Here is a 54,735-nt window from a genome sequence, read left to right as displayed (position 1 = left end):
ACAAGGCTCTCGCGGATATCGAGTTCGAACGAAGCGGCAATGTTCTGACGCTTGAATTCGAGAATCGCACGAAGGTGATCGTCAATTTGCAGCCGCCGAAACACGAGATCTGGCTGGCGGCGAAGGCGGGCGGTTTTCACTACAAATACGTCGACGGAAAGTGGCGCGACACGCGCGACAACTCCGAATTCTTCGCGACGCTGACGAAATACTCGACCGAACAAGCAGGCGAGCCGGTCAGCTTTTCAGCGTGACCGGCTCGATTGGGCGACGGCTCGGCGACTGCTCCGTCAGTTGCCCTTGAACAGATTCATGATGTCCTGCTTTTCCTGCTCGCCGACGTCAGGTGTCGGGGCCGTCACGCCCGACACACCGTCCTGCGGCGGGGCCTGACTCACCCCGATCGTCGCGACGAAGCCGTGGCCCGGCGTCATGTCGTCGTAATACAGTTCGCCGCCGAGTGACGTGACATCGGGCGGCTGCATCGGGCGCCATTCCGGCACGTCGCGCAGCGCGCGCGTCATGTAGTCCATCCACACAGGCAAAGCCAGCCCGCCGCCGGTTTCCTTGTCGCCCAGGGAGCGCGGATTGTCGTAGCCGATCCACGCGATCGCCACGAGCGAGTGCTGGTAGCCGGCGAACCAGGCATCGCGCGAATCGTTCGTCGTGCCCGTCTTGCCGGCGAGATCGCCGCGCTTCAGCTGATTGGTCTTCGACCCCGTGCCGCGCTGCGCGACGCTTTGCAGCAGGCTGTTCATCACGTACGCATTGCGCGGCGTGATCGCGAGCGGCGCGGTTTCCTGCGCGACGAGCGGCTGCGGATGCGCGACCACCGCGCCGCGCGGATCGGTGATATCGGCGATCAGGTACGGATTCACGCGATAACCGCCGTTCGCGAACACCGAATACGCGGTCGCCATCTGCAGCGGCGTGACAAGACCGGCCCCGAGCGCCATCGGCAGATAGGCGGGTTGACGGTCGGCATCGAAGCCGAAGCGCGTGACGTACTGCTGCGCGTACTTGGTGCCGATGTGGCTCAGGATGCGGATCGACACGAGATTCTTCGAGCGTTGCAGCGCCTGGCGCATCGACATCGGGCCGTCAAAGCCGCCGCCGTAGTTCTTCGGCTCCCACGCCTGCCCGCCGGTGTCGGCGGCGCTGAAGAAGAGCGGGGCGTCGTTGATGATGGTCGCGGGCGAGAGGCCCTTTTCCAGCGACGCCGAGTACACGAACGGCTTGAAGCTCGACCCCGGCTGGCGCCATGCCTGCGTGACGTGGTTGAACTTGTTCTTGTTGAAATCGAAGCCGCCGACGAGCGCGCGGATCGCGCCGTCCTGCGGCACGACCGAGATCAGTGCGCCTTCCACCTGCGGCAGTTGCGTGATGGTCCAGTCGCCGGCGTCGTTCTTCACGAGCCGTACGATCGCGCCCGGCCGGATGCGCTGGTTCGGCTGCGGACGGGTCGAGAGCGCGTTCGCGACGAAACGCAGGTTGTTGCCGTCGATGGTTGCCGCGTTGCCGTCGATAAAACTCGCCTTCACCTGCTTCGGGCTTGCCGCCGTCACGACCGCCGCGACGATCTCGCCGTTGTCCGGATGTTCGACCAGTGCGTCATCGATGGCCTGCTCGCGATCGTCGGCGTCTTTCGGCAGCTCGATGAACCCTTCCGGTCCGCGATAGCCGTGGCGGTGCTCGTAATCCATCAGGCCTTTTCGAACGGCGCGGTAGGCGGCGTCCTGATCGACGGAATCGATGGTCGTCACGACGTTCAGCCCACGCGTGTATGCCTCTTCGCGATATTGCGCGTACATCATCTGGCGCACCATTTCCGCCACGTACTCCGCGTGCACGCTGAATTCGCGCCCGGCGCCCTTCACGATGATCGGCTGTTTCGTCGCCTGTTCGTATTCGTCAGGCGTGATGTAGCGCAGTTCGAGCATGCGCTGAAGGATGTACTCCTGGCGCACCTTCGCGCGTTTCGGATTCACGACCGGGTTATATGCCGACGGCGCCTTCGGCAGCCCAGCGAGCATCGCGGCTTCGGCGAGCGAGATATCTTTCAGATCTTTTCCGAAATAGACCCGCGCGGCGCTTGCGAAGCCGTACGCGCGCTGCCCGAGATAGATCTGATTCATATAGACCTCGAGAATCTGATCTTTCGTCAGCGCCCGTTCGATCTTGTACGCGAGCAGCATCTCGTAAATCTTGCGGGTGTAGGTCTTTTCGCTCGACAGGAAGAAGTTGCGTGCGACCTGCATCGTAATTGTGCTCGCGCCTTGCGACGCCCGGCCGTTCGTCAGCGCGACGCTGCCCGCGCGCAGGATGCCGGTGAGATCGACGCCACCATGGTCGTAGAAGCGCGCGTCCTCGATGGCGAGCACCGCTTTTTTCAGATGATCCGGCACGTCCTGGATACGCGCGACGCTGCGCCGCTCTTCGCCGAATTCGCCGATCAGCACGTGATCCGCCGTGTAGATGCGCAGCGGCACCTTCGGACGGTAGTCGGTGAGGGCTTCGAGCGACGGCAGGTTCGGCATCGCGACGACGAGCGCATAGCCGAGCACCAGCGCCGCCGAGACGATCAGCCCGAATATGCAGATGAAAAATCCGAACAGAAGCCGCAGAAGAAGCGGGCGCTTTTTGCGCTTGGGCGGCTGGGACGGCGGGTTCGACGGGGAAGAAGATTGCATAGCACCACCAAAAAACGGTCCCGCGATTATAGCTGGCCGACTTTACCGTCCTCGCTGCATGTTTCTTTGGCGTAGCACGCCGCAGCACCTGCGTTAGCCATCCGGCCGAATGTTCGCGAGGCCCGCCGCTCACCACAATTCTCCTACTGCAAGCGCCTGAATGGTTCGGTGCGGGAGATATGAAGGGAGGCGGGATGAAGAGGGAAGGAGCATTACGCACGTCGTTACTGACGGTCACGCGCCGGTACGCGGCGGGCATCGACGTAAGTGAGCGGTCGGTAAGGCTCGCGGTCGTCAGCAGGCGGCTGCGGGCAAACGGGCCGGTATGCGTGGAGCACCTCGAATCGGTGCCGCTGCCGGCGGGCGCGATGATCGGCGGCGATTTCGTCGACCGGAACGCGATTTCGGCGGCGCTCAGTGAGGCGTTCGGGCGTTTGCCCGCGCGTGGATCGTGGCGCGCGCTGCGTTGCGCGATGGGGTTGCCGGCCTCGGCGACGCTCACGACGCAGGTGCCGCTCGCACGGCTGATCGAGGGGCGCCATACCGCGCGGGGCGGGTACAGTCCGCTCGACTTGCTGGAGCCGGCGGTGCTCGCGGAGGCCGAGCGCGCGGCGGGCATCGAGCGCGCGGCGCTGGCGGTCGACTGGTCGGTCCAATCACGCAGCGACGGCTGCGCTCAGGTTTCGATTGCGGCGACGGCACGCCAGCACGTGGAGTCGCGCGTCGAGACGGCGGCCGCCGCCGGTATCTCGCTCTCGGCGATCGACGGCGAGCCCGCCGCCGCGTTGCGCGCGATGCGGCACGCCGGAAGCATCGAACTCGATTCGCGCGACAGCTATATCGTGTGCTGGGCCGAGAGCACGGGCCTGCACGCGTGGCTCGTCGGCGAGGACGGCGTGGAAAACGAACTGCGCTATCCGACGCCGGAACATCAGTCGATCACAGACGCCCTGCGCGACCTGATCGGCCCGAAGGGGCCGCCGGACTGGATCTTCGTCGGCGGGGATCTCGATCTGCTCGGCCGCGCGGGCTATCCGGCGACCGAGCTGCAGGCGATCTTCCGCTGTCCTGTGCTGCCGTTCGAATGCGCGCCGTTCTGTAACGGGGCGTCGCAAGTCGAGGAGGCGCTGCGGCACTCGCCGCTCTTCGCCGTCGCGTTCGGACTGGCCCTTCGCGAGGTGACGCAATGACGAACTTCATCTTACGAGATGGCTTCAATCTCCTGCCGTATCGGTCGAGAAAGCGGCGCGAGGCGCGCAACCGGCGTCTGGCTGCGCTCGCGGCGGCCGGGCTGGCGGGATGCGCGGCGGTCGGCGCGGTCGCGGGCTGGGATACGTTCGAGCGGCTGCGGCTCGATCGGGCGCGAGGTGCGCTGGAAGCGGAACTTCGCAAATCGAGCGCGGAGGTCGCCGAGCACGGCCGGCTGTCGAAATCCGAAGCAGAGCGGCGGCGCGCCCGCGAAGCCGCTGGACCGCTTGCGGCTCCCGGTGCGCGGTTTCTCGGCTTGCTCGATGCACTCGCTCAGGCGTCCCAGGGCGGTGTCGCGTTGCAGCGCGTGTCGCAGCGTGCGCAGGAAGTCGAACTCGCGGCGTTCGCGCCCGATTCGCAGACGGCGGCGCGCTGGCTCAAGCGCCTGGAAACCGTGCGCGACGTGCAGGCGGTGGAGGTCGTCGAAATGAAGCGGCCTGCATCGCATGGCAAAGCCGATGCCGTCAGCGGCTACGAATTTACCGCGCTCGTGCGCTGGACTGGCGACGCGTCGTCTGCGCAGCCGCCGAAAGCGGTCGTGGCGTCGTCGGATCAACGGAGGCCCGCAAAATGAACACGCTCGCGATGAATCGCCCGATGGGGCGTGACGAAAATTTGAAACGGCTGGCGACGCAGCCTGTCGACGCATGGAGCCGACGGCGCACAGCGCTCACTGCCGTCGCGTTCGGCACGCTCGTCTGTGTGCTGGGCGCGCAGATGTTGCGTGAGTCGGGCATCAACGGGATCGACGCCAGTCGCTCGGCACTCGATGAAACGCAGCGCCGCGTCCAGCGGACGGGCAGCATCGTGGCCGCGTTGCCGGCGCTCCGGGCGCGCTTGGCGCACGATCAGCAGGCGTCCGCGCGCTGGACGTCGGCCGATGCGCTTCAGTCGATTCCGACGCTCGCCGCTCAACACGGGCTGCGCGTCGGCGCGATCGAACCGGCTTCGGGCAAAGGCGGCGCAACGGACGGCGAGCGCACGCTCAAACTGCGCGCGGAGGGCACGTTCGGCGAGGTGCGCCGCTTTCTGGACGCGCTCGGCTCGCTGCCGCGTCTGGTCGTCGCGGAAGCGGTCCAGTTGAAGCGCGGCCCGAATTCGCTCGCGTTGGAAGCAACATTGCACGTTTTCGAGACGCTGCCGGCCGTCGCGCGGCTTGTCGAGACGGACCGACGCGACGCTTCCGTCGTCGATCCATTCGGCAAAAAAGGCGCGCCGGCATTCGGGACAGCGGGTGAGATGTTGCTCGTCGGGACGCTGATCGGACGGAAACGCGCGATGGCGCTAGTCGAGACGGTTTCGGGCATCGACGGCTTCGCGCCCGGGCAGATGATTGGCGACGAACGGCTCGGCCGGATCAAGCCGCGTTCGATCGACCTCGCGCGCGGCGACGGCCAGTCGCGCACGGTGGCGTTTGCGGAGGATCGTCTGTGATGGCGCGCTCGATGAACCTGGCAGTCGGCGTGATCCTGCTGTGTCACACGCTGACCACACAAAGCGCGGTGCCGCCGCTGCCGCCCTTGCCCGACACGCTTCCGACCGACCAATTCGCCGTCGATACGAGCGTGCCGCCGGTTCCGGCGCTAGCCGTGCCGGAGGCGGCTGACGCTGCGATTCAGGACTCGGCGTGGCTCGCGCCGACGGAAAAACCGGCTGCGCCGACGCCTGCGGCCGAGGCGCCTCCTGCGCTCGAAGGCCCGCCCGTGCCGCTGCCGCCGCTCGAACGCCTGAGCCGAGCGAAAGACAGCGAAGGCGACGCCGGCAAGCCCATCACGCTGAGCCTGAAAAACGCCGACCTGCCCGCCGTCCTGCAAACCTTCGCGAAATTTTCGGGCCTGAACATCGTCGCGAGCGAGAAGATTCACGGCATGGTTTCGCTGAATCTCGTGAACGTTCCATGGCGGCGCGCATTCGACACGCTCCTGGAAGTGAACGGCCTCGCGATGGAGCGCCACGGCGAGGTGATCTGGGTCGCGCCGCTCGCGGAACTCGCGGCGCGCGAAAAGCTGCGCTTCGAAGCGCACGCCCGCGCCGCCGATCTGGAGCCGCTCGGCAGCCGCACATTCGTGCTGCGCTATCCGCGCGCCGAAGACGTGCGCAAGCTCCTGAACGGCTCGGGCAGCCAGCGGGTGCTGTCCAAGCGGGGCTCGGTGATGGCCGATTCGCGCACGAACCTGCTGTTCGTCACCGATCTGGAGGCACGCGTCGCGCAGATCGCCGAGCTGATCGCGCGGATCGACCAGCCGACGCCGCAGGTGATGATCGAGGCGCGCATCGTCGAGGGCGAAGCCGGGTTTTCGCGCAATCTGGGCGTGAAGCTGTCGATGACGGCGGCGAGCGACCCGGCGCGCGGGCTCTCGGGCGGCGGATACGACCTGTCGGCGCGGCCGATCTCCGGTTTCGATGCCGCGACGGCCGGTCTCACGCTGTTCGCCGCGCAGGCGACGCGGCTCCTGAATATCGAACTGAGTGCGCTTGAAGCCGAGGGACGCGGCCAGATCGTGTCGCGGCCGCGCGTGGTCACCGCGGATCGCGTGAAAGCGCTGGTCGAGCAAGGCACCGAGCTTCCTTATCAGGCGAAAGTCGGAAATGGTGTCTCGGGGGTGCAGTTTCGGCGCGCTGCGCTCAAACTGGAGGTCGAGCCGCAGATTACGCCGCACGGCCGCGTGATCCTGGACCTGGATGTGTCGAAGGACAGTGTCGGCGAGCAGACCGCCGCCGGGCCCGCGATCAACACGAAGCACGTCCAGACGCGCGTCGAGGTGGAAGACGGCGGGACGGTGGCGATCGGCGGAATTTATTCAGCAGACGAACGCGATGACGTCACAGGCGTGCCGCTGCTGTCGAGAATTCCGATCCTCGGCGCGCTGTTCCGGCACGACGCGCGGCGGCGCTCGAAGAGCGAGCTGGTGATCTTCATCACGCCGCACATCGTGGGCTCGCCGGGCTGACGGCGGCGGCCGCCGAGGGCGTCCAGACTCGACAAAGCGGGCGGTTTGCCCTTAAGCTGCCGCACGAACAAAATCAGATTTCACCCAAAAAGGAACCGAGTTGCACGCCGGGCACGCAAACGCGAACATTTTTTTTGTCGGACTCATGGGGGCGGGAAAAACCACCGTGGGCCGTGCGGTTGCGCGCCGGTTGCAGCGCTCGTTCATCGATTCGGACCACGAGATCGAGGCGCGCACCGGCGCCCGGATTCCGGTGATCTGGGAGCTCGAGGGCGAGGAAGGTTTCCGGCTGCGCGAGGCCAGTGTGATCGACGAGCTCTCGCAGCGCGAAGGCATCGTCCTCGCGACGGGCGGCGGCGCGGTGTTGCGGCCGGAGAATCGCGAACATCTGAAGAATCGCGGCATCGTCGTCTATTTGCGCGCGAATCCGCACGATCTCTGGCAACGCACGCGGCGCGACAAGAATCGTCCGCTGCTGCAAACCGACGATCCGCGCGGCAAGCTCGAAGCGCTTTTCACGACGCGCGATCCGCTCTATCACGAGTGCGCGCATTTCGTCGTCGAAACCGGGCGGCCGACCGTCAACGCGCTCGTCAATATGGTCCTGATGCAACTGGAGATGGCCGGCGTCGTCAGACCGGCTGAGTCATAATGTCCGCCATGATTACTGTCAACGTCGAGCTGGGCGAGCGCGCCTACCCTATCCACATCGGCGCCGATCTGATCGGACAGACCGGGCTATTTGCTCCGCACATCGCGGGGTCGTCGGTGGCGATCGTCACGAATTCCACGGTCGATCCGCTGTATGGCGACACGCTTCGCGCCGCGCTCGCGCCGCTCGGCAAAAAGGTGACGACCGTCGTCCTGCCGGACGGCGAAGCGCACAAGAACTGGGAAACGCTGAACCGCATCTTCGATTCGCTGCTGACCGAACGCGCCGATCGCAAGACGACGCTGATCGCGCTGGGCGGCGGTGTGGTCGGCGATATGACGGGATTTGCCGCCGCCTGCTACATGCGCGGCGTCGCGTTTATCCAGGTGCCGACCACGCTGCTGTCGCAAGTCGATTCGTCGGTAGGCGGGAAGACTGGCATCAACCATCCGCTCGGCAAGAACATGATCGGCGCGTTCTATCAGCCGCAAGCGGTGATCGCCGACATCGGCGTGTTGCGCAGCCTGCCGCAACGCGAACTCGCGGCGGGGCTTGCCGAAGTCATCAAGACGGGCGCGATCGCCGATCCCGAATTTTTCCAGTGGATCGAAGAGAACATCGAGGCGCTCAACCGGTGCGACGCCACTGCACTCGCGCATGCGGTCAGGCGCTCGTGCGAGATCAAGGCATCGGTCGTGGCCGCGGACGAACGCGAAGGCGGCCTGCGCGCGATCCTCAACTTCGGCCACACGTTCGGGCATGCGATCGAAGCCGGCTTGGGCTACGGCGAGTGGCTGCACGGCGAGGCGGTCGGCTGCGGGATGGTGATGGCGGGCGATCTCTCGGTGCGGCTCGGCAGGCTCGACGAAGCGTCGCGCAAGCGTCTCGTCGACGTGATCGCAGCGGCGAAACTGCCGGTCAAGGCGCCCACGCTCGGCGCGGACCGCTATGTCGACCTGATGAAGGTCGACAAGAAAGCGCAGGCGGGCGAGATCAAATTCATCCTGCTGACGCGCTTCGGCGACACGCAGATCACGACCGCGCCCGACGAAGCGGTGCGCGCGACACTCGCGGCAAGCGTCTGAAGCGACTAGCGGCGGCCGGAACACGATGATGCGGAGCAGCCGGTGAGCGAAACAAAGCGTCAAATCTTCGTGGGCACGCCCACCTCGTTCGCGATGGAGGCGCATCTCGCGCCGTACGCCGCTCACTCGGCGACATCGCGCGGGCGTCGTTATGCTGAAGCGCCGCCCACCGCGCGCACCGAATTCCAGCGCGATCGCGACCGCATCGTCCATTCCACGGCGTTTCGGCGGCTCGAATACAAGACGCAGGTCTTTGTGAACCACGAGGGTGACCTGTTTCGCACGCGGCTCACGCACAGTCTCGAAGTGGCGCAGATCGCGCGGTCGGTGGCGCGCAACCTGCGCGTGAACGAAGACCTTGTCGAAGCGATTTCGCTCGCGCACGATCTCGGGCATACGCCGTTCGGTCATGCGGGACAGGATGCGCTGCACGAATGCATGCGCGATCACGGCGGCTTCGAGCACAACCTGCAGAGCCTCGCCGTCGTTGATCAACTCGAAGAACACTACGGCGCGTTCAACGGCCTCAATCTCTGCTTCGAAACGCGCGAAGGCATTCTCAAGCACTGCTCGCGCGAAAATGCGCGCAAGCTCGGCGATCTCGGCGAGCGGTTTTTAACGGGCCGCCAGCCGTCGATCGAAGCGCAGATCGCGAACGTTGCCGACGAAATCGCGTACAACAATCACGACGTGGACGACGGCCTGCGCTCCGGTTTCATCCCGCTCGAGCAACTGGCCGAAGTGAGCCTCTGGCACACGCATCACGAGGCGGCGCGCAGCGAGTATCCGCGCATCGACGGACGGCGGCTGATTCACGAGACGATCCGCCGGATCATCAACACGCTGATCGTCGACCTGATCGACACCACGAACGACAATCTCGCGCGCATCGCGCCCGAATCACTCGACGATGTGCGCAATGCGCCGCCGCTCGTCGCGCACAGCGAGGAAGTCGCCGCGCAGGCCGCCGCGCTCAAGCGCTTTCTGTTCAAGAACCTGTATCGCCACTATCGCGTGATGCGCATGGCGAACAAGGCGCGGCGCGTCGTGACCGGCCTTTTCGGTGCGTTCACGGAAGACCCGCGCCTGTTGCCGCCGTCGTATCAGGCGCGCGGGCCGGTCGCGGAGGAGTCGGCGAACGACGCCGCCGGGCCTACGTACAACGGCTCGCAGGCGCGCCTGATCGCGCATTACATCGCGGGCATGACCGATCGCTACGCATTGAAGGAATATCAACGCCTGTTTGTCATCGACGATAACTAGAATCGGCGCTTTTGCCATCCGGCTGAAAATCGCCGGCATCAACAACGGAGACTATTCGATGAGTTTCAAGCCCTTGTTCCGCTCGATTTCGGCGGCCGCCGTCCTCACTTTCAGCGCCGTGAACGCCGCGCAAGCCGCGACGGAAGTCCAGTTCTGGCACGCGATGGAAGCCGCGCTCGGCGAACGCGTGAACGACATCGCCAACGATTTCAACGCGTCGCAAAGCGACTACAAGATCGTGCCGGTGTTCAAGGGCACCTATGACCAGACGCTCGCGGCGGGCATCGCGGCGTATCGCAGCGGCAACGCGCCCGCGATCCTGCAAGTGTACGAAGTCGGCACGGCCACGATGATGCAGGCGAAGAAGGCGGTCATCCCGGTCTCGGACGTGTTCAAGCAGGCCGGCGTCCCGCTCGACGAAAAGGCGTTCGTGCCGACCATCTCCGGCTACTACAGCGACGCGAAGACCGGCCACCTGATCTCGATGCCGTTCAACAGCTCGACGCCCGTCCTCTACTACAACAAGGAAGCGTTCAAGAAGGCCGGGCTCGATCCGAACCAGCCGCCCAAGACGTGGGCCGACGTCGAAGCCGATGCGAAGAAGCTGAAGGCGTCGGGGTTGTCGTGCGGTTATTCGTCGGGATGGCAAAGCTGGATTCAGCTCGAGAACTACAGCGCGTGGCACGCCGCGCCGTTCGCGACGCAGAACAACGGTTTCAACGGCCCCGACGCCAAGCTCGAATTCAACAAGCCGCTGCAGGTCGCGCACATCCAGTTTCTGCAAGACATGGCGAAGGAAGGCACGTTCACCTATGTCGGCCGCAAGGACGAACCGGTGTCGAAGTTCTATAGCGGCGACTGCGGGATCATCACGAACTCGTCGGGCTCGCGCGCGACGATCAAAAAGTACGCGAAGTTCGATTTCGGCGTCGGCATGATGCCGTACGACGCCAGCGTGAAGGGCGCGCCGCAGAACGCGATCATCGGCGGCGCGAGTCTCTGGGTGCTCGCGGGCAAGGACCCGGCGGTGTACAAGGGCGTCGCGAAATTCCTCGCGTATCTGAGCTCGCCGCCGGTCGCGGCGAAGTGGCATCAGGACACGGGCTATCTGCCGGTCACGACTGCCGCGTATGAACTGACGCAGAAAGACGGCTTCTACGACAAGAACCCCGGTGCCGATGTCGCGATCAAGCAGATGCTGAACAAGCCGCCGCTCGCGTACACGAAGGGCCTGCGCCTCGGCAACATGCCGCAGATCCGCACGGTGGTTGACGAAGAACTTGAGCAGGTTTGGGCGCAGAAGAAGTCGCCGAAGGAAGCGCTCGATTCGTCCGTTTCACGCGGCGACGAGTTGCTGCGACGTTTCGAGAAAGCCGGCAGCTAAGCGGCCTTTCCCCAGCCGCGCCCGATCGGCGCGGCCGTTTCTTTCGCGCATCAGGATCAGTCGATGGAAAAGCGGTCTCGTTTCAACACGAGCGTGTTGCCGTACCTGCTGGTCGCGCCGCAGCTTGCGATCACGGCATTGTTCTTTCTGTGGCCCGCGGGCGAAGCGCTCTGGCAGGCGACGCAGAGCCAGGACGCGTTCGGCACGTCGAGCGAATTCGTCGGGCTCGCCAACTTCAAGCAGCTTTTCAACGATCCGCTGTATCTGTCGTCGTTCAACACGACGCTGATCTTCTGCACGCTCGTCACCGTGTCGGGGCTCCTGATCTCGCTCCTGCTCGCCGCGTGCGCCGATCGCGTCACGCGCGGCGCGAAGGCGTATCAGACGCTTCTGATCTGGCCGTACGCCGTCGCGCCCGCGATCGCCGCCGTGCTGTGGTCGTTCCTGTTCAACCCGAGCATCGGGCTCGTGACCTACGCGCTCTCGAAATACGGCATCGTGTGGAATCACGCGCTGAACGGCTCGCAGGCGATGTTTCTGGTCGTCCTTGCGTCGGTGTGGAAACAGGTGAGCTACAACTTCCTGTTCTTCTACGCGGGCCTGCAGGCGATCCCGCGCTCGCTGATCGAAGCCGCCGCCATCGACGGCGCCGGTCCCGTGCGGCGCTTTTTCGGCATCGCGTTGCCGCTCCTCTCGCCGACGAGCTTCTTCCTGCTCGTCGTCAACCTCGTCTATGCGTTCTTCGATACCTTCCCCGTCATCGACGCAGCCACCGGCGGCGGCCCCGCCCAATCGACGAAGACGCTCATCTACAAGATCTTCGCCGAAGGCTTCCAGGGCCTCGATATCGGCAGTTCGGGCGCGCAATCGGTCGTGCTGATGGCGATCGTGGTCGGGTTGACGGTCGTGCAGTTCCGCTTCATCGAGCGCAGGGTGCAATATTCATGATCGAGAATCGTCGCGGTTTCGACATCTTTTGCCACGCCGTGCTGATCGTGGGCGTGTTGCTCGTCGTGTTTCCGGTCTACGTTGCGTTTTGCGCGGCCACGATGAACGACAAGGAAGTGTTCACTGTGCCGCTTTCGCTGATCCCGAGCACGCATCTGTTCGAGAACATCGCGAACATCTGGACGCGCGGCAGCGGCAACGCCGCCGCGCCGTTCGGCCGCATGCTGCTGAACAGCCTCGTGATGGCGCTCGTAATCTCGATCGGCAAGATCGCCGTGTCGATGATTTCCGCCTATGCCATCGTCTTCTTCCGCTTCCCGTTCAAGAATCTCGCGTTCTGGCTGATCTTCGTCACGCTGATGCTGCCGGTAGAAGTGCGGATTTTTCCGACGGTGCAAGTCGTATCGTCGATGCACCTTTCGAACACGTATGCCGGGCTCACGCTGCCGCTGATCGCCTCGGCGACGGCGACCTTCCTCTTCCGCCAGTTCTTCATGACGCTGCCCGACGAACTGATGGAGGCGGCGCGCATCGACGGCGCGGGGCCGCTGCGCTTCTTTTGGGACGTCGTGCTGCCGCTCTCGAAGACGAACATCGCCGCGCTCTTCGTGATCACGTTCATCTACGGCTGGAATCAGTACCTCTGGCCGATCCTGATCACGAGCCAGCAATCGCTGCAAACGGCGGTGGTCGGCATCAAGAGCATGATCGCTTCCGGCGACACCGCCACCGAATGGCACCTCGTCATGAGCGCGACGCTGCTCGCGATGCTGCCGCCGCTCGCCGTCGTGCTGACGATGCAGCGCTGGTTCGTGCGCGGCCTCGTCGATTCCGAAAAATAACTGGAGACCTGACCTCATGATTCTCGAAATCGCGCAGTTGCCGGTGAAGGCCGGCGAGGAGGCCGGGTTCGAAGCCGCCTTCGACGCAGCGCAAAAGATCATCGCCGCGCAACCCGGCTACCGCTCGCACGAGCTGCTGCGCGGCGCCGATGCCGGCAACGGCTCGCGCTACGTGTTGCTCGTGCGTTGGGATTCGGTCGAAGCGCACGACCCGGGCTTTCGCCAGTCCGCCGATTACCAGAAGTGGCGCGAACTGCTGCATCGCTTCTACGAACCCGGCATCGCGGTCGCGCATTTCGCGACGGTCGCGGGCGCGCTGGAAGGCTGACCGATGGCCGCACTGACTCTGAACGCCGTCAAGAAAAGCTACGACGGCAAGTCGTTCGTGCTGCACGGCATCGACGTTGCCGTTGAGGACGGCGAGTTCGTCGTGATGGTCGGGCCGTCGGGCTGCGGGAAGTCGACGCTGCTGCGCATGGTCGCGGGGCTGGAGAGCGTGTCCGAAGGCACGATTTCGATCGGCGGCAAGGTCGTGAACAAGCTGGAGCCGAAGGATCGCGACATCGCGATGGTCTTCCAGAACTACGCACTCTATCCGCACATGAGCGTCGCGCAGAACATGGCGTACGCGCTGAAAATCGGCGGCGTGGATCGCGCGACGATCGACAAGCGCGTCGCGAACGCCGCGCGCATCCTTGAACTCGAACCGCTGCTCGCGCGCAAGCCGCGTGAGCTGTCGGGCGGGCAGCGGCAGCGCGTCGCGATGGGCCGCGCGATCGTGCGCGAACCGGCTGTGTTCCTCTTCGACGAACCCCTGTCGAATCTCGACGCGAAGCTGCGCGTGCAGATGCGTCTCGAAATTCAGCGGCTGCACGCGCGGCTCGCGACGACGAGCCTCTACGTCACGCACGACCAGATCGAGGCGATGACGCTCGCGCAACGCGTGATCGTGATGAATCGCGGGCACGCCGAGCAGATCGGCGCGCCGACCGAAGTCTACGAGCGCCCGGCGACAGTGTTCGTCGCGAGTTTCATTGGCTCTCCGGCGATGAATCTGCTCGAAGGGCGCGTGTCGGAGGACGGTTCTGTCCTCGAAGTCGCGGGGAACGGTCCGAAGCTGCCGCTCACGGGCGTGCAGGGCATGGGGCGCGAGATGAACGGACGTGAGTGGATCGTCGGCATCCGTCCCGAGCATATGACGCCCGGGCAGCCGGGCATCGCGCATGTGACGCTGAACGTCGATTCGTGCGAGTTGCTCGGCGCCGATAACCTCGCGCACGGCAAGTGGGGCAAGCACGATGTGGCGGCGCGATTGCCGCATGCGCATCGGCCGGAGGTCGGCGAGGCGCTGGAAGTTGCGCTGCCGGCGCATCGCCTGCATTTCTTCGATCCGGCGAGCGGGCTGCGTGCCAATTGAAGGAACAGGAGGCGCGATCATGAGAACCTGGCCTTATCCGCGCGTCGTCGCGCATCGCGGCGGCGGCAAGCTTGCGCCGGAAAATACGCTTGAAGCGATCGATACCGGCGCGCGGCTCGGTCTGAGAATGATCGAGTTCGACGCGAAGCTGTCAGCGGACGACGTCGTTTTCCTGCTGCACGACGATGACGTCGATCGGACGTCGAACGGGCACGGCGCAGCGAAGGCGATGAAGTACGCACAAATCGTGCAGCTGGACGCAGGAAGCTGGTTCGACGCGACGTTTGCTGGCGCGCGTATGCCGATGCTGGAGCAGGTGGCGGCGCGCTGCAAGCGGCACGGGCTTGCGGCAAATGTCGAGATCAAGCCGTGCGAAGGGCGCGACGTGGACACCGGGCGAATCGTGGCGCAGGAATCGGCGCGCCTCTGGTCCGATGCCGAACCGGCGCCGCTGTTGTCATCGTTTTCCTACGCGGCGCTCGAAGCCGCACGCGATGCCGCGCCCGACCTGCCGCGCGGAATGCTCTACGGCGAGATTCCGCACGACTGGCACGCGCAGACGGCGGCGCTCGCGTGTGTGTCGCTGCACGCGGACCACCGCAAGCTCACCGAAGCGCTCGTCGCGGAGATCAAGGATTCGGGCCTGCGGATTCTGGCCTATACCGTGAACGATCCCGAGCGCGCGCGGCTGTTGGCGCACTGGGGCGTCGATGCGATTTGCACGGACCGCATCGACATCATCGGCGCTGATTTCGTCGAATAAGACGCGCGTGCTGCTACGAGCGTACGCGTGCGAGCAACACACCCGCAACCAGCGCCAGACCGCCCACGAGCGCGATGGTTTGCCACGGCTTTTCGTGGATATAGGCATCGGCGTCGGACAACGCGGCGTTAGCGCGTTCGCGCATCGCCAGATGCGTGTCGTTCAGGCGCGACCGCGCCGTATCGATACGGCGGCCAAGCTGGGCTCTCAGGGCGGCAACATCGGCCTGCGTGCCGTCGGCGAGCGTGGATTCGAGTTCGGACAGCAGCGTGCGCAACTCGACGCCGATATCCTCGGCTGCTTCGCGTCCGTGGCGCGCGATACGACGGGCGCGACGGCTCGTCGAATTCCATGAATCTCCGATGGCGCCGCGCGTATTGGGAAGTGCGTTCATAAGATCGCTCCGTCGATGGATGAATCGTGGATGGGCCGCGTAGCTGAAGTGCGGCGGGGAAACTCCTGAAGCAGCAAGTTCGATGCCGACGCTTTGTCGAGGTTCAATGAGTGTTCGACGCACGTGGCTAGGAGCCTGCACCCAGTGAGGCAAGAGGGCAAGTCTCGCGCGAGATACGTAAGAAATGCAATCGAGGGTTTGCACGCAGTCAGATTTACAGGCGAGCGTAAAAATGCAAAACGCCGCTGTTGCGTAGTGCAAACAGCGGCGTTTTTGCGTCGTACGGGCAGCCTCAGAACTTATAGCCAACCTTCACATACGTGACGATCGGATTCAGCGTGATACGCGCTTCCGATTTCACGTTGAGCACGCCGACAGGCGTCTGCGCCTGCGTGCTGAGCTTCGCGGTAGCCTTCATCGGAATGAAGGAGACCGACACGCCCGCGAACCAATGCTCGGTGAACGAATAATTGAAGCCGACATTAAAAACCGGTGCCCACGAACTATCCGTGTCTACACTGGTCGGACCATGCAGCACGCCGTTCTCGAAGGCGCCGTTGGTGATCTTCGCGTCCGAGAACCAGGTATAGGTCACGCCGAGACCCACGTACGGACGAAACTTGGACTGCGGGCTCAGGAAGTGGTATTTGAAGAGCAGCGTCGGGCTCCACTGTTTCGCGGTACCGAGCGTGCCGTAGGGTTCCAGCGAGCCCGTGCCTTCAAGGTTGAACTTGAGGGGCAGGCCCATTTCGAGTTCGGCGGCGATCGCGTCGGTGATGAAGTAGCCGACGGTGAAACCGGCGGTGTCGGCGCTAGAGATTCCCGCGCCCGTGCCCGGTACGCTGATATTGACCGGACTTCCGCCTACACTTGTTTCTTTGAGCGGGCCGCTGCTGTCTTGCGGCGCGAAGTGAAACCAGCCTGTGGTGAGGTAGATGGAACCCGCGGATTGCGCATGTGCCGCCGTCGATATGCAGGCCAGCGCCGCCGCTCCTATAACCACTTGTTTTATTTTCAATTTGTGCTCCTCCAGAAAAAGCACGCTCATTATGAACACATCATTTCAAAGTAACCATAGCGCTGCCGTAGAGCATTTTCCCTAGCGGGAAGCGGCATTCGCGCCCGGCCGTCCGGCGTTTCAAGGCTTTGCCCGAAAACGTCGATGCCGCCAACAGAGCGCCCCTTACGGGTGAACACCAACGCGACCAACGGATACTTCAGCATGGCACGGCTTGCACGACTCTATGTTCCCGAACAGCCGCAGCATGTCATCCTGCGCGGTCTCGACCAGCAGCCCGCATTCGTCGACGACCAGGACTACGACCTCTTTCTCGACTGCCTGAGAACGGCTTCACGCGATCATCAACTCGCCGTTCACGCGTACGCACTGATGCCAGGCGCCGTTCACCTGCTCGTCACGCCACGCGACGAGTCCAGTCTCCCGAAGGCGATGCAGGCCGTCGGCCGCCGCTACGTCGCGCACTTCAATCGCCGCTACATGCGGCGCGGCACCCTGTGGGAAGGCCGCTATCGCGCGACGGTCATCGAAGGCGAGCGGTACTTCCTGCTCGCGAGCCGCGTCGTGGAGATGGCGCCGGTGCGCGCGCAGCTCGCCGCCGCTCCGCAGGACTACAAGTGGTCGAGCTACCGGCATCACATCGGCATGACGCTCGATCCGCTCATCACCGACCATCCGCTCTACTGGTCGCTCGGCAATACGCCGTTCGAACGCCAGCACGCCTACAAGGAACTCTGCGAACAGCCGCTCGACGAACGCGAAGCGAATCGTCTGCTGCAGGCAACGCTCAAGGGTTGGGTGCTCGGCAGCGACTCGTATCGAGAGTGGGCGGGACGTGCCGCGAACCGCCGCGTGTCGCCGCTGCCGCGCGGCCGGCCGCGCAAAATTCGTGAAACTCCTCAGACTCAATAACGGCGCAGCCCGCCGAAGCTGAAGCGCATTTCTTGAAACGGCGTCTCGAAATCTCGACCCGCCGTTTTATTTTTGGCCGGCTTTAGATCGAGACCCAATTAAATGGGGCATTCTTGCACCATATCGATAATCGGTGCCATATCATCACGTTTTATTTGCCATCTGCTTGATTCGTCGCGTATATTTCGATTTCCGGCGGTTTGGGGCGCTTGCCGCCCGGTGCACGACCGGCTTCGCGGTCTTTCGTCAGAGTTATAGACGAAGACGCGGGCAATAAAAATATGGTTCAACGGCCCTCCGGCCCCTCACAGAAGACGGTGTCCCTTATGAACGATCAACAGCAGCCGGGCTTCGGTTCGCTTCCCGCCGCGCAGGGTATGTATGACCCCGCCAACGAACACGACGCCTGCGGCGTCGGTTTCGTCGCTCACATCAAGGGCAAGAAGAGCCACGAGATCATTCAGCAGGGTCTCAAGATCCTCGAAAATCTCGACCACCGGGGCGCTGTCGGCGCCGATCCGCTGATGGGCGACGGCGCGGGCATCCTGATCCAGGTGCCGGACGGCTTCTATCGCGAGGAGATGGCGAAGCAAGGCGTGACGCTGCCGCCTGCCGGCGAATATGGCGTCGGCATGATCTTTTTGCCGAAGGAGCATGCGTCGCGGCTCGCGTGCGAGCAGGAACTGGAACGCACGGTGAAGGCCGAAGGCCAGACTGTGCTCGGCTGGCGCGACGTGCCCGTCGATTCCACGATGCCGATTTCGCCCACCGTCAAGGCAAGCGAGCCGCTGATCCGCCAGATCTTCATCGGCCGGGGCAAGGACATCGTCGTGACGGACGCGCTCGAGCGCAAGCTGTACGTGATCCGCAAGACCGCGAGCCACCGCATCCAGGCGCTCAAGCTCAAGCACGGCAAGGAATACTTCGTGCCGTCGATGTCGGCGCGCACGGTCGTCTACAAGGGGCTTCTGCTGGCAGGTCAGGTCGGCGTGTACTACCGCGACCTGCAGGACGACCGCACGGTCTCGGCGCTCGCGCTCGTGCACCAGCGCTTTTCGACCAACACGTTCCCCGCGTGGGAACTCGCTCACCCGTACCGTATGATCGCCCACAACGGCGAAATCAACACGGTGAAGGGCAACGTCAACTGGCTGAACGCGCGTACCGGGGCGATCGCGTCCTACGTGCTCGGCGACGACCTGCCGAAGCTCTGGCCGCTGATCTATCCCGGCCAGTCGGATACCGCTTCGTTCGACAACTGCCTCGAACTGCTGGTCATGGCCGGCTATCCGCTCGTCCACGCGATGATGATGATGATCCCGGAAGCGTGGGAACAGCACACGCTGATGGACGACAACCGCCGCGCGTTCTACGAATACCACGCCGCGATGATGGAACCGTGGGACGGTCCCGCCGCGATCGCGTTCACGGACGGCCGCCAGATCGGCGCGACGCTCGACCGTAACGGCCTGCGTCCGGCGCGCTTCATCGTCACCGACGACGATCTCGTGATCCTCGCGTCGGAATCGGGCGTGCTGCCGATTCCCGAGTCGAAAATCGTGAAGAAGTGGCGTCTGCAGCCGGGCAAGATGTTCCTGATCGACATGGAACAGGGCCGCATCATCGAGGACAAGGAACTGAAGGACAACCTCGCGAATGGCAAGCCGTACAAGAGCTGGATCGACGCCGTGCGCATCAAGCTGGACGAAATCGAGCCGAAGGCCGAGGAAGTCGACACGCAGCGCCGCGAAGCCGCCGCCTTGCTGGATCGCCAGCAGGCATTCGGCTACACGCAGGAAGACCTCAAGTTCCTGATGGCGCCGATGGCGCAATCGGGCGAGGAAGCCGTCGGCTCGATGGGCAACGACTCGCCGCTCGCCGTGATGTCGAGCAAGAACAAGACGCTCTATCACTACTTCAAGCAGCTGTTCGCGCAAGTGACGAACCCGCCGATCGACTCGATCCGCGAAAACATGGTGATGTCGCTCGTGTCGTTCATCGGCCCGAAGCCGAACCTGCTCGATACGACCAACATCAACCCGACGATGCGTCTCGAAGTGTCGCAGCCGGTGCTTGACTTCAAGGACATCGCGAAGATCCGTGCCATAGACAAGTACACGGGCGGCAAGTTTAGCTCGTATGAACTGAACATCTGCTATCCGGTCGCGTGGGGCAAGGAAGGCGTGGAAGCGCGCCTCGCGTCGCTGTGCGCGGAAGCCGTCGATGCCGTGAAGTCCGGCTACAACATGCTGATCGTGTCGGATCGCAAGACGGACCGCGACAACGTCGCGATCCCCGCGCTGCTCGCCACGTCCGCGATCCACACGCATCTCGTGCAGCACGGCCTGCGCACGAGCACGGGCCTCGTCGTGGAGACGGGTTCGGCGCGCGAGACGCACCACTTCGCGTTGCTCGCGGGCTATGGCGCGGAAGCGGTGCATCCGTACCTCGCGCTCGAAACGCTCGCGCAGATGGCCGAAGGGTTGAAGGGCGACCTCTCGGCCGACAAGGCGATCTACAACTACACGAAGGCGGTCGGCAAGGGCCTGCACAAGGTCATGTCGAAGATGGGCATTTCGACGTACATGTCCTACACCGGCGCGCAGATTTTCGAAGCGGTCGGGCTGTCGAGCGACCTCGTCGAGCAGTATTTCAAGGGCACGGCGTCGAAGGTCGGCGGCATCGGCATCTTCGAGGTGGCGGAGGAAGCGATTCGCCTCCATCGCGACGCATTCGGCGACAACCCCGTCCTCGCGACGATGCTCGACGCAGGCGGCGAGTATGCGTATCGCGTCCGTGGCGAAGAGCACATGTGGACGCCCGACGCGATCGCGAAGCTCCAGCACTCGGCGCGCAGCAACTCGTACCAGACGTACAAGGAATACGCGCACCTGATCAACGACCAGACGCGCCGTCACATGACGTTCCGCGGCCTGTTCGAGTTCAAGGTCGATCCGCACAAAGCCATCCCGCTCGACGAAGTGGAATCAGCGAAGGAAATCGTCAAGCGTTTCGCGACGGGCGCGATGTCGCTCGGCTCGATCAGCACGGAAGCGCACGCCACGCTGGCGGTCGCGATGAACCGTATCGGCGGCAAGTCCAACACAGGCGAAGGCGGCGAGGACGAGAAGCGCTATCGGAACGAACTACGCGGCATTCCGATCAAGACCGGCGACACGATGAAGTCGATCATCGGCGATGAAGTCGTCACCGATATTCCGCTGAAAGACGGCGATTCGCTGCGCTCGAAGATCAAGCAGGTCGCGTCCGGGCGCTTCGGCGTGACGGCGGAGTATTTGTCGTCGGCGGACCAGATCCAGATCAAGATGGCGCAAGGCGCGAAGCCGGGCGAGGGCGGCCAGTTGCCGGGCCATAAGGTCTCGGAATACATCGGCAAGCTGCGTTACTCGGTGCCGGGCGTGGGCCTCATTTCGCCGCCGCCGCACCACGACATCTATTCGATCGAAGATCTGGCGCAGCTTATCCACGATCTGAAGAACGCGAATTCGTCGGCGAGCATCTCGGTGAAGCTCGTGTCGGAAGTGGGCGTCGGCACGGTCGCGGCGGGCGTGGCGAAGGCGAAGGCGGATCACGTCGTGATCGCGGGCCATGACGGCGGCACGGGCGCTTCGCCCCTGTCGTCGCTCAAGCACGCGGGCACGCCGTGGGAACTTGGTCTCGCCGAAACGCAGCAGACGCTCGTGCTCAACCGCCTGCGCGGCCGCATCCGCGTACAGGCCGACGGCCAGATGAAGACTGGCCGCGATGTCGTGATCGGCGCGCTCCTCGGCGCCGATGAATTCGGCTTCGCGACGGCGCCGCTCGTCGTCGAAGGCTGCATCATGATGCGTAAGTGCCACCTGAACACGTGCCCGGTCGGCGTCGCGACGCAGGACCCGGTGCTGCGCGCCAAGTTCACCGGCCAGCCGGAACACGTTGTGAACTTCTTCTTCTTCATCGCCGAAGAAGTGCGCGAAATCATGGCGCAACTGGGCATCCGCAAGTTCGACGACCTGATCGGCCACCCCGAACTGCTCGACATGAAGAAGGGCATCGAGCACTGGAAGGCGAAGGGTCTCGACTTCTCGCGCATCTTCTATCAGGTGCCGCAGCACGGCGAAATCGCGACGCGTCACGTTGACGTGCAGGACCACGGCCTCGACAAGGCGCTCGATCACGTGCTGATCGAGAAGTCGAAGGCGGCGATCGAGAAGGGCGAGCATGTGTCGTTCATCCAGCCGGTGCGCAACGTGAACCGGACGGTCGGCGCGATGCTGTCGGGCCTGATCGCGAAGAAGCACGGCCACGACGGCTTGCCGGACGACGCCATCCACATCCAGTTGAAGGGCACGGCCGGCCAGAGTTTCGGTGCGTTCCTCGCGAAGGGCGTGACGCTCGACCTGGTCGGCGACGGCAACGACTACGTCGGCAAGGGGCTGTCGGGCGGGCGCATCATCATTCGCCCGACCAACGACTTCCGCGGCAAGTCCGAGGAAAACATCATCTGCGGCAACACGGTGATGTACGGCGCGATCGAAGGCGAATCGTATTTCCGCGGCGTCGCGGGCGAGCGCTTCTGCGTGCGCAACTCGGGCGCGACGGCGGTCGTCGAAGGCACGGGCGACCACGGCTGCGAATACATGACGGGCGGAACGGTCGTCGTGCTCGGCGAGACCGGTCGCAACTTCGCGGCGGGGATGTCGGGCGGCGTGGCGTTCGTCTACGATCCGGACGGCTCGTTTGCCGGCAAGTGCAACAAGTCGATGGTCGCGCTCGATCCGGTGCTGCAGCAGGCTGAACAGGAACGCACGATCGACCGCGCGCTCTGGCACACCGGCCAGACCGACGAAGCGCTGTTGAAGGGCCTGATCGAGCGTCACTTCCAGTTCACCGGATCGCCGCGCGCGAAGGCGCTGCTCGAAAACTGGGATGCGTCGCGCCGACAGTTCGTCAAGATCTTCCCGACCGAGTACAAGCGGGCGCTCGGCGAGCTTGGCGCGAAGAAGGCGAAGCAGGCGCTCGCGGCTTAAGCGGCTTCAATAGAAGGGCTCTCCGGCGCACGGCGCTGGAGGGCAAGTTCCTCACCAAATACAGAGAAAGAAGAGAACCATATGGGCAAGGCAACCGGTTTTCTCGAGTTCGAACGCCGCCACGAGGCGTACGAAGCACCGCTAACCCGCGTCAAGCACTACAAGGAATTCGTCCACGCGCTGTCCGATGAGGACGCGAAGATCCAGGGCGCGCGCTGCATGGATTGCGGCATTCCGTTTTGCAACAACGGCTGTCCGGTGAACAACATCATTCCGGACTTCAACGATCTCGTCTTCCAGCAGGACTGGAAGACTGCGATCGAAGTCCTGCATTCGACGAACAACTTCCCCGAATTCACCGGGCGGATTTGTCCGGCGCCGTGTGAAGCGGCCTGCACGCTCGGCATCAACGACGATCCGGTCGGCATCAAGTCGATCGAACACGCGATCATCGATAAAGCGTGGGCCGAAGGCTGGGTCGCGCCGCAGCCGCCGAAGCACAAGACCGGCAAGAAGGTCGCGGTCGTCGGCTCGGGGCCGGCTGGACTCGCCGTCGCGCAGCAGTTGGCGCGCGCCGGGCACGATGTCACCGTATTCGAGAAGAACGATCGGATCGGCGGATTGCTGCGCTATGGCATCCCCGATTTCAAGCTGGAGAAGTGGCTGATCGACCGTCGCATGCGGCAGATGGAAGCCGAAGGGGTCGCATTCCGGACGAGCGTGTTCATCGGCAAGGAAGGGCTGCCGTCGCACATCGGCAACACGGCGAAGGAAACCGTCACGCCGGATGAGTTGCGCGAACAGTTCGACGCGATCGTGCTGTCGGGCGGCTCGGAAACGCCGCGCGACTTGCCGGTGCCGGGGCGCGAGCTGGAAGGCATCTACTACGCGATGGAGTTTTTGCCGCAGCAAAACAAGGTCAACGCGGGTGACAAGGTCGACGATCAGCTAGTGGCGAAGGGCAAGCATGTCGTCGTGATCGGCGGCGGCGATACAGGGTCGGACTGCGTCGGCACGTCGAACCGGCATGGCGCGAAGGACGTCACGCAGTTCGAACTGCTCGCGCAACCGCCCGGCGAAGAGAACAAGCCGCTCGTGTGGCCGTACTGGCCGATCAAGCTGCGCACTTCGTCGTCGCATGAAGAGGGTTGTGAGCGCGACTGGTCGGTCGCGACGAAGCGCTTCGAGGGCAAGAACGGCAAGGTCGAGAAGCTGATCGCGGTGCGCGTGGAGTGGAAGAACGGGCGCATGCAGGAAGTGCCGGGCTCCGAGTTCGAGATGAAGGCCGATCTGGTGCTGCTCGCGATGGGGTTCACGCAGCCGCTGTCGCCGGTGCTGGAGGCTTTTGGCGTCGAGAAGGATGCGCGCGGGAATGTGCGCGCGGCGACTGAAGGCGAGAAGTCGTATTACACGTCGGAGAATAAGGTGTTCACCGCTGGCGATATGCGGCGTGGACAGTCGCTCGTCGTGTGGGCGATTCGCGAAGGGCGGCAGTGCGCACGGTCGGTCGATGCGTTTTTGATGGGGCATAGCGAGTTGCCGCGGTAAGGTTTCGCTGCGGTTTTCGCTGATGTGAAAAAGCCGGGCCCGCTTTTCAGCGGGCCCGGCTTTTTTTGTGGCTTATCAGGACTGCGGCGATCAAACCTCCGCCAACGCCCTCTCGATCTCGATCTTGTAATCATGAAACAACGCGACCGATTCGCGATGCGCGACGCTCAAAATCGCCGCGTTCGGCAACCGTTCGGTGAGCGTGTTGTAGATATGCAGTTCGTTATCGGCATCGAGCGCGCTGGTTGCTTCGTCGAGGAACAGGAAGTCGGGCTTGTGCAGCAGCACGCGCGCCGCAGCAAGCCGTTGATGCTCACCCGGCGACATCATCTTTGCCCAGTGCCCGGCCTCTTCCAGCCGATCCCCATACGCCTCCAGATTGCAAGCACGCAGCACCTCGCGCGATTCCTCGTCGCTGAACGTGCCACCCGGCGACGGGTAACTCAGTGCCGCCCGCAGCGTCCCGATCGGCAGATAGCTTTGCTGCGGAATGAACATCATCTTCGCATCGACGGGCGCGTCGATCGTGCCGTCGCCGAACGGCCAGAGGCCTGCGAGCGCACGCATCAGCGTGCTCTTGCCCGACCCCGACGGCCCGTGCACCAGCCAGCGCGACCCCCGCTCCACCGATACATCCGCCACCCGCGCGAGCGGTGTGCCGTTCGGCAGCGCGAGCGTCAGATCGCGCGTCGTGAGGGCTTCCGTGCTCGTGTAATGCAGGTTGATACCGCCGTGCTCGGTCGCTGGCGACGTCGCTTCGCGAATATGCGTCGAGCGCATTACACGTTTGAATTCGCGCAGACGATTCACCGTCGCGCGCCATTCGACCAAGGTCGAGTAACTGTTGATGAACCACGAGAACGAATCGCTGACCGTGCCGAACGCCGACGAAATCTGCATCAGCACGCCAAACGAGAACGCGCCCGCGAAGTAGCGCGGCGCGGCAACCATGATCGGGAAGATGATCGCAATCTGTCCGTAGAAGCTCAGCACGAAGGTCATGCGCTTCGTGTACTTCATGATCATCCACCAGTTGTCGCGGATGCGCGCGAAGATGCCCTTCGCGTTGGCGGTTTCCGTCGCGATGCCATCGTAGAACGCGATCTGCTCGGCATTCTCGCGCACGCGGATCAGGCCGAAGCGGAAATCCGCCTCGACTTTCTGCTGCTGGTAATTGATCGACACGAGCGGATGGCCGACCTTCTGGATGATCAGCGACCCGGCGATCGCGTACAGCGCCGCGGCCCAGACCATGTAGCCCGGAATCACGAGCGGCGTGCCGAACGCGGTCAGCGTCAGGGCGCCCGCAAGCGTCCACAGGATCGTGATGAAGGTGACGAGCGTGACGAGCGTCGAGAGCAGATCGAGCGAGAGGGCGAGCGTCGTCGTGGCGAATGATTGGAGGTCGTCGCTGATCCGCTGGTCGGGGTTGTCGGCGAGTCGGTCGCGTTCGATGCGGTAGAACGCGCGGTCGCCGAGCCATTGCTCGAGGTATTTGTTGGTGAGCCACTGGCGCCAGCGAAAGCCGAGCATCTGCCGCAGATACCGCCCGTACACGGCGAGCAGGATGTACGCGAACGCAAGGCCGGTGAAGATCAGCAGCAGATGCGGGAAGTCAGTGACGTTCTTGCTTTGCAGCGCGTTGTAGAAGTCGGCGTTCCAGCGGTTCAGGCGGACGTTGATCCACACCACCGTCATGTTGATCGCGATGATCGCGATCAGAAGGCCCCACGCGACGCCGCGTTCTTCCGAGACCCAATAGGGCTTGATGAGGCCCCATGTGGACACATTGTCGGCATCTTGCTGTGAGTTGTCGGATGTGCTGTTGGTCATGAGCTTCCTGATGTTGTGCCGGCGCCGTGGCCGGGTGAAACGTGCTGAACGTCTTGTGAAGCGTGCGATTGCGGCCCGAGGCGAAGCGACCCTGACGCGCGGATTGTTCCGCGCTTCCCTTAACTGCGGCTTAACCGGCCGGTGCGCGGCCGTCGCGCGGACGGCCGTGCCAATGCGTACCACGTTCGCGGCATTGTGCCAGAGTGCCGGATTTGGCGAAAAAAGCCGGGAATCCCCGGTTTGCGGCGGCTTCGGCTTTCATGCTTTAATGGTCGTCGACGAAACAGGGGTGCTTCGCACGCGTTCAGGCAGGACGACGCGGCGAGGCTGAGAGAAACCCTTTGCACCCGATCCGGGTAATACCGGCGAGGGAAGTTTCCGGAAAACGGTCGTTTTTCCAGTTTCTTCCAGTATTTCACCCGCCTTGGGCTCGATTTCCCGACGCCCGGCCGGTCTCGCCGCTGATTCGTCCTTTGATTGTGCGTCTGCCGCACTCGAGGAAAGGGCCTGAGACCGGAGTTCCCCGCCATCGGCTTGTCCCCGCGTGCCGCAGCTCGTTGCTGAGGAGGCATCGCATCGTGAACATCGACTTAGACCAGAGCGCCCGGCGCACCGTATCGGACGGCGCGCATCGGCCGGATTTTGCCGTTGTCGGTGGCGGCTTGTGCGGGCGGCTCGTGGCTTGGCGGCTGGCGGGCGCTGGGCATCGGGTCGCGCTGTACGACCGCGGCGACGCGGCGGGCACGCAGTCGGCGGCGTGGGTTGCGGCGGCGATGCTCGCGCCGCTCGCCGAAGCGGCCAGCGCCGAACTGCTGATCACGGAACTCGGTGCGGCGTCGCTGGAACGCTGGCCGGCGCTGATCGCGCAATTGCCCGAGCCGGTTTTCTTCCAGCGCAACGGGACGCTCGTCGTCTGGCACGCGGGCGATCGCGCCGAGGCGCCTTTGTTCGAGCGCCGCCTGCGCGCCAACGCACCGGCCGCGCTCTTCGACAACGGCTTCGTCAAGCTGGCGGGCGCGCAGGTCGCGCAGGCGGAGCCATCGCTGGGGACGCGGTTTGCGCAGGGCTGGCTGCTGCCGCACGAAGGCCAGCTCGACAACCGGCAGGTTTTGTCGTCGCTGGCGGCGGGTTTGGCGCAACGCGGCGTTCAGACGCACTGGAACACCCCGATCGACACCATGCCCGACGCCCGCTTCGTGATCGATTGCCGCGGACTCGGCGGCAAGCCCGCGTGGCCCGCGCTGCGCGGCATTCGCGGCGAAGTGGCGCGCGTACACGCGCCAGGGATCGGGCTGACGCGGCCGGTGCGGCTGCTGCATCCGCGCTATCCGCTTTACATCGCGCCGAAACAGGACGATCTGTACGTGATCGGCGCGACCGAAGTGGAGGGCGAGGACATGTCGCCCGTCACCGTGCGCTCGGCGCTTGAACTGCTGAGTGCGGCGTTCGCCGTGCATCCGGGTTTCGGCGAGGCGCGCATCCTCGAACTCAACGCCCACTGCCGCCCGACACTGCCCGACCACCGTCCGGCCATCGTCTGGGACGGGGCGCGGACCTTGCGGGTGAACGGCTTGTACCGGCACGGCTTCATGATCGCACCGGAAGTCGCCGATACCGCCGCGCAACTGGCCGAAGCGCTCCTCGCGCGGACCGTATCCGGCCCCGATTCCTTCGACGACTTCCGCCACCGCGCGCGCTGGTCGGATTTACTGCATAGCGAGCACACCGTGCCATCGCACTAATTAGCTGACATCGCCATGAATATCCACATCAATCAGAGGCCGTTCGATCTGCCCGACGCGGCCACCGTCACCGATGCCCTCGCCGCCTTCGGCGCGAAGCCGCCGTTCGCGGTCGCGCTGAACGGCCAGTTCGTGGCGCGCGGAGAACACGCGTCGAAAGCGCTCGCTGCGGGCGACAAACTCGACGTCGTCGCGCCGGTCGCGGGCGGCTGATCACGCGATCACACGATCAAACACAGGATCGAATCATGACCACTACCACCATCACAACCGCCGACGCGCTCACGCTCTACGGCGAGGCGTTTCCGAGCCGCGTGCTGCTCGGGACCTCGCGTTATCCGTCGCTGCAGTCGCTCTCCGATTCCATCGATGCCGCCAAACCCGGCATGGTCACGGTCGCGCTCCGGCGCCAGTCGACGACGGGCGAAGCCGGATTCTTCGACGTGCTGAAGCGCCACGGCGTCGCGCTCCTGCCGAACACGGCGGGCTGCCAGAGCGTCGACGAGGTGCTGACGACCGCCCACATGGCGCGCGAAGTTTTCGAGACACCGTGGATCAAGCTCGAACTGATCGGCGACGACTACACGCTCCAGCCGGACCCGATCGGTCTGGTCGAAGCGGCGTCGAAGCTGATCCGCGACGGTTTCAAGGTGCTGCCGTACTGCACGGAAGATCTCGTGATCGGACGGCGTCTGCTCGACGTCGGCTGCGAGGCGCTGATGCCGTGGGGCGCGCCGATCGGCACGGGCAAGGGCGTGACGAATCCGTACGGCCTGCGCACGCTGCGCGAGCGGCTGCCGAACGTGCCGCTGATTGTCGATGCCGGGCTCGGCGTGCCGTCGCATGCGTGCCAGGTGATGGAGTGGGGCTTCGACGGCGTGCTGCTCAACACGGCTGTCTCGCAGGCGACCTTCCCACCGCAGATGGCGCGCGCGTTCGCGCTGGGCGTCGAGGCCGGTCGCATGGCCTATCTCGCCGGACCGATGGCCGAGCGCGACAGCGCGCAGGCGAGCACGCCGGTCGTCGGCATGCCGTTCTGGCACCAGGACGGAGGCGCGGCATGAGCTTGCTGAATCGGGAGATTTTCTGGCCGCCGGCGGACGAACTGACCGAGGTCGCCGAGCGGATTCGCGGGCGGCTCGGTGAGTGGCCGGCGGCATCGACGCAATGGCGCATCTGTCTGACACCGCCTGAGGCGCACGGCGCGAGCGACCTGATCGTGTTCACGGAAACGCACGGCGCGGATGTCGAGCGTTTGCTGGCTGACGGCGCTGCCGTGCTCGAAGCACACGGCGGACGGGCGGTGCTGCGTCGCGAAGACGCGCGTTTCGTGCTGGAAGGAGAGTGGTCGGACGACTGGCTCGCGGCGCTTGCGGCGTTCCTGGATTGCGATTTCGAGCCGCATGACGCGCTGGTGCTCGCGCTCGCCTGGCGCGCCGGCGATGAAAACAAGCCGGACGCGTGGCCCGTCGATTTCGATACGTTCCCGCGCGTCGGCGACTTGCCGGCGCCGCCTTCCGTGCCGTTCCCGAGTTGCCCGGAGCGACTGGGCCTGTACCCGGTGTTGCCGAGCGCCGACTGGGTCGCGCGCGTGCTGGACCTGGGCGTCACGACGGCGCAACTCCGCCGCAAATCTACCGATGCCGCCGATCTCAAGCGTGAAATCGAAGGCGCGGTGAACGCAGGGCACAAGCATCAGGCGCAGTTGTTCATCAACGATCACTGGCGCGAGGCGATCGCGGCGGGCGCGTACGGCGTGCATCTCGGGCAGGAAGACGTGCAGACCGCCGACCTCGAAGCGATCGCCCAAGCCGGCGTGCGCCTCGGCCTTTCGACGCACGGCTATTACGAGATGCTGCGCGCGCTTCATTTCCGTCCTAGCTACCTGGCGCTCGGCGCCGTATTCCCCACGACGACCAAGGTCATGCCGACCGCGCCACAAGGTCTCGCGCGGCTGGCACGATACGTGCGATTGTTGGACGGCCGCGTGCCGCTCGTGGCGATCGGCGGTGTAAACGGCGACGTCTTGCGTGACGTGCTGGCGACGGGTATCGGCAGCGCAGCGCTCGTACGCGCGGTGACCGAGGCGCCCGATACGGCGGCAGCGGTTACTGCGCTACAACTGGAGTTCGCGCAACAATGTTGAAAATTCGGAAAAATCACTAGTCGAAAGGTAGGCCAAGGCATCGTTTACGCGCAGGCCCTATAATTCGGCCTCTTGCGTAAAAGGACTGCCCGCTTCCGTGCCTGCTTCCCCCGAGACCCTGCTTGAGCTTCGCGACGTCGACTTCGGTTACGGCGACAGGCTCGTTTTGTCGAATCTGAACATGCGTTTTACGCGTGGCCAGGTGGTCGCGGTCATGGGCGGGTCGGGCTGCGGCAAGACCACGGTGCTGCGTCTGATCGGCGGATTGGTCAAGGCGAAGCGCGGACAAGTGCTGTTCGGCGGCGCGGATGTCGGCGCCCAGACGCGCGACGGCCTCTACGCGCTGCGCCGAAAGATGGGCATGCTGTTCCAGTTCGGTGCCCTTTTCACCGATCAGACCGTCTTCGAAAACGTCGCTTTCCCGCTGCGCGAACACACCGATCTTCCCGAAGAACTTTTGCGCGACCTCGTGCTGATGAAGCTCAATGCGGTCGGTCTGCGTGGCGCGCGCGATCTCGCGCCGTCGGAGATTTCGGGCGGCATGGCGCGCCGCGTGGCGCTCGCACGCGCCATTGCGCTCGATCCGCAATTGATGATGTACGACGAGCCGTTCGCCGGACTCGACCCCATTTCACTCGGCATCACGGCGAACCTGATCCGCACGCTGAACAGCGCCCTTGGCGCGACGTCGATTCTCGTGACGCACGACGTGCCGGAGTCGTTCGCCATCGCCGATTACGTATATTTCATCGCGAACGGCGGCATCCTGGCCGAAGGTACGCCGGATCAATTGCGCGCATCGACCGATCCGTCGGTGCGCCAGTTTATCGACGGCGCGCCCGACGGCCCGTTCAAGTTCCACTACGCCAGCGTGCCTCTGGCGGCGGATTTCGGTATCGGAGGTCAGGCATGATCAGCGCGCTCGGACGCTGGGTGCTCGACGGCTTCGGCACCGCCGGTTACGCGACGCGCATGTTCGTGCGCCTCGTGCTCGAAATCTTCCCGCTGCTGCGCCGCCCGCGTCTTGTCACGAAACAGATTCATTTCGTCGGCAATTATTCGCTGGTGATCATCGCGGTGTCGGGATTGTTCGTTGGCTTCGTATTGGGCTTGCAGGGGTATTACACGCTCAATCGCTATGGCTCGGAGCAGGCCCTCGGGTTGCTCGTGGCGCTGTCGCTCGTGCGTGAACTCGGGCCGGTAGTCACCGCGCTCCTGTTCGCCGGGCGCGCAGGCACGTCGCTCACCGCCGAAATCGGTTTGATGAAAGCCGGCGAGCAACTGACCGCGATGGAAATGATGGCTGTCGATCCGCTGAAAGTCGTCGTCGCGCCCCGCATGTGGGCCGGAATCATCTCGATGCCGATTCTCGCCGCGATCTTCAGCGCGGTCGGCGTGATCGGCGGATACGTGGTGGGTGTGCTGATGATCGGTGTCGATGCCGGGGCGTTCTGGTCGCAAATGCAGGGCGGCGTGGACGTGTGGCGCGATGTGGGCAACGGCGTGATCAAGAGCATCGTGTTCGGCTTTGCCGTGACGTTCATCGCGCTGTTCCAGGGCTACGAAGCCAAGCCGACGCCCGAAGGCGTGTCGCGCGCGACGACCAGGACGGTCGTGTACGCGTCGCTCGCCGTACTCGGCCTCGATTTCCTGCTGACCGCGCTGATGTTCAGCTAACGCATTGATTAAAAAGGGCGCTCGCGCATCGCGGGCGTGGCGCACGGCACAGTCCTGCGCACCTTTTAGCGACAAGATTCTCTTTGGATAGACGATGAAAAAGACTGCTCTCGACTTCTGGGTCGGCCTCTTCGTGGTGCTGGGTTTCGTGGCGCTGCTGTTTCTCGCGCTGAAAGCCGGCAACATGAGCTCCCTGTCGTTCCAGCCGACGTACGCCGTGAAGCTCAAGTTCGACAACATCGGCGGGCTGAAAGCGCGTGCGCCGGTGAAGAGCGCGGGCGTGACGGTCGGCCGGGTTGGCTCGATCGGCTTTGACCAGAACACGTATCAGGCGGTCGTGACCATCGATATCGACAAGCAATTCGAGTTTCCCAAGGATTCGTCGGCGAAGATCCTGACTTCGGGCTTGCTCGGGGAGCAGTACATCGGACTCGAACCCGGCGGCGACGACCAGATGCTCAAGAGCGGCGACACCATTTCGATGACGCAATCGGCCGTCGTGCTGGAAAACCTGATCGGCCAGTTCCTGTACAACAAGGCGGCGGATTCGGGCGCGTCGAAACCGCCCGCGTCGCCCGCTGCGACCGCGCCCGCACCGGCGTTCCCGGGTGCGGCAAGCGCGATGGGCGCGAGTTCGGCCGGTCAATAAGGAGAAGGACATGCAGGCGATGCGCGTGAGAAGCGCGAGTATCGTGGTTGCCGTGGCGCTGTTGGCCGGCTGCGCGACCGTGACGACGCCTACCAAGGGCGATCCGTTCGAGAGCTACAACCGGACGATGTTCACGGTCAACGACAAGATCGACCAGGTTGCCCTGAAGCCGGTCGCGAAGGCGTACGTCTGGGCGGTGCCGGAGCCGGTGCGCAACAGCGTGACCAACTTCTTCTCCAACATCGGCGACGTCTACATCGCGGCGAACAATCTGCTGCAGTTGAAGATCGCCGATGGCGTGTCGGACATCATGCGGGTCGCGATCAACACGCTGTTCGGCATCGGCGGCCTGTTCGACGTCGCGACGATCGCGAAGCTGCCAAAGCACGAAGCCGATTTCGGCCTGACGCTCGGCCACTATGGCGTGCCGTCGGGGCCGTATCTCGTGCTGCCGCTGCTCGGGCCGAGCACGATTCGCGACACGGGCGGCACGGTCGTCGATTATTTCGGCAATCCGCTCACCTACGTGCATCCGGATTCGGTCAGCTGGGCGCTGTACGGCGTCAATCTCATCGACGTGCGCGCGAATCTGCTCGGCGCAAGCGACGTGCTCGCTGATGCCGCGCTCGACAAGTATTCGTTCGTGCGTAACGCGTATCTCCAGCGGCGCCAGTATCTGATCTCGGGCGGCGACGGTTCGGCGCCGGATTACGGTGATGAAGCGCTGCCGACTTACGACGACACTGCATCCGGCGGCACGGCGGGCGCGGCTGCGGCGACGGCGGCATCGGCCACCGCGACGCCGCTTGCGCCGGCATCGGCCACCGCTGCACCGGCGACGGCGGCATCAGCGCCGGAAGCGGCATCGGAAGGGGCGGAAGCGCCCGCGCCGGCCAGCGGCAGCGGTACGATCAAGGGGAATCAGATGGTGCCGCCGCGCATTCCGTCGTTCCCTTCGATCCGCCTGCGCTGATCCGGCCGTGCATAACGAGCCGTAACATAATTGACAGGTATTTTGACGGTTTGGCGGGTGCGGCGCGTGAACTCGGAATCCTCGCCATGCTCAAACCCAAGCCACTTTAAAAGCAGGGTCTGAAATGAAAAAACTATTGTTGCTTCCCCTTTTCGCGTTGTTCCTTGCGTTCTCGAGCGGCGCATCGGCGCAGGCTGTCGATACGAGCAATCCGGATGTCCTGATCAAGACGGTCACGCAGCAGGTGCTCGACCAGATCAAGGCCGACAAGCAGATCCAGTCGGGCAACATCACGCGCATCACGGAACTCGTAAACCAGAAAATCCTGCCGTACACGGACTTCACGCGCACGACGCGCCTCGTCATGGGCCGCAACTGGAACACCGCGACGCCGCAGCAGCAGAAGGAAATCGTCGAGCAGTTCAAGATACTGCTGATCCGCACGTATTCGGGCGCGCTCGCACAGGTGCGCGACCAGGAAGTGCAGTACAAGCCGTTCCGCGCATCGCCGGAAGATACGGACGTGGTCGTGCGCTCGGTCGTCATCAACAACGGTCAGCCGATCCAGCTCGACTATCGCCTGTACAAGACACCGCAAGGCTGGAAGGTTTACGACATCAACGTGCTCGGCGCATGGCTGATCCAGGCTTACCAGCAGCAGTTCAGCGAGCAGATTTCGCAGCATGGCGTCGACGGACTGCTGCAGTTCCTGACGCAGCGTAACCAGCAACTCGCGAGCGGCAAGGCATCGTGAGCGGTTTGAATCACGCGTCCCGCTTCGAAACCGCCGCCGCGCTCACGCACGAGAGCGCGAAGGCCGCGCTCGAAGCGGGGCTGTCGCGGATTGCGGCGGGCGCAACCGAAGTCGATTGCGCGCCGCTCACGCAGTTCGATTCGTCCGCGCTCGCGGTGTTTCTCGCGTGGCAGCGCGCGGCGTCCGCCCGCGGCGGCGCGCTTGCCATCGTCAATTTTCCCACCGGGCTTGCCAGTCTCGCGCAGGCCTACGGCGTCGACACGCTCCTCTCTTTCCGGCATTGATCCTGCCTTGAGCCGCAACCTGCGCGGCGCGGGACGACGTCCCGCCGCGTCCGGCAAAATCGGGCTCGGCCCGTTTGCCCTATAATCAAATGTTTTTTCGGCCACGTACCCGGCCCCTTCTGGCCGTGTTCCGGCACTGAAGTGAGCGCATTTCCCGCGCGCTTTCAGCCGGATCAGGCCCGTACCGCACACTTGAGCCGCCGCTTTTTTCAGCGCGCGCACAGTCATGTCAGCCATAGAAATCCGAAACGTCAGAAAGCGCTATAAAGAGCTGCAAGCGCTCAAAGGCGTGAGTTTCACGGTGGAAGAAGGCGAGTTCTTCGGCCTGCTCGGTCCCAACGGGGCGGGCAAGACCACCCTGATCAGCATCCTCGCGGGCCTCGCGCGCGCCGACAGCGGCACGATTTCCGTGCGCGGCCACGACGTCGTCACCGATTTTCGCGCCGCGCGCCGCGCGCTCGGCATCGTGCCGCAGGAGCTCGTGTTCGATCCGTTTTTCACCGTGCGCGAATCGCTGCGCATCCAGTCGGGCTATTTTGGCTTGCGCCACAACGACGACTGGATCGACGAAATCATGGCGAACCTCGATCTCACCGAGAAAGCCGACGTGAACACCCGCGCGCTGTCCGGCGGGATGAAGCGGCGCGTGCTGGTCGCGCAGGCGCTGGTGCATCGGCCGCCCGTGATCGTGCTCGACGAGCCGACCGCCGGCGTCGATGTGGAATTGCGCCAGACGTTGTGGAAATTCATCTCGCGCCTGAATCGCGAGGGTCACACGATCGTCCTCACGACGCACTATCTCGAAGAAGCCGAGGCGCTCTGCGACCGGCTCGCGATGCTGCGGCGGGGCGAAGTCGTCGCGCTGGAGCGGACGAGCTCGCTGCTCCAGCGCTTCTCGGGCATGCAGTTGTCGCTGCGCTTTTCGCGCGGCGTGCTGCCCGCCGAATTGCGCCCGCTGGAAGTCGATCCGCACGCGGTATCGGGCGCGCAGCATCTGTTGCGTCTCGCGAGCTACGACGAAGTCGAGCCGATTCTCGCGAAATGCCGCGCGGCGGGCTGCGCATTCGACGAAATCGAAGTGCGCAAGGCCGATCTGGAAGATGTGTTCGTGCAGGTCATGAACGAGCCTGAAGTGGTCGAGGGACTTTCATGAGCGGTTTCAGAACACTGTTTTATAAGGAAATCTTGCGTTTCTGGAAGGTCGCCTTCCAGACGGTGCTCGCGCCGGTGATTACGGCGCTCCTGTATCTGATGATCTTCGGTCACGCGCTGTCGAGCCACGTGCAGGTGTATCCGGGCGTCGCGTACACGAGCTTTCTCGTGCCCGGCCTCGTCATGATGAGCGTGCTGCAGAACTCGTTCGCGAACAGTTCGTCGTCGATGATCCAGTCGAAGATCACCGGCAATCTCGTGTTCGTGCTGCTGCCGCCGATCGCGCACTGGGAAATGTATTTCGCGTACGTGCTGGCGTCGGTCGTGCGCGGGCTGGTGGTCGGATTCGGCGTGTTCATCGTGACCGTATGGTTCATCCCGATGACTTTTTCCGCGCCGCTCTACATCATTGCGTTCGCTGTGCTCGGCTCGGGGATTCTCGGCACGCTCGGGCTGATCGCCGGCATCTGGGCCGAGAAATTCGACCAGCTTGCCGCTTTTCAGAATTTCCTGATCATGCCGCTCACGTTCCTGTCGGGCGTGTTCTACTCGACGCATTCGCTGCCGCCTGTCTGGCGCGAGGTATCGCGTCTGAACCCGTTTTTCTACATGATCGACGGCTTCCGCTACGGGTTCTTCGGCATGTCCGACGTGAGCCCGCTTGCGAGCCTGGCGATCGTCGGCGCGTTTTTCGCCGTGTTGGCCGCGATCGCCGTGCGAATGCTGGCGAGCGGCTATAAGCTGCGTCACTGAATATTCAAGGAGACTTCCGATGTTGCCGACCCCGGAACAAGTGAAGGATTACATCGCTGGCGGGCTTGCCTGCCAGCATCTGGAAGTAGAGGGCGACGGGCAGCACTTTTTCGCCACCATCGTGAGCGATGCATTCCAGGGCAAGCGCCTCATCGCGCGGCATCAACTGGTGTACGCGGCCCTCGGCGACCGCATGCGCGCCGAAATTCACGCGCTCAGCATGAAGACGCTGACGCCGGACGAATGGAAATCGGCATAAGCCGGGCAGCGCTCAATTCAAGTCAACCGCGACGCCGACCCAGGCGCCGCAGCAGAGAAGCAAGGTAGAAGGACAGCAAGCATGGACAAACTGGTCATCACTGGGGGCACGAAGCTCTCGGGCGAAATCGTCGTATCGGGTGCGAAGAACGCGGCGCTGCCGATTCTCTGCGCGAGCCTGCTCACCGCCGACGACGTCCATCTCGAAAACGTTCCGAATCTGCAGGACGTGCGCACCATGCTCAAGCTGTTGCGCCAGATGGGCGTGAATTCGGAAGTAAGCGGCGACGGCCGCGTGACGCTGAATGCGTCGAAGGTCGACAACCTCGTCGCTCCGTACGAAATGGTCAAGACGATGCGCGCGTCGATTCTCGTGCTCGGGCCGCTCGTTGCGCGCTTCGGCGAGGCGAAGGTGTCGCTGCCGGGCGGCTGCGCGATCGGCGCGCGTCCGGTTGACCAGCACATCAAGGGCCTGCTGGCGATGGGCGCCGAGATCAACATCGAGCACGGTTTTATCGAAGCGCGGGCGAAGCGGCTGAAAGGCGCGCGCATCATCACCGACATGATCACGGTTACCGGCACGGAAAACCTGCTGATGGCGGCGGTTCTCGCCGACGGCGAAACGGTGATTGAAAACGCCGCGCGCGAGCCGGAAGTGAGCGATCTGGCGCATCTGCTTGTGAAGATGGGCGCGAAGATCGATGGCATCGGCTCGGACCGGCTTGTGATCCAGGGCGTCGAGAAGCTGCACGGCGCGCGCCATTCGGTCGTGCCGGACCGCATCGAGGCGGGCACCTTCCTGTGCGCGGTCGCGGCCGCTGGCGGCGACGTGACGCTGCGTCACGTGAGTCCGGGGTTGCTGGATGCCGTGACGTCGAAGCTGCGCGAAGCGGGCGTATCGATCGAGGAAGGCAATAGCTGGATGCGGGTGAAGATGGCGAAGCGTCCCGAAGCGGTGAGTTTCCGCACCTCCGAATACCCCGCGTTCCCGACCGACATGCAGGCGCAGTTCATGGCCCTCAACGCGATCGCGATGGGCACGTCGCAGGTTGTCGAGACGATCTTCGAGAACCGCTTCATGCACGTCCAGGAACTGAACCGGCTCGGCGCGCACATCACGATCGACGGGAACACGGCGCTCGTGACGGGCGTCGAGAAGCTGTCGGGCGCGAAGGTGATGGCAACCGATCTGCGCGCGTCGGCGAGTCTCGTGATCGCGGCGATGTGCGCGGACGGCGACACGCTGATCGACCGCATCTATCACCTCGATCGCGGCTACGACCGCATGGAAGCGAAGCTGACGGCGGTCGGCGCGAGGGTGAGCCGCATCAAGGGCAGCGGGAGCGAGCAATGAGCTCGGTGCCGCAGACTTCGTCGTCGGTGGAGGCGAGCGCGCCGCTGACGCTCGCGCTGTCGAAAGGGCGTATCTTCGACGAGACGCTGCCGTTGCTGGCGGCGGCCGGCGTGCAGGTCGCCGAAGACCCGGAGAGCTCGCGCAAGCTGATCCTGCCGACCACGAATCCGAACCTGCGCGTGATCATCGTGCGCGCGACCGACGTGCCGACCTACGTCGAATACGGCGCGGCGGACTTCGGCGTCGCGGGCAAGGACGTGCTGATCGAGCACGGCGGCGGCGGGCTGTACCAGCCGGTCGACCTGAACATCGCGCGCTGCCGGATGTCGGTGGCGGTGAAAGCCGGTTTCGATTACGCGAGCGCCGTGCGCCAAGGCGCTCGGTTGCGCGTCGCGACGAAATACGTGGAAGTGGCGCGCGAGCATTTCGCGTCGAAGGGCGTGCACGTCGACTTGATCAAGCTGTACGGATCGATGGAACTGGCGCCGCTCGTCGGTTTGGCCGACGCGATCGTCGATCTGGTCAGCTCGGGCGGCACGTTGCGGGCAAACAATCTCGTCGAGGTCGAGGAAATCATGCAGATTTCGTCGCGACTCGTCGTCAATCAGGCTGCGCTTAAGCTGAAGCGCGCGGCGCTGAAGCCGTACCTCGACGCGTTCGAACGCGCGTCGGTGGGCAACGGCAACTGAGCGTGCGCGTTTTCAATCGCACGCGATACTGAAACGGAAAACCAGCATGTCTATCAAGATTCGCAAACTCGATTCCAGCGCCAACGGTTTTCACCCGGCACTGCACGCGGTGCTCGCGTTCGAGGCGAGCGAGGACGAAGCGATCGAGCGTTCGGTCGCGCAGATTCTCGCCGACGTGAAGGCGCGCGGCGACGAAGCCGTGCTCGACTACACGAACCAGTTCGACCGGCTGAAAGCGACGAGCGTCGCGGCGCTCGAACTGCCGCCTTCGGAACTGGAGGCTGCGCTGGAAGGGCTCGAACCGAAGCGCCGCGCCGCGCTGGAAGCGGCGGCTGCGCGGGTGCGCGGGTATCACGAGAAGCAGCGGATCGAATGCGGCAGCCATAGCTGGCAGTACACCGAAGCCGATGGCACCGTCCTCGGCCAGAAAGTCACGCCGCTCGATCGCGCGGGCATCTACGTGCCGGGCGGCAAGGCGGCGTATCCGTCGTCGGTACTGATGAACGCGATTCCGGCGCGCGTCGCGGGCGTCAGGGAAATCGTGATGGTCGTGCCGACGCCCGATGGCGTGAAGAACCCGCTCGTGCTCGCGGCCGCGCTGCTCGGCGGCGTGGATCGCGTGTTCACGATCGGCGGGGCGCAGGCGGTCGGCGCGCTCGCGTACGGCACGGAATCAGTGCCGGCCGTCGACAAGATCTGCGGTCCGGGCAACGCGTATGTGGCGTCGGCTAAGCGCCGCGTGTTCGGCACGGTCGGCATCGACATGATCGCGGGGCCGTCCGAAATCCTCGTGATCTGCGACGGCACCACCGATCCGCGCTGGGTCGCGATGGACCTCTTCTCGCAAGCCGAGCACGACGAGCTCGCGCAATCGATCCTGCTGTGTCCGGATGCGGCGTTCATTCAGCGCGTGGAGGACGCGATCGTCGAATTGCTGCCGTCGATGCCGCGCCGCGACGTGATCCAGCGCTCCCTCGAAGACCGCGGCGCGCTCGTCAAGGTGAAGGACATGGCCGAAGCCTGCACGATCGCCAACGATATCGCGCCGGAGCATCTCGAAATCTCCGCGCTCGATCCGCATCACTGGGCCGCGCAGATTCGCCACGCCGGCGCGATCTTCCTCGGCCGCTACACGAGCGAGAGCCTGGGCGATTATTGCGCCGGCCCGAACCACGTCCTGCCGACGTCGCGCACGGCGCGCTTTTCGTCGCCGCTCGGTGTTTACGATTTCATGAAGCGTTCGAGCGTGATCGAAGTGAGCGCGGAAGGCGCGCAGACGCTCGGCGAAATCGCGGCGGAACTCGCGTACGGCGAAGGCTTGCAGGCGCACGCCCGCAGCGCCGAATACCGCATGAAGAACATGGGCCAGTAACGGCCGAACGGGGACAGGCGGCCCCAAGAGCCGCCGTGTGGCCGACGAGAGCGGCCAGTTAAAACCATGACGACACCACACGACATCATCCGCCCCGACATCCTTTCGATGACGAGCTACCCCGTGCCCGACGCCACGGGCCTGATCAAGCTCGACGCGATGGAAAACCCGTACCGCCTCCCCGCCGAGCTCGCCACGAAGCTCGGCGAACATCTGGCGGGCGTCGCGCTGAACCGCTATCCGGCGCCGCGCCCGGCCGGCCTGCTCGCGAAGATCAAGCGCGCGATGCACGTTCCGCCCGCGTGCGAAGTACTGCTCGGCAACGGGTCGGACGAACTGATCAGCATGTTGTCGATGGCGTGCGCGAAGCCGGGCGCCAAGGTCGTGGCGCCGGTGCCGGGCTTCGTGATGTACCAGATGTCGGCGGCGTTCGCGCATCTCGAATTCATTGGCGTGCCGCTCAACGCCGACTTCACGCTCGACGCCGACGCGCTCATCGCCGCGATCGACGAGCACACGCCCGCGCTGGTGTATCTCGCGTACCCGAACAACCCGACCGGCACGCTCTACGACGACGACGCCATCGAGCGCGTGACCGCGGCGGCAAAGAAGAGCCTCGTCGTGATCGACGAGGCGTACCAGCCGTTCGCCGAAAAGAGCTGGCTGCCGCGCGCGGCGGAGTTCGACAACGTCGTCGTGATGCGCACGGTCTCGAAGCTCGGTCTTGCGGGCATCCGGCTCGGTTACATGGCGGGCACGGCGAAGTGGATCACCGAGTTCGACAAGGTGCGCCCGCCATACAACATCAACGTCCTGACGCAAGCCACCGCCGATTTCCTGCTCGATCACCTCGGCGTGCTCGACGCGCAAGCCGCCGAGCTACGCGCCGAGCGTACGAAGCTGGCGAAGGCCGTCGCGGCGCTGCCCGGCGCCACCGTATTTCCGAGCGCGGGCAACTTTCTGCTGGTGCGCGTGCCCGACGCGGCCGTGACCTTCGAAACCCTGCTGACATCGCGGGTTTTGATCAAAAACGTGAGTAAAATGCACCCATTGCTGGCAAATTGCGTGCGTTTGACGGTCGGATCGGCTGATGAGAACGCGCAGATGATCGCCGCCCTGAAGCTCGCGTTGCACTGAACCCTCTTCTTAAAAAGTCTCAAGGAAACACCATGCGTATTGCGGAAGTCGTTCGCAACACCAGCGAAACGCAGATCCGTGTGAAGCTCGATCTGGACGGCACCGGCAAGCAGAAGCTCGCCACCGGCGTGCCGTTCCTCGACCATATGCTCGACCAGATCGCGCGCCACGGCCTCTTCGACCTCGAAGTCGAAGCGCATGGCGACCTCCATATCGACGATCACCATACGGTCGAAGATACCGGCATCACGCTCGGGCAGGCGGTGGCGAAGGCCATCGGCGATCGCAAGGGCATTCGCCGCTACGGCCATTCATACGTGCCGCTGGATGAAGCGCTGTCGCGCGTCGTGATCGACTTTTCGGGCCGTCCGGGCCTCGAATTCCACGTGCCGTTCACGCGCGCGCGCATCGGCACGTTCGACGTCGATCTCACCATCGAATTCTTCCGCGGCTTCGTGAATCACGCGGGCGTGACGCTGCACATCGACAACCTGCGCGGCATCAATGCGCACCATCAGGTCGAGACCGTGTTCAAGGCGTTCGGCCGGGCGTTGCGCATGGCTGTCGAGTTCGACGAGCGCGCGGCCGGCCAGATTCCGTCGACCAAGGGCAGCCTCTAGGCGCCGCCGGATGGCGGGAACGAACCGGGCGCATGCCCGCGTATGAAGTGCTCCAACGGCCCGCAATGGACCTGCTCAAATCGTTTATTTCCCTGCTCGCGCTGATCAACCCGGTCGGCGCGATCCCTTTCTTTTTGAGCCTGACCGCACAACAGTCCGGGTTTGAGAAGCGCAACACGATCCGCATTGCATCGATCTCGGTGTTCTGCGTGATCGCGGTGACGGGGCTGCTCGGCCAGCAGATCATCGCGTTTTTCGGGATTTCGGTCGGATCGCTTGAAGTTGGCGGCGGCATCATCATGTTGCTGATGGCGATCAACATGCTGAACGCGCAGATCGGCAACACGCGTTCCACGCCGGAAGAGCGCCACGAGGCCGAGTTGAAGGACAGCGTCGCCGTCGTGCCGCTCGCGATTCCGCTTTTGACCGGGCCGGGCTCGATCAGCACCGTGATCGTCTATTCTGCGAATGCGGCGCACTGGTACGACCGCATCGGCCTGATCGTGATCGGCGCGGTGCTCGCGGGCCTCTGCTTCGGCGCGCTGAACCTGGCCGAGCCGATCGCGCGCTGGGTCGGGCGCACCGGCATCAATATCGGCACGCGTCTGATGGGATTGATGTTGTCGGCTTTGGCGGTGGAATTCATCGTCGACGGATTGAAGGCCTTGCTGCCTACCTTGAAATGAAAACTTCGATAGCGATTGTTGATTACGGAATGGGCAACCTGCGCTCGGTGTATCAGGCGCTGAAGAAGGCGGCCCCGGAAGCCGACGTGGCGATCGTCGAGCACCCCGAGGCGATTCGCGCGGCCGAGCGCATCGTGCTGCCCGGACAGGGTGCGATGCGCGACTGCATGGGCCATCTCGGCGCCTCCGGCCTGCAGGAAGCCGTGCTGGAAGCCGCGCGCGACAAGCCGATGCTTGGCGTATGCGTCGGCGAGCAGATGCTTTTTGACTGGAGCGAGGAAGGCGATACGAACGGCTTGGGCCTGTTTCCCGGCAAGGTCGTGCGTTTTCAGCTCGACGGCCAGCTCCAGGACGACGGCTCGCGCTTCAAGGTCCCGCAGATGGGCTGGAACCGCGTGCGCCAGACGCAGCGGCACGCGCTCTGGGACGGCGTCGCGGACGGCGCGTTCTTCTACTTCGTGCATAGCTATTACGTGGCGCCCGCCGATCCGGCGCATACGGCGGGCGAAACCGTCTACGGGACGCCGTTCACGTCGGCCGTGGCACGCGACAACATCTTCGCGACCCAGTTCCACCCCGAAAAGAGCGCCGACGCGGGCCTGCGCCTGTATCGCAATTTCGTGCACTGGAATCCGTAATTTTTTTGCGCAAATTCCGGCATTCCGGCGTATGCCGATTGCATCCGCGAGCGTTGCAAGACTTGTACTACACTAGCGAGACGGTTGGGAACACGGCGCAGCGCCTCACGTTCGCAATCGTTTTGACCAACCTTTACCAGATAACACGCGATTTCTATGCTGCTCATTCCGGCCATCGATCTTAAAGACGGTCAGTGCGTACGCCTCAAACAAGGCGATATGGACCAGGCGACCATTTTTTCCGAAAATCCGGCGGCGATGGCCCGGCACTGGGTCGATCGGGGCGCGCGGCGTCTCCATCTCGTCGACCTGAACGGCGCATTCGCTGGCAAGCCGAGGAACGAAGACGCGATTCGCGCAATCATCGAGGAAGTCGGCAGCGACATCCCGGTGCAATTGGGCGGCGGCATCCGCGACCTGAACACCATCGAGCGCTATCTCGACGACGGCCTCGAATACATCATCATCGGCACGGCTGCGGTGAAGAATCCCGGCTTCCTGAAGGATGCGTGCACGGCGTTTGCGGGCCATATCATCGTCGGGCTCGACGCGAAGGATGGCAAGGTCGCAACCGACGGCTGGAGCAAGCTGACCGGGCACGAAGTCGTGGATCTCGCGCGCAAGTTCGAGGACTACGGCTGCGAGGCGATCATTTACACCGACATCGGCCGCGATGGCATGCTCCAGGGCATCAATATCGAAGCGACGGTGCGGCTCGCGCAGGCGGTCAAGATTCCCGTGATCGCGAGTGGCGGCCTGTCGAATCTCAACGACATCACTTCACTCTGCGAAGTGGAAGACGAAGGCATCGAAGGCGTGATCTGCGGCCGCGCGATCTACTCCGGCGATCTCGATTTCGCTGCCGCGCAAACGCGCGCCGACATGCTGCGCGAAGCCGACGACGCCTGATTTCGGCGCGGCTACAAGGCCGAAGCGCGGCGCGCTATCGGCCGCTCGCCGGCATCGCGTTGGCATACAAACGGTATCTGCAAGAACATGGCTCTCGCTAAACGCATCATCCCCTGTCTCGACGTGACCGCCGGGCGCGTCGTCAAAGGCGTGAATTTCCTCGAATTGCGCGACGCCGGCGACCCCGTCGAAATCGCGCGCCGCTACGATGACCAGGGCGCCGACGAACTAACCTTCCTCGACATCACCGCGACCTCAGACCAGCGCGACCTGATCCTGCCGATCATCGAGTCAGTAGCATCGCAGGTGTTCATTCCGCTGACGGTCGGCGGCGGCGTGCGCGCCGTCGAGGACGTGCGGCGCCTGTTGAACGCCGGCGCGGACAAGATCAGCGTGAATTCGTCGGCGGTGGCGAATCCGCAGCTCGTGCGCGACGCGTCGGACAAGCACGGCTCGCAGTGCATCGTCGTTGCGATCGACGCGAAGCGGGTGTCGGCGGAAGGCGAAACGCCGCGCTGGGAAGTGTTCACGCACGGCGGCCGAAAGGCGACCGGTCTGGACGCGATTGAATGGGCGCGCAAGATGGCTAAACTCGGCGCGGGCGAAATCCTGCTGACCAGCATGGATCGCGACGGCACTAAATCCGGCTTCGATCTCGCCCTCACGCGCGCCGTGTCGGACGCGGTGCCGGTGCCGGTAATCGCATCGGGCGGCGTCGGATCATTGCAGCATCTGGCGGACGGCATCGTCGAAGGCCGCGCGGACGCCGTGCTCGCCGCGAGCATCTTTCACTACGGCGAGCACACGGTTGGCGAGGCGAAGCGCTTCATGGCCGACCAGGGCATTTCGGTGAGGATATGAGCCATGAGCACGCAAAACGACTGGCTCGACAAAGTCAAATGGGACGCGAACGGCCTGGTGCCGGTGATTGCGCAGGAAGCGTCGAGCGGTGATGTGCTGATGTTCGCGTGGATGGATCGCGAAGCACTCGTGAAAACCATCGAGCTGAAACGCGCCGTCTACTTTTCGCGTTCCCGCAAACGCTTGTGGTTCAAGGGCGAGGAATCGGGGCACGTTCAGCACGTGCACGAAGTCCGGCTCGACTGCGACGAAGACGTCGTGCTGCTGAAAGTCGAGCAGGTGTCGGGCATCGCGTGCCACACGGGACGCCATTCGTGCTTTTTCCAGAAATTCGAGGGATCGGCGGACGAGGGCGACTGGCTCGCCGTCGAACCGGTCCTGAAAGACCCCGAACACATTTACAAATGACGCAAATCAACACGCAGGACACGCTGCTGCGCCTCGCCGCTATCATCGACAGCCGCAAGGGCGGCGATCCGGAACAATCCTACGTTTCTCGACTCTTTCATAAAGGTGACGACGCCGTTTTAAAAAAGATCGGCGAAGAGGCGACGGAAGTCGTTCTGGCCGCGAAGGATGCACGCCACGGCGGCGCGCCGAAGGCGCTCGTCGGCGAAGTCGCCGATTTATGGTTCCACTGTCTCGTGATGCTGTCGCACTTCGACCTCAACCCGGCCGACGTGATCGCCGAACTCGAACGGCGAGAAGGCTTGTCGGGTATCGAAGAAAAGGCGCTGCGCAAATCGCGCGAGCGCGAGCAAAACGGCGGCTGACGAGCATTTTCGCCACGGCGAAGGAGGGATATCGAGATGAATCAGCCCTATGAACCCTATCCGCCGCCCGTGTATCAGAATTCGGCCGAAGCCGAACGTCTGCGCGGCCTGCGCACGCTGACCCACGTTCTTTACGGCCTCTACGCCGCGTACTGGCTGACGGGCGGCATCACCGTCCTGATCGCGATCATCATCAATTACCTGAAGCGCGGCGACGTCGCGGGAACGCCTTACGAAGCGCACTTCGAGTGGCAGATCCGCACGTTCTGGTGGGCCGTGCTCGGTCACCTGATCGGCGTCGCGCTGCTTTTCGTGCTGATCGGCTTTCCGGTGCTGTTCGCGGTCGGCATCTGGACGCTGTATCGCGTGATCAAGGGCTGGCTGTATCTTTACGAAGAGAAGCCGATCGAGCCGCGCGACTGGTTTTGATCTGCGCGCATGAATTCGAGACAAACCGGGAAATCCATGAGCCACGAAAACTGCATCTTCTGCAAAATCGCCGCGGGAGAACTTCCGAGCAAGAAAGTCTACGAGGACGACGAATTTGTCGCGTTCAACGACATCAACCCAGCCGCGCCGGTCCACGTTCTGGTGATTCCTCGTAAACATATTGAGACACTCTCGCATTGCACCGAAAGCGATGCGCCGCTGCTTGGTAGAATGGTTAGTCTGGTCGGACGACTTGCGGACGAACTGGGTGTCGCGTACACCGGCGGCGAAACGGGTTTTCGTACGGTGATCAATACCGGGCCGGGTGGCGGGCAGGAGGTGTACCACATTCATGCGCATCTGCTGGCTGGCGCGCGTCCGTGGCGTCGAATGGGTTGAATCGCGCAATAAAGACGCGAATTACGTCTTCCCAACGAAATATTGGACGCACAGAATCGACGTTTGACTTAAGGAGCGCTTCCGCTCCGGCTTGGGCCGCAAGGCCGGAATTTGCCGCCGCGACTGGCCACAGGCGCGGTGGAATCAAGGAGAGTTTTCATTCATGGGTTCATTAAGCATTTGGCATTGGCTGATCGTGTTGCTCATCGTGGCACTCGTTTTCGGCACGAAAAAGCTGCGCAACATCGGCGGCGATCTGGGCGGCGCGGTGAAGGGCTTCAAGGAAGGCATGAAAGAGGGCGACCAGCCCGCCGCCGACCAGCGTGAACTGCCGCGCAATGGCGCCGTCGATGTCGAAGCAAAAGACAAGACGCGCTCGGGCGACTATCGCTGATCGCACGCACCACAGACTCCGGGAAACCTCGATTCCATGCTCGACCTCGGTCTGACAAAAATGGCGCTGATCGGCGTCGTGGCGCTCGTGGTGCTCGGGCCGGAACGCCTGCCGGGCGTCGCGCGCACCGCCGGCGCGCTGTTCGGCCGTGCGCAGCGCTACATCAACGACGTGAAGTCGGAAGTCGCGCGCGAGATGGAACTCGACGAGCTGAAAAAGATGCGCACGGAGTTCGAGACGGCGGCGACGAACGTCGAGAGCACGATCCAGAGCAATCTGAAGCAGCACGAGGCCGAACTGAACGACGCGTGGAATCAGGGCACGTCGGTGTCGCCGAGCATCGCGGGCGGTTCCGAGGAAAACGTCGCGACAGACGGCAACAGTTGGCGCAGCGGCACGTCGTCGTATTCGAAGCGCAAGAACTGGCGCGTCAAGACGGGCGCCGTGCCTGACTGGTACAAGCGCTCGACCGGCCGGCGCACCCGCGTGCAATCGGGCGCGGCGCGCGTCGCGCGGCATACGCCTGCCAGCATGCGCCGTCCGACGAAGTTCTTCTGATCCGCGCTGCAATTCCTTCCATCGATGATCCCCAACCGAGGGCCGGCGTGAGCGACCCGCAACAAAACAAAGACGAGGCCGTCGAAGAGACGTTCATCTCGCACCTGGTCGAATTGCGCGACCGCATCATTCGCGCGGGTCTTTCGGTCATTGTCGTATTCATCAGCCTCGTGTATTGGGCGCCGGACATTTTCAAGCTGCTCGCGCGGCCGCTGATGCAGAACCTGCCCAAGGACGGCAAGATGATCGTCACCGATGTCACCGGCTCGTTCTTCGTGCCGATGAAGGTGACGATGCTCGTCGCGTTCGTGATTGCGCTGCCGATCGTGCTTTATCAGATTTGGGCTTTTGTCGCGCCGGGGCTTTATCAGCACGAGAAAAAGCTGGTTGCGCCGCTCGTCGGGAGCAGTTACACGCTCTTTCTATGTGGCATGGCGTTCGCCTATTTTGTCGTATTTCCGACGATTTTCCGCGTCATGGCGCACTACAACGCGCCGCTCGGTGCGGAAATGACCACAGATATCGATAATTACCTCAGTTTCGTGCTGACGATGTTCCTGGCGTTCGGCGTGACATTCGAGGTGCCGATCGTCGTCGTGATTCTGGCGCGCATGGGTATCGTGTCGATCAAGAAGCTGAAGGAAATTCGTCCGTACGTGATCGTCGGCGCGTTTGTGATTTCGGCGGTTGTGACACCGCCCGACGTGTTTTCGCAGCTTATTCTTGCAATCCCGCTGGTCATTCTTTACGAGTTGGGCATCATTGCGGCCCGGTTCGTGGTCGGCAAGGACGGAGTGAAGAAGGAAGCAGAAGCGGCGGCGGAATAGCGTCACGCGCTTCGGTGAAAAAGAAAGCCACCCGACGGGTGGCTTTTCTTCGAATGATGCGTTCCCAGCGCTTACTCCTCGCCCTGATCGCCCTGATCGTCCTCGGGCAACTGCGGCGCGCGCGGCTGAGCCGGCCGCTTGCCGATCATCACGTTGACGTCCAGTTCCTTGTTCTTGCGCATCAGGTGCACTTTCACCGACGTCCCCGGCTTGATCTGCGCGACGACATTGAGCAGGCGCGTCGTGTCGGTGATGGTGTCGTCGTTGATGCTGACGAGTATGTCGCCCGGCTTGATGCCCGCCTTGTCGGCCGGGCCGCCTTGGAGCACGCCCGCCACGATCGCGCCCGATTTCTGGTCGAGCCCGAACGATTCCGCGATCTCCGGCGTCACGTCCTGCGGTTCGACGCCGATCCAGCCGCGTGTCACCGTGCCCGTCGTGATGATGCTTTCCAGCACGCTGCGCGCTGTGGACACAGGAATCGCGAACCCGATCCCGAGCGAACCGCCGCTGCGCGAATAAATCGCCGTGTTGATGCCGAGCAGATTGCCGTTGATATCGACGAGCGCTCCACCCGAGTTGCCCGGATTGATCGCCGCATCGGTCTGGATGAAGTTTTCGAAGGTGTTGATGCCGAGGTGATTCCGGCCGAGCGCGCTCACGATGCCCATCGTGACCGTCTGGCCTACGCCGAACGGATTGCCGATCGCGAGCACCACGTCGCCGACGCGCGTCTGGTCCATGCGCCCGAGCGTGATGGTCGGCAAATTCGTCATGTTGATCTTCAGCACGGCGAGGTCGGTTTCGGGGTCGATGCCGATCACTTTCGCGCTCGACGTGCGGCCGTCGGCGAGCGCAACTTCGATCTGATCGGCGCCGTCGACCACATGCTGGTTCGTTAGAATGTAACCTTCCGAGCTCACGATGACGCCCGAGCCCAGGTTCGACGCTGGCGGCTCGTCGCTCTTGCGCTTGTTCTTGTCGCCGAAGAAGTAGCGAAAGAGCGGATCTTTCGCGCGCGGGTCGGGCGGCAGCGTGCCATCCTTGCTGGAGAACACGTTGACGACCGCGGGCATTGCCTTCTGGGCGCCATCCGCATACGACGACTGCGCAGGCCGGGAGCCGATGCTCGGCGCCACTTCCTGCAACGCGACGATCGGCTCGGCGAGTTGCTTGCCGAACTGGCCCTGGCGTTGAAGCCACTGCGGTTTTAAGGTCGCGACGATGAACATCAGCGCCAAAATCACGGTCACCGCTTGGGCAAAAAATAGCCAGAAGCGTCTAAGCATTTGATGGAATAGAGGATTTCATGGATCGGATCGAACTCGAATTGTATCTGAACAATCTGCTTCAAATTGACCGGTTCCGGGACTATTGCCCCAACGGCCTGCAGGTCGAAGGCAACCGGCGCGTGCGGAAAATCGCGACGGGCGTGACGGCGTCGCTCGCGTTTCTCGAAGCGGCCGTCGAGTGGGGCGCTGATGCTGTGCTCGTGCATCACGGCTATTTCTGGAAGAACGAGGCGCCGCAGGTCACGGGGCGCAAGTATCGCCGCCTGCGCACGCTGATCGCGAACGACCTCAATCTGTTCGCCTATCACCTTCCGCTCGACTCGCATCCCGAACTCGGCAACAACGCACAGATTGGCGCGCGGCTCGGCCTGATCGCCGATGGCCGCTTCGGCGAGCAGGACCTCGGCTGGATCGCGCCGCTGCCGATGCCGCTGTCGCTCGAGCATTTCACCGCGTCGGTGGAAAACGCGCTCGGGCGCAAGCCGCTCGTGCTCGGCGACGGCAATCGTGAATTGCGCCGTGTCGCATGGTGCACGGGCGGCGCGCAAGGCTTCTTTGACGATGCCATCGCCGCCGGCGCCGACGTCTATCTGAGCGGCGAAGTCTCCGAACAAACGACGCACATCGCCGCCGAAAGCGGCGTCGCGTACCTCGCGGCGGGCCATCATGCGACCGAGCGCTTCGGCGTGCAGGCGGTCGGCGCACACGTCTCCGAACATTTCGATATCGAACATGTCTTTATAGATATCGATAATCCTGTTTGAATAACGCGCGCGCCGCGTTAATTGCGGCGGCGCAATACGAGTAAATAAACACTTCGTAATAAGAGGTGAAAAAGTGCGGGGAAACCCTGAAGCATCAAGGACTTCGAGTGATTTTTACTACTCGGGCCTTGTAAATGACGGCTCCATTCGCGCACACTAGCGGCGGAAGAACAGATGTGACGGTATAAATCCAACTCAGAATTGGGGCGTGTGATGCGAGACAAGGAAGAGAAACCCGTCGATGGCGGCCGCCGTACCTGGCTGGTTGCGACGACCGTAGTAGGTGGCTTTGGAGGCGTTGCCACTGTCATACCATTTGTTGGCTCGTTCGCTCCGTCGGCCAAGGCCAAGGCGGCGGGCGCGCCGGTCGAGGTCGACATCAGCAGTCTCAAGCCCGGCGACATGATGACGGTCGCCTGGCGCGGCAAGCCCGTCTGGATCATCAACCGCACCGAAGAACAACTCGCCGACATCAAGAAAGCCGACAACGAAGTCGCTGATCCAAAGTCGAAGCTCGAGTTTTCGATGCCGTTGCCGGAGTACTGCAACAACGAATTCCGCTCGCGCCCCGATCACAAGAACATTTTTGTCGCGGTGGCCGTCTGCACGCACCTCGGCTGTACGCCCACGCCGCGCTTCCAGGAAGGCCCGCAACCCAATCTCCCCGACAACTGGCCCGGCGGTTTCCTCTGCCCCTGCCACGGCTCGACCTACGACCTGGCCGGACGCGTCTTCAAGAACAAGCCGGCGCCGCAGAACCTGGACGTGCCTCCGTACATGTTCACTTCGGAGACGCAACTCGTGATCGGCAGGGACGAAAAGGGAGAGGCTTGATGGCGACCGCAGACAAGGAAGTGGAAACAACCGGGCTCGTCGGCTGGATCGATCGGCGCTTCCCGATGACGTCGACGTGGAAAAAACACGTCTCCGAGTATTACGCGCCAAAAAATTTCAACTTTTGGTATTTTTTCGGCTCGCTTGCGCTGCTGGTGCTGGTGAATCAGATCGTCACCGGCATCTTTTTGACGATGAACTACAAGCCCGACGCGACGCTTGCGTTCGCCTCGGTCGAGTACATCATGCGCGAGGTGCCGTGGGGCTGGCTCATCCGCTACATGCACTCGACGGGCGCATCGATGTTCTTCGTCGTCGTCTATCTGCACATGTTCCGCGGGCTGATGTACGGCTCGTACCGCAAGCCGCGCGAACTCGTCTGGATCTTCGGCTGCGCGATTTTCCTGTGCCTGATGGCCGAGGCGTTCTTCGGCTACCTGCTGCCTTGGGGACAGATGTCGTTCTGGGGCGCGCAGGTGATCGTGAACCTGTTTTCGGCGATTCCGTTCATCGGGCCGGATCTGTCACTGTGGATTCGCGGCGATTACGTCGTGTCGGACGTGACGCTCAATCGCTTCTTCGCGTTTCACGTCATCGCGATTCCGCTCGTGCTGATCGGGCTCGTCGTAGCACACATCGTGGCGCTGCACGAAGTGGGCTCGAATAACCCCGACGGCGTCGAGATCAAGGGGAAAAAGGACGCGAACGGCATTCCGCTCGATGGCATCCCGTTCCATCCGTACTACTCCGTCCACGATTTCATGGGCGTGTGCGTGTTCCTGTTTATCTTCGCCGCGATCATTTTCTTCGCGCCGGAAATGGGCGGCTACTTCCTCGAAGCGAACAACTTCGTGCCGGCCAATCCGCTGCAGACGCCGCCGGAAATCGCGCCGGTCTGGTACTTCACCGCGTTCTACGCAATGCTCCGGGCGACCACCGATCCGTTCAAGATCGTCCTGATGGTGATCATCGCGCTGCTCGGCGTGCTCGCGCTGCTGCGGGCGCGCGGCAAATGGCGGCTGGGGTTGCCGGTGCTGGCGATCGCCGTGGTGGTGTTCATGGCGCTCACCGAGTCGAAGTTCTGGGGGGTGGTCGTGATGGGCACGGCAGTCGTGTCGCTCTTTTTCCTGCCGTGGCTCGACCGCAGCCCGGTCAAATCGATCCGCTACCGGCCGACATTCCACAAGGTTTTCTACGGCATCTTCGTGTTCGCGTTCCTGGTGCTCGGCTATCTCGGAACCCGGCCGCCATCGGCCAGCGCGACGCTGATCGCGCAGATTTGCGCGCTGATCTACTTCGCGTTTTTCTTCGGGATGCCGTTCTGGACGACGCGCGGCCGCTTCAAACAGCCGCCCGAGCGCGTGCGCTTCAAATCCCACTGACGCTGAGCCCGGAGACAACATGATGAAAAAATGGCTCTCTACACTGGCGCTGATCGGGGCGGCGATGTTCGCATTCGGCGCGGCGCCGGCGCACGCGGAAAGCGAAGTGGCGCTCGACCGCGCGCCCGACAGCGCGGACAATTTCGCCTCCCTGCAGCACGGCGCCCAATTGTTTGTAAACTATTGCCTGAATTGCCACAGCGCGAACCTGGTGCGCTACAACCGGCTGACCGACCTGGGCATCGACCCAAAGGAAATCCAACAAAACCTGCTCTTCACGACGGACAAGATCGGCAACACGATGTCGATCGCGATGCGCCCGGAAGACGCGAAGGCATGGTTCGGGGCGTCGCCGCCGGATTTGTCGGTGGAAGCGCGGGCGCGCGGGAAGGATTGGCTGTACACGTACTTGCGCAGTTTTTACCGTGACGAAGCGCGGCCGACGGGCTGGAACAACCGCGTATACGAGAACGTCGGGATGCCGCATGTGCTGTGGACGTTGCAGGGCGTCCGCACGGCGAAATTCGAGACCGAAACCGACGAACATTCTGGCGAAAAGGTAAAACATTTTGCTGGATACACGCAGGTAACGCCGGGGTCGATGTCGCCGGTGGATTATGATTCGGCTATGGCCGATCTGGTTTCGTACCTTTCGTGGATGGCGGAACCGGCCCAGCAGACCCGCAAGCAGTTGGGTGTCTGGGTGCTGATTTTCCTGGGGATTTTGAGCTTTCTTGCGTGGCGCCTCAACGCGTCATACTGGAAAGACATTAAATAAACACGCCGCGATCGGTGTGGGCCAGCTTGCCGAAAAGCGCCTCTTCGAAGGCGCTTTTCGCGCGCGCTGGCCCGTCGAGTTTTCTGAAGGGACTTTAAAACATGATGGTTTTGTACTCCGGCACTACTTGCCCGTTCTCCCAGCGCTGCCGGCTGGTGTTGTTCGAAAAGGGCATGGATTTCGAAATCCGCGACGTCGACCTGTTCAACAAGCCGGAAGACATCGCGGTGATGAACCCGTACGGACAGGTTCCGATCCTGGTCGAGCGCGACCTGATCCTGTATGAGTCGAACATCATCAACGAATATATCGACGAGCGCTTTCCGCATCCGCAACTGATGCCGGCCGACCCGGTGCAGCGCGCCCGCGCCCGCCTGTTCCTGCTCAATTTCGAGAAGGAACTGTTCGTTCACGTCGGCACGCTCGAGAACGAAAAGGGCAAGGCTGCCGAGAAGAATCACGAGAAGGCGCGCAACGCGATCCGCGATCGCCTGACGCAGCTTGCGCCGATTTTCCTGAAGAACAAGTACATGCTCGGCGAAGAGTTTTCGATGCTCGACGTGGCGATCGCCCCGCTCCTGTGGCGCCTGGATCATTACGGCATTGAGCTGTCGAAGAACGCCGCGCCGTTGATGAAGTACGCCGAACGGATCTTCAGCCGCCCGGCCTATATCGAAGCGCTGACGCCTTCGGAAAAGGTGATGCGTCGCTAAGTTTCGCGTAAGTTCGGGCGCGCCGTCGCGGTTCGCGCGGCGCCGCTCCGGTAAAGGACAGTTGATGCAAGAGATTTCCACCAAGCCTTATCTACTGCGCGCGCTCTACGAGTGGTGCACGGATAATGGCTTCACGCCGCACATAGCGGTGCGGGTCGACAACGGCACGCGCGTGCCGCGCCAGTTCGTGCGCAACGATGAGATCGTGTTGAACATCAGCTTCGAGGCGACGAGCCAGCTGCAGATGGGCAACGAATGGATCGAGTTCAGCGCGCGGTTCTCGGGCAAATCGCACAAGATCGAGGTGCAGGTCGCGAACGTGCTCGCCATTTACGCGCGGGAGAACGGGCAGGGTATGGCGTTCCCGGTCGAGCCGGCCACGTTGGCGCCGGCGTCGGGCACGCCCGACGCGCCGCGCTCGTCGGAGCTTGATCTCGCCGAACTCGAGGAGGAGTCCGCAGCGGGATCGAAGGCGCTGTCCGCATCGCCGACTGAAGAGAACCCTTCCGCCGACGACGAGACATCAAAATCGACCGGCCGATCGCACCTCAAAGTCATCAAATGAAGTAGAATCTTTCGCTTCGCCGGCTTAGCTCATCTGGTAGAGCGCTTGACTTGTAATCATGAGGTGGCGGGTTCGAGTCCTGCAGCCGGCACCAGACAAGTATTGACGGGTTACGCGACGTCCGCGTAACCCGTTTGCTTTCTGGTGAAGAAGTGTGAAGGCGTTTGGGTTTATATCCGGAGTGGGAAGCGTGCTTCGGGAAGTTGATAGGAAATTCTCAAAAAACCTGTTGACGAGTCACAAAACGTTCTTCATAATCTCGTTTCTCTGCTGCTGATGCAGCGACGCAGAACGAAGCGCCGAAGGTTGAGTGCGGGTTTCTCGCGAATGTTCTTTAAAAACTAACAGCCGATAAGTGTGGGCGCTTGATGGCGACGCGGCTTCCAGGTTTTCGG

Annotated in this window: 58 protein-coding genes, 1 tRNA gene and 1 riboswitch (1 of these 60 only partly in view); of the genes, 53 read left to right on the top strand and 6 right to left on the bottom strand. The window is 63.4% G+C overall.

The window, feature by feature from the left end; all coding sequences use genetic code 11:
• A protein-coding gene (cyaY, locus tag AWB65_RS18325) for an iron donor protein CyaY (protein ID WP_087668509.1) crosses the window boundary here: on the top strand, positions 1-254 show its 3' portion. The gene continues 64 nt to the left of window position 1, outside the view; the window shows 254 of its 318 coding nt (coding positions 65-318); the start codon falls outside the window, past its left edge; its stop codon occupies positions 252-254.
• Between the two features lie 36 nt (positions 255-290).
• Here cyaY and AWB65_RS18320 read toward each other — a convergent pair whose 3' ends face one another.
• Positions 291-2,690, bottom strand: coding sequence for a penicillin-binding protein 1A (locus AWB65_RS18320; protein WP_087668508.1), 2,400 nt, complete (start codon positions 2,688-2,690; stop codon positions 291-293).
• Between the two features lie 194 nt (positions 2,691-2,884).
• Between AWB65_RS18320 and pilM the strand changes: the two genes are divergently transcribed.
• The 13 genes from pilM to ugpQ all read left to right on the top strand — a co-directional run bounded on the left by pilM (position 2,885) and on the right by ugpQ (position 15,243).
• Positions 2,885-3,880 (top strand): type IV pilus biogenesis protein PilM, encoded by a 996-nt coding sequence (gene pilM, locus AWB65_RS18315; protein WP_087668507.1) that lies wholly within the window; start codon positions 2,885-2,887, stop codon positions 3,878-3,880.
• The gene (locus AWB65_RS18310; RefSeq protein ID WP_087668506.1) at positions 3,877-4,512 is read left to right on the top strand and encodes a PilN domain-containing protein; all 636 of its coding nucleotides are present in this window, start codon (positions 3,877-3,879) and stop codon (positions 4,510-4,512) included. Before pilM ends, AWB65_RS18310 begins: the two co-directional genes overlap by 4 nt.
• Entirely contained in the window at positions 4,509-5,372 is an 864-nt protein-coding gene (locus AWB65_RS18305) for a type 4a pilus biogenesis protein PilO (RefSeq protein WP_087668505.1), read from the top strand. Before AWB65_RS18310 ends, AWB65_RS18305 begins: the two co-directional genes overlap by 4 nt.
• An 11-nt stretch (positions 5,373-5,383) precedes the next feature.
• Positions 5,384-6,889 (top strand): type IV pilus secretin PilQ, encoded by a 1,506-nt coding sequence (locus tag AWB65_RS18300; protein WP_235007670.1) that lies wholly within the window; start codon positions 5,384-5,386, stop codon positions 6,887-6,889.
• 145 nt (positions 6,890-7,034) lie between these two features.
• Positions 7,035-7,541 carry a shikimate kinase gene (locus AWB65_RS18295; protein WP_374729751.1) on the top strand — a complete coding sequence of 169 codons (507 nt, stop codon included), beginning with the start codon at positions 7,035-7,037 and terminating at the stop codon, positions 7,539-7,541.
• On the top strand, positions 7,541-8,626 hold the full coding sequence (gene aroB, locus AWB65_RS18290; protein ID WP_087668502.1) for a 3-dehydroquinate synthase: 1,086 nt from the start codon (positions 7,541-7,543) through the stop codon (positions 8,624-8,626). Before AWB65_RS18295 ends, aroB begins: the two co-directional genes overlap by 1 nt.
• A 93-nt stretch (positions 8,627-8,719) precedes the next feature.
• Positions 8,720-9,889, top strand: a complete 1,170-nt coding sequence (locus AWB65_RS18285) for a deoxyguanosinetriphosphate triphosphohydrolase (protein ID WP_087668535.1) — start codon at positions 8,720-8,722, stop codon at positions 9,887-9,889.
• Between the two features lie 58 nt (positions 9,890-9,947).
• Positions 9,948-11,273 (top strand): sn-glycerol-3-phosphate ABC transporter substrate-binding protein UgpB, encoded by a 1,326-nt coding sequence (gene ugpB / locus AWB65_RS18280; protein ID WP_087668501.1) that lies wholly within the window; start codon positions 9,948-9,950, stop codon positions 11,271-11,273.
• A gap of 63 nt (positions 11,274-11,336) precedes the next feature.
• Entirely contained in the window at positions 11,337-12,221 is an 885-nt protein-coding gene (gene ugpA, locus AWB65_RS18275; RefSeq protein ID WP_087668500.1) for a sn-glycerol-3-phosphate ABC transporter permease UgpA, read from the top strand.
• A complete protein-coding gene (gene ugpE / locus AWB65_RS18270; RefSeq protein WP_087668499.1) occupies positions 12,218-13,063 on the top strand; it encodes a sn-glycerol-3-phosphate ABC transporter permease UgpE in 846 nt (281 codons plus the stop codon). Before ugpA ends, ugpE begins: the two co-directional genes overlap by 4 nt.
• A gap of 16 nt (positions 13,064-13,079) precedes the next feature.
• Positions 13,080-13,391 carry an antibiotic biosynthesis monooxygenase family protein gene (locus tag AWB65_RS18265; protein ID WP_087668498.1) on the top strand — a complete coding sequence of 104 codons (312 nt, stop codon included), beginning with the start codon at positions 13,080-13,082 and terminating at the stop codon, positions 13,389-13,391.
• 3 nt (positions 13,392-13,394) lie between these two features.
• A complete protein-coding gene (locus AWB65_RS18260; RefSeq protein WP_087668497.1) occupies positions 13,395-14,480 on the top strand; it encodes a sn-glycerol-3-phosphate import ATP-binding protein UgpC in 1,086 nt (361 codons plus the stop codon).
• Positions 14,481-14,499: 19 nt separating this feature from the next.
• Positions 14,500-15,243 carry a glycerophosphodiester phosphodiesterase gene (gene ugpQ / locus AWB65_RS18255; RefSeq protein ID WP_087668496.1) on the top strand — a complete coding sequence of 248 codons (744 nt, stop codon included), beginning with the start codon at positions 14,500-14,502 and terminating at the stop codon, positions 15,241-15,243.
• A gap of 13 nt (positions 15,244-15,256) precedes the next feature.
• On the opposite strand, the gene AWB65_RS18250 is transcribed toward ugpQ, so the two are convergent.
• From AWB65_RS18250 to AWB65_RS36980, 3 genes are all read right to left on the bottom strand, one after another.
• Entirely contained in the window at positions 15,257-15,637 is a 381-nt protein-coding gene (locus AWB65_RS18250) for an ElaB/YgaM/YqjD family protein (protein WP_087668495.1), read from the bottom strand.
• 292 nt (positions 15,638-15,929) lie between these two features.
• Positions 15,930-16,655: an OmpW/AlkL family protein gene (locus AWB65_RS18245; RefSeq protein WP_087657868.1), complete on the bottom strand. Its 726-nt coding sequence runs from the start codon at positions 16,653-16,655 to the stop codon at positions 15,930-15,932.
• A gap of 29 nt (positions 16,656-16,684) precedes the next feature.
• Positions 16,685-16,861: a hypothetical protein gene (locus AWB65_RS36980; protein ID WP_235007669.1), complete on the bottom strand. Its 177-nt coding sequence runs from the start codon at positions 16,859-16,861 to the stop codon at positions 16,685-16,687.
• Here AWB65_RS36980 and AWB65_RS18240 point away from each other — a divergent pair.
• The 3 genes from AWB65_RS18240 to AWB65_RS18230 all read left to right on the top strand — a co-directional run bounded on the left by AWB65_RS18240 (position 16,860) and on the right by AWB65_RS18230 (position 24,145).
• Positions 16,860-17,567 carry a transposase gene (locus AWB65_RS18240; protein WP_087657825.1) on the top strand — a complete coding sequence of 236 codons (708 nt, stop codon included), beginning with the start codon at positions 16,860-16,862 and terminating at the stop codon, positions 17,565-17,567. The genes AWB65_RS36980 and AWB65_RS18240 overlap by 2 nt on opposite strands.
• Positions 17,568-17,893: 326 nt before the next feature.
• The gene (locus AWB65_RS18235; RefSeq protein WP_087668494.1) at positions 17,894-22,597 is read left to right on the top strand and encodes a glutamate synthase-related protein; all 4,704 of its coding nucleotides are present in this window, start codon (positions 17,894-17,896) and stop codon (positions 22,595-22,597) included.
• Between the two features lie 81 nt (positions 22,598-22,678).
• Positions 22,679-24,145 carry a glutamate synthase subunit beta gene (locus AWB65_RS18230; protein ID WP_087668493.1) on the top strand — a complete coding sequence of 489 codons (1,467 nt, stop codon included), beginning with the start codon at positions 22,679-22,681 and terminating at the stop codon, positions 24,143-24,145.
• Positions 24,146-24,235: 90 nt separating this feature from the next.
• Here the strand turns inward: AWB65_RS18230 and AWB65_RS18225 are convergent, their stop codons facing one another.
• Positions 24,236-25,978, bottom strand: coding sequence for an ABC transporter ATP-binding protein/permease (locus AWB65_RS18225; RefSeq protein WP_087668492.1), 1,743 nt, complete (start codon positions 25,976-25,978; stop codon positions 24,236-24,238).
• Between the two features lie 275 nt (positions 25,979-26,253).
• Positions 26,254-26,369: riboswitch (TPP riboswitch) on the top strand.
• 187 nt (positions 26,370-26,556) lie between these two features.
• On the opposite strand from AWB65_RS18225, the gene AWB65_RS18220 reads away from it, so the two are divergent.
• The 29 genes from AWB65_RS18220 to tatC all read left to right on the top strand — a co-directional run bounded on the left by AWB65_RS18220 (position 26,557) and on the right by tatC (position 48,012).
• Complete coding sequence (locus AWB65_RS18220) at positions 26,557-27,720, top strand: FAD-dependent oxidoreductase (RefSeq protein ID WP_235007668.1); 1,164 nt, start codon at positions 26,557-26,559, stop codon at positions 27,718-27,720.
• A 15-nt stretch (positions 27,721-27,735) separates the two neighbouring features.
• Positions 27,736-27,933, top strand: coding sequence for a sulfur carrier protein ThiS (thiS, locus tag AWB65_RS18215; RefSeq protein WP_087657831.1), 198 nt, complete (start codon positions 27,736-27,738; stop codon positions 27,931-27,933).
• Between the two features lie 35 nt (positions 27,934-27,968).
• Positions 27,969-28,784, top strand: coding sequence for a thiazole synthase (locus AWB65_RS18210; protein WP_087668491.1), 816 nt, complete (start codon positions 27,969-27,971; stop codon positions 28,782-28,784).
• On the top strand, positions 28,781-29,866 hold the full coding sequence (gene thiE / locus AWB65_RS18205; RefSeq protein ID WP_087668490.1) for a thiamine phosphate synthase: 1,086 nt from the start codon (positions 28,781-28,783) through the stop codon (positions 29,864-29,866). Before AWB65_RS18210 ends, thiE begins: the two co-directional genes overlap by 4 nt.
• A gap of 97 nt (positions 29,867-29,963) precedes the next feature.
• A complete protein-coding gene (locus AWB65_RS18200; protein WP_087668489.1) occupies positions 29,964-30,779 on the top strand; it encodes an ABC transporter ATP-binding protein in 816 nt (271 codons plus the stop codon).
• Positions 30,776-31,543, top strand: coding sequence for a lipid asymmetry maintenance ABC transporter permease subunit MlaE (mlaE, locus tag AWB65_RS18195; RefSeq protein WP_087657835.1), 768 nt, complete (start codon positions 30,776-30,778; stop codon positions 31,541-31,543). The genes AWB65_RS18200 and mlaE overlap by 4 nt, the downstream gene beginning before the upstream one ends.
• A gap of 94 nt (positions 31,544-31,637) precedes the next feature.
• Positions 31,638-32,192, top strand: coding sequence for an outer membrane lipid asymmetry maintenance protein MlaD (gene mlaD, locus AWB65_RS18190; protein WP_087668488.1), 555 nt, complete (start codon positions 31,638-31,640; stop codon positions 32,190-32,192).
• Between the two features lie 10 nt (positions 32,193-32,202).
• The gene (locus tag AWB65_RS18185) at positions 32,203-33,165 is read left to right on the top strand and encodes an MlaA family lipoprotein (protein ID WP_087668487.1); all 963 of its coding nucleotides are present in this window, start codon (positions 32,203-32,205) and stop codon (positions 33,163-33,165) included.
• Between the two features lie 124 nt (positions 33,166-33,289).
• A complete protein-coding gene (locus tag AWB65_RS18180) occupies positions 33,290-33,919 on the top strand; it encodes an MlaC/ttg2D family ABC transporter substrate-binding protein (protein WP_087668486.1) in 630 nt (209 codons plus the stop codon).
• Entirely contained in the window at positions 33,916-34,203 is a 288-nt protein-coding gene (locus tag AWB65_RS18175; protein ID WP_374729750.1) for an STAS domain-containing protein, read from the top strand. The genes AWB65_RS18180 and AWB65_RS18175 overlap by 4 nt, the downstream gene beginning before the upstream one ends.
• A 226-nt stretch (positions 34,204-34,429) precedes the next feature.
• Entirely contained in the window at positions 34,430-35,356 is a 927-nt protein-coding gene (locus AWB65_RS18170) for an ABC transporter ATP-binding protein (protein ID WP_087668484.1), read from the top strand.
• Positions 35,353-36,108, top strand: a complete 756-nt coding sequence (locus AWB65_RS18165) for an ABC transporter permease (protein WP_087657841.1) — start codon at positions 35,353-35,355, stop codon at positions 36,106-36,108. Before AWB65_RS18170 ends, AWB65_RS18165 begins: the two co-directional genes overlap by 4 nt.
• 19 nt (positions 36,109-36,127) lie before the next feature.
• A complete protein-coding gene (locus tag AWB65_RS18160; protein ID WP_087657842.1) occupies positions 36,128-36,367 on the top strand; it encodes a BolA family protein in 240 nt (79 codons plus the stop codon).
• A gap of 81 nt (positions 36,368-36,448) precedes the next feature.
• Entirely contained in the window at positions 36,449-37,720 is a 1,272-nt protein-coding gene (gene murA / locus AWB65_RS18155) for a UDP-N-acetylglucosamine 1-carboxyvinyltransferase (RefSeq protein WP_087668483.1), read from the top strand.
• Positions 37,717-38,409, top strand: coding sequence for an ATP phosphoribosyltransferase (gene hisG, locus AWB65_RS18150; RefSeq protein ID WP_087668482.1), 693 nt, complete (start codon positions 37,717-37,719; stop codon positions 38,407-38,409). The genes murA and hisG overlap by 4 nt, the downstream gene beginning before the upstream one ends.
• Positions 38,410-38,455: 46 nt before the next feature.
• A complete protein-coding gene (gene hisD / locus AWB65_RS18145) occupies positions 38,456-39,781 on the top strand; it encodes a histidinol dehydrogenase (RefSeq protein ID WP_087668481.1) in 1,326 nt (441 codons plus the stop codon).
• A 66-nt stretch (positions 39,782-39,847) separates the two neighbouring features.
• Positions 39,848-40,918 (top strand): histidinol-phosphate transaminase, encoded by a 1,071-nt coding sequence (gene hisC / locus AWB65_RS18140; RefSeq protein ID WP_087668480.1) that lies wholly within the window; start codon positions 39,848-39,850, stop codon positions 40,916-40,918.
• A gap of 32 nt (positions 40,919-40,950) precedes the next feature.
• On the top strand, positions 40,951-41,538 hold the full coding sequence (gene hisB, locus AWB65_RS18135; RefSeq protein ID WP_062638205.1) for an imidazoleglycerol-phosphate dehydratase HisB: 588 nt from the start codon (positions 40,951-40,953) through the stop codon (positions 41,536-41,538).
• A 65-nt stretch (positions 41,539-41,603) separates the two neighbouring features.
• Positions 41,604-42,224 carry a MarC family protein gene (locus tag AWB65_RS18130; RefSeq protein ID WP_087668533.1) on the top strand — a complete coding sequence of 207 codons (621 nt, stop codon included), beginning with the start codon at positions 41,604-41,606 and terminating at the stop codon, positions 42,222-42,224.
• Entirely contained in the window at positions 42,221-42,862 is a 642-nt protein-coding gene (gene hisH, locus AWB65_RS18125; protein ID WP_087668479.1) for an imidazole glycerol phosphate synthase subunit HisH, read from the top strand. The genes AWB65_RS18130 and hisH overlap by 4 nt, the downstream gene beginning before the upstream one ends.
• A 156-nt stretch (positions 42,863-43,018) precedes the next feature.
• Complete coding sequence (hisA, locus tag AWB65_RS18120) at positions 43,019-43,771, top strand: 1-(5-phosphoribosyl)-5-[(5-phosphoribosylamino)methylideneamino]imidazole-4-carboxamide isomerase (protein ID WP_087668478.1); 753 nt, start codon at positions 43,019-43,021, stop codon at positions 43,769-43,771.
• 87 nt (positions 43,772-43,858) lie between these two features.
• Complete coding sequence (gene hisF, locus AWB65_RS18115; RefSeq protein ID WP_087668477.1) at positions 43,859-44,632, top strand: imidazole glycerol phosphate synthase subunit HisF; 774 nt, start codon at positions 43,859-43,861, stop codon at positions 44,630-44,632.
• 3 nt (positions 44,633-44,635) lie between these two features.
• Positions 44,636-45,040 carry a phosphoribosyl-AMP cyclohydrolase gene (hisI, locus tag AWB65_RS18110; RefSeq protein WP_087668476.1) on the top strand — a complete coding sequence of 135 codons (405 nt, stop codon included), beginning with the start codon at positions 44,636-44,638 and terminating at the stop codon, positions 45,038-45,040.
• Positions 45,037-45,405: a phosphoribosyl-ATP diphosphatase gene (locus tag AWB65_RS18105; RefSeq protein WP_087668475.1), complete on the top strand. Its 369-nt coding sequence runs from the start codon at positions 45,037-45,039 to the stop codon at positions 45,403-45,405. Before hisI ends, AWB65_RS18105 begins: the two co-directional genes overlap by 4 nt.
• A gap of 36 nt (positions 45,406-45,441) precedes the next feature.
• On the top strand, positions 45,442-45,834 hold the full coding sequence (locus tag AWB65_RS18100; RefSeq protein WP_087668474.1) for a DUF4870 family protein: 393 nt from the start codon (positions 45,442-45,444) through the stop codon (positions 45,832-45,834).
• Between the two features lie 36 nt (positions 45,835-45,870).
• Positions 45,871-46,233, top strand: coding sequence for a histidine triad nucleotide-binding protein (locus tag AWB65_RS18095; protein ID WP_087657854.1), 363 nt, complete (start codon positions 45,871-45,873; stop codon positions 46,231-46,233).
• A gap of 163 nt (positions 46,234-46,396) precedes the next feature.
• Complete coding sequence (tatA, locus tag AWB65_RS18090) at positions 46,397-46,627, top strand: Sec-independent protein translocase subunit TatA (protein WP_087668473.1); 231 nt, start codon at positions 46,397-46,399, stop codon at positions 46,625-46,627.
• Between the two features lie 36 nt (positions 46,628-46,663).
• Positions 46,664-47,185 carry a Sec-independent protein translocase protein TatB gene (gene tatB / locus AWB65_RS18085; protein WP_087668472.1) on the top strand — a complete coding sequence of 174 codons (522 nt, stop codon included), beginning with the start codon at positions 46,664-46,666 and terminating at the stop codon, positions 47,183-47,185.
• A 47-nt stretch (positions 47,186-47,232) separates the two neighbouring features.
• The gene (tatC, locus tag AWB65_RS18080; RefSeq protein WP_087657857.1) at positions 47,233-48,012 is read left to right on the top strand and encodes a twin-arginine translocase subunit TatC; all 780 of its coding nucleotides are present in this window, start codon (positions 47,233-47,235) and stop codon (positions 48,010-48,012) included.
• Between the two features lie 71 nt (positions 48,013-48,083).
• On the opposite strand, the gene AWB65_RS18075 is transcribed toward tatC, so the two are convergent.
• Positions 48,084-49,301, bottom strand: a complete 1,218-nt coding sequence (locus AWB65_RS18075) for a S1C family serine protease (protein ID WP_087668471.1) — start codon at positions 49,299-49,301, stop codon at positions 48,084-48,086.
• A 20-nt stretch (positions 49,302-49,321) separates the two neighbouring features.
• Between AWB65_RS18075 and AWB65_RS18070 the strand changes: the two genes are divergently transcribed.
• The 7 genes from AWB65_RS18070 to AWB65_RS18040 all read left to right on the top strand — a co-directional run bounded on the left by AWB65_RS18070 (position 49,322) and on the right by AWB65_RS18040 (position 54,434).
• A complete protein-coding gene (locus tag AWB65_RS18070) occupies positions 49,322-50,068 on the top strand; it encodes a Nif3-like dinuclear metal center hexameric protein (protein WP_087668470.1) in 747 nt (248 codons plus the stop codon).
• Between the two features lie 213 nt (positions 50,069-50,281).
• Entirely contained in the window at positions 50,282-50,902 is a 621-nt protein-coding gene (gene petA / locus AWB65_RS18065; RefSeq protein WP_087668469.1) for a ubiquinol-cytochrome c reductase iron-sulfur subunit, read from the top strand.
• Entirely contained in the window at positions 50,902-52,284 is a 1,383-nt protein-coding gene (locus AWB65_RS18060; protein WP_087668468.1) for a cytochrome b, read from the top strand. Before petA ends, AWB65_RS18060 begins: the two co-directional genes overlap by 1 nt.
• Positions 52,285-52,306: 22 nt before the next feature.
• Positions 52,307-53,062, top strand: a complete 756-nt coding sequence (locus tag AWB65_RS18055; protein ID WP_087668532.1) for a cytochrome c1 — start codon at positions 52,307-52,309, stop codon at positions 53,060-53,062.
• A gap of 101 nt (positions 53,063-53,163) precedes the next feature.
• Positions 53,164-53,775, top strand: a complete 612-nt coding sequence (locus AWB65_RS18050; RefSeq protein ID WP_031362199.1) for a glutathione S-transferase N-terminal domain-containing protein — start codon at positions 53,164-53,166, stop codon at positions 53,773-53,775.
• Positions 53,776-53,839: 64 nt separating this feature from the next.
• Positions 53,840-54,340, top strand: a complete 501-nt coding sequence (locus AWB65_RS18045) for a ClpXP protease specificity-enhancing factor (RefSeq protein ID WP_087668467.1) — start codon at positions 53,840-53,842, stop codon at positions 54,338-54,340.
• Between the two features lie 18 nt (positions 54,341-54,358).
• Positions 54,359-54,434, top strand: a tRNA-Thr gene (locus AWB65_RS18040).
• Positions 54,435-54,735: the final 301 nt, after the last annotated feature.

It is taken from the genome of Caballeronia humi, from assembly GCF_001544475.1.
In the GTDB taxonomy this organism is placed as follows: Bacteria; Pseudomonadota; Gammaproteobacteria; order Burkholderiales; family Burkholderiaceae; genus Caballeronia; species Caballeronia humi.
Note: the sequence above shows the minus strand (reverse complement) of the source record. Positions and strands in the feature narration are given on the sequence as shown.

What these genes read in the sequence shown, in the direction of transcription:
- AWB65_RS18320 (WP_087668508.1), bottom strand. Translation starts at nt 2,690, where the DNA reads ATGCAATCTTCTTCCCCGTCGAACCCGCCGTCCCAGCCGCCCAAGCGC.
- pilM (WP_087668507.1), top strand. Translation starts at nt 2,885, where the DNA reads ATGAAGAGGGAAGGAGCATTACGCACGTCGTTACTGACGGTCACGCGC.
- AWB65_RS18310 (WP_087668506.1), top strand. Translation starts at nt 3,877, where the DNA reads ATGACGAACTTCATCTTACGAGATGGCTTCAATCTCCTGCCGTATCGG.
- AWB65_RS18305 (WP_087668505.1), top strand. Translation starts at nt 4,509, where the DNA reads ATGAACACGCTCGCGATGAATCGCCCGATGGGGCGTGACGAAAATTTG.
- AWB65_RS18300 (WP_235007670.1), top strand. Translation starts at nt 5,384, where the DNA reads ATGAACCTGGCAGTCGGCGTGATCCTGCTGTGTCACACGCTGACCACA.
- AWB65_RS18295 (WP_374729751.1), top strand. Translation starts at nt 7,035, where the DNA reads ATGGGGGCGGGAAAAACCACCGTGGGCCGTGCGGTTGCGCGCCGGTTG.
- aroB (WP_087668502.1), top strand. Translation starts at nt 7,541, where the DNA reads ATGTCCGCCATGATTACTGTCAACGTCGAGCTGGGCGAGCGCGCCTAC.
- AWB65_RS18285 (WP_087668535.1), top strand. Translation starts at nt 8,720, where the DNA reads ATGGAGGCGCATCTCGCGCCGTACGCCGCTCACTCGGCGACATCGCGC.
- ugpB (WP_087668501.1), top strand. Translation starts at nt 9,948, where the DNA reads ATGAGTTTCAAGCCCTTGTTCCGCTCGATTTCGGCGGCCGCCGTCCTC.
- ugpA (WP_087668500.1), top strand. Translation starts at nt 11,337, where the DNA reads ATGGAAAAGCGGTCTCGTTTCAACACGAGCGTGTTGCCGTACCTGCTG.
- ugpE (WP_087668499.1), top strand. Translation starts at nt 12,218, where the DNA reads ATGATCGAGAATCGTCGCGGTTTCGACATCTTTTGCCACGCCGTGCTG.
- AWB65_RS18265 (WP_087668498.1), top strand. Translation starts at nt 13,080, where the DNA reads ATGATTCTCGAAATCGCGCAGTTGCCGGTGAAGGCCGGCGAGGAGGCC.
- AWB65_RS18260 (WP_087668497.1), top strand. Translation starts at nt 13,395, where the DNA reads ATGGCCGCACTGACTCTGAACGCCGTCAAGAAAAGCTACGACGGCAAG.
- ugpQ (WP_087668496.1), top strand. Translation starts at nt 14,500, where the DNA reads ATGAGAACCTGGCCTTATCCGCGCGTCGTCGCGCATCGCGGCGGCGGC.
- AWB65_RS18250 (WP_087668495.1), bottom strand. Translation starts at nt 15,637, where the DNA reads ATGAACGCACTTCCCAATACGCGCGGCGCCATCGGAGATTCATGGAAT.
- AWB65_RS18240 (WP_087657825.1), top strand. Translation starts at nt 16,860, where the DNA reads ATGGCACGGCTTGCACGACTCTATGTTCCCGAACAGCCGCAGCATGTC.
- AWB65_RS36980 (WP_235007669.1), bottom strand. Translation starts at nt 16,861, where the DNA reads ATGCTGAAGTATCCGTTGGTCGCGTTGGTGTTCACCCGTAAGGGGCGC.
- AWB65_RS18235 (WP_087668494.1), top strand. Translation starts at nt 17,894, where the DNA reads ATGAACGATCAACAGCAGCCGGGCTTCGGTTCGCTTCCCGCCGCGCAG.
- AWB65_RS18230 (WP_087668493.1), top strand. Translation starts at nt 22,679, where the DNA reads ATGGGCAAGGCAACCGGTTTTCTCGAGTTCGAACGCCGCCACGAGGCG.
- AWB65_RS18225 (WP_087668492.1), bottom strand. Translation starts at nt 25,978, where the DNA reads ATGACCAACAGCACATCCGACAACTCACAGCAAGATGCCGACAATGTG.
- thiS (WP_087657831.1), top strand. Translation starts at nt 27,736, where the DNA reads ATGAATATCCACATCAATCAGAGGCCGTTCGATCTGCCCGACGCGGCC.
- AWB65_RS18210 (WP_087668491.1), top strand. Translation starts at nt 27,969, where the DNA reads ATGACCACTACCACCATCACAACCGCCGACGCGCTCACGCTCTACGGC.
- thiE (WP_087668490.1), top strand. Translation starts at nt 28,781, where the DNA reads ATGAGCTTGCTGAATCGGGAGATTTTCTGGCCGCCGGCGGACGAACTG.
- mlaE (WP_087657835.1), top strand. Translation starts at nt 30,776, where the DNA reads ATGATCAGCGCGCTCGGACGCTGGGTGCTCGACGGCTTCGGCACCGCC.
- mlaD (WP_087668488.1), top strand. Translation starts at nt 31,638, where the DNA reads ATGAAAAAGACTGCTCTCGACTTCTGGGTCGGCCTCTTCGTGGTGCTG.
- AWB65_RS18185 (WP_087668487.1), top strand. Translation starts at nt 32,203, where the DNA reads ATGCAGGCGATGCGCGTGAGAAGCGCGAGTATCGTGGTTGCCGTGGCG.
- AWB65_RS18180 (WP_087668486.1), top strand. Translation starts at nt 33,290, where the DNA reads ATGAAAAAACTATTGTTGCTTCCCCTTTTCGCGTTGTTCCTTGCGTTC.
- AWB65_RS18170 (WP_087668484.1), top strand. Translation starts at nt 34,430, where the DNA reads ATGTCAGCCATAGAAATCCGAAACGTCAGAAAGCGCTATAAAGAGCTG.
- AWB65_RS18165 (WP_087657841.1), top strand. Translation starts at nt 35,353, where the DNA reads ATGAGCGGTTTCAGAACACTGTTTTATAAGGAAATCTTGCGTTTCTGG.
- AWB65_RS18160 (WP_087657842.1), top strand. Translation starts at nt 36,128, where the DNA reads ATGTTGCCGACCCCGGAACAAGTGAAGGATTACATCGCTGGCGGGCTT.
- murA (WP_087668483.1), top strand. Translation starts at nt 36,449, where the DNA reads ATGGACAAACTGGTCATCACTGGGGGCACGAAGCTCTCGGGCGAAATC.
- hisG (WP_087668482.1), top strand. Translation starts at nt 37,717, where the DNA reads ATGAGCTCGGTGCCGCAGACTTCGTCGTCGGTGGAGGCGAGCGCGCCG.
- hisD (WP_087668481.1), top strand. Translation starts at nt 38,456, where the DNA reads ATGTCTATCAAGATTCGCAAACTCGATTCCAGCGCCAACGGTTTTCAC.
- hisC (WP_087668480.1), top strand. Translation starts at nt 39,848, where the DNA reads ATGACGACACCACACGACATCATCCGCCCCGACATCCTTTCGATGACG.
- hisB (WP_062638205.1), top strand. Translation starts at nt 40,951, where the DNA reads ATGCGTATTGCGGAAGTCGTTCGCAACACCAGCGAAACGCAGATCCGT.
- AWB65_RS18130 (WP_087668533.1), top strand. Translation starts at nt 41,604, where the DNA reads ATGGACCTGCTCAAATCGTTTATTTCCCTGCTCGCGCTGATCAACCCG.
- hisH (WP_087668479.1), top strand. Translation starts at nt 42,221, where the DNA reads ATGAAAACTTCGATAGCGATTGTTGATTACGGAATGGGCAACCTGCGC.
- hisA (WP_087668478.1), top strand. Translation starts at nt 43,019, where the DNA reads ATGCTGCTCATTCCGGCCATCGATCTTAAAGACGGTCAGTGCGTACGC.
- hisF (WP_087668477.1), top strand. Translation starts at nt 43,859, where the DNA reads ATGGCTCTCGCTAAACGCATCATCCCCTGTCTCGACGTGACCGCCGGG.
- hisI (WP_087668476.1), top strand. Translation starts at nt 44,636, where the DNA reads ATGAGCACGCAAAACGACTGGCTCGACAAAGTCAAATGGGACGCGAAC.
- AWB65_RS18105 (WP_087668475.1), top strand. Translation starts at nt 45,037, where the DNA reads ATGACGCAAATCAACACGCAGGACACGCTGCTGCGCCTCGCCGCTATC.
- AWB65_RS18100 (WP_087668474.1), top strand. Translation starts at nt 45,442, where the DNA reads ATGAATCAGCCCTATGAACCCTATCCGCCGCCCGTGTATCAGAATTCG.
- AWB65_RS18095 (WP_087657854.1), top strand. Translation starts at nt 45,871, where the DNA reads ATGAGCCACGAAAACTGCATCTTCTGCAAAATCGCCGCGGGAGAACTT.
- tatA (WP_087668473.1), top strand. Translation starts at nt 46,397, where the DNA reads ATGGGTTCATTAAGCATTTGGCATTGGCTGATCGTGTTGCTCATCGTG.
- tatB (WP_087668472.1), top strand. Translation starts at nt 46,664, where the DNA reads ATGCTCGACCTCGGTCTGACAAAAATGGCGCTGATCGGCGTCGTGGCG.
- AWB65_RS18075 (WP_087668471.1), bottom strand. Translation starts at nt 49,301, where the DNA reads ATGCTTAGACGCTTCTGGCTATTTTTTGCCCAAGCGGTGACCGTGATT.
- AWB65_RS18070 (WP_087668470.1), top strand. Translation starts at nt 49,322, where the DNA reads ATGGATCGGATCGAACTCGAATTGTATCTGAACAATCTGCTTCAAATT.
- petA (WP_087668469.1), top strand. Translation starts at nt 50,282, where the DNA reads ATGCGAGACAAGGAAGAGAAACCCGTCGATGGCGGCCGCCGTACCTGG.
- AWB65_RS18060 (WP_087668468.1), top strand. Translation starts at nt 50,902, where the DNA reads ATGGCGACCGCAGACAAGGAAGTGGAAACAACCGGGCTCGTCGGCTGG.
- AWB65_RS18055 (WP_087668532.1), top strand. Translation starts at nt 52,307, where the DNA reads ATGAAAAAATGGCTCTCTACACTGGCGCTGATCGGGGCGGCGATGTTC.
- AWB65_RS18050 (WP_031362199.1), top strand. Translation starts at nt 53,164, where the DNA reads ATGATGGTTTTGTACTCCGGCACTACTTGCCCGTTCTCCCAGCGCTGC.
- AWB65_RS18045 (WP_087668467.1), top strand. Translation starts at nt 53,840, where the DNA reads ATGCAAGAGATTTCCACCAAGCCTTATCTACTGCGCGCGCTCTACGAG.